The sequence below is a fragment of the Streptomyces cinnabarinus genome (assembly GCF_027270315.1).
In the GTDB taxonomy this organism is placed as follows: Bacteria; Actinomycetota; Actinomycetes; order Streptomycetales; family Streptomycetaceae; genus Streptomyces; species Streptomyces cinnabarinus.
Genome location: NZ_CP114413.1, coordinates 7860262 through 7916538, shown reverse-complemented (window position 1 = coordinate 7916538; position 56277 = coordinate 7860262). Strand labels below are relative to the sequence as shown.

Annotated in this window: 50 protein-coding genes and 1 pseudogene (2 of these 51 cut by a window edge); 28 read left to right on the top strand and 23 right to left on the bottom strand. The window is 72.4% G+C overall.

Annotated elements, in window-relative coordinates; translation table 11 throughout:
- The 3 genes from STRCI_RS35720 to STRCI_RS35710 form a co-directional block, all read left to right on the top strand.
- Positions 1-1358, top strand: the 3' portion of a protein-coding gene (locus tag STRCI_RS35720; protein ID WP_269663120.1) for an amidase. The gene continues 67 nt to the left of window position 1, outside the view; the window shows 1358 of its 1425 coding nt (coding positions 68-1425); the start codon falls outside the window, past its left edge; its stop codon occupies positions 1356-1358.
- Between the two features lie 37 nt (positions 1359-1395).
- A complete protein-coding gene (locus STRCI_RS35715) occupies positions 1396-2193 on the top strand; it encodes a hypothetical protein (RefSeq protein ID WP_269663119.1) in 798 nt (265 codons plus the stop codon).
- A 70-nt stretch (positions 2194-2263) separates the two neighbouring features.
- Complete coding sequence (locus STRCI_RS35710) at positions 2264-2710, top strand: type II toxin-antitoxin system PemK/MazF family toxin (RefSeq protein WP_269663118.1); 447 nt, start codon at positions 2264-2266, stop codon at positions 2708-2710.
- A gap of 13 nt (positions 2711-2723) precedes the next feature.
- Here STRCI_RS35710 and STRCI_RS35705 read toward each other — a convergent pair whose 3' ends face one another.
- Positions 2724-3548 (bottom strand): TIGR02452 family protein, encoded by an 825-nt coding sequence (locus tag STRCI_RS35705; RefSeq protein WP_269663117.1) that lies wholly within the window; start codon positions 3546-3548, stop codon positions 2724-2726.
- 279 nt (positions 3549-3827) lie between these two features.
- On the opposite strand from STRCI_RS35705, the gene egtA reads away from it, so the two are divergent.
- The 5 genes from egtA to STRCI_RS35680 all read left to right on the top strand — a co-directional run bounded on the left by egtA (position 3828) and on the right by STRCI_RS35680 (position 8458).
- Entirely contained in the window at positions 3828-5123 is a 1296-nt protein-coding gene (gene egtA / locus STRCI_RS35700; protein ID WP_269663116.1) for an ergothioneine biosynthesis glutamate--cysteine ligase EgtA, read from the top strand.
- Positions 5120-6424, top strand: a complete 1305-nt coding sequence (gene egtB, locus STRCI_RS35695; protein ID WP_269663115.1) for an ergothioneine biosynthesis protein EgtB — start codon at positions 5120-5122, stop codon at positions 6422-6424. Before egtA ends, egtB begins: the two co-directional genes overlap by 4 nt.
- A complete protein-coding gene (gene egtC / locus STRCI_RS35690) occupies positions 6424-7215 on the top strand; it encodes an ergothioneine biosynthesis protein EgtC (RefSeq protein ID WP_269663114.1) in 792 nt (263 codons plus the stop codon). The genes egtB and egtC overlap by 1 nt, the downstream gene beginning before the upstream one ends.
- Entirely contained in the window at positions 7212-8174 is a 963-nt protein-coding gene (egtD, locus tag STRCI_RS35685) for an L-histidine N(alpha)-methyltransferase (protein ID WP_269663113.1), read from the top strand. The genes egtC and egtD overlap by 4 nt, the downstream gene beginning before the upstream one ends.
- Positions 8175-8242: 68 nt before the next feature.
- Positions 8243-8458, top strand: coding sequence for a dodecin (locus tag STRCI_RS35680; protein ID WP_269663112.1), 216 nt, complete (start codon positions 8243-8245; stop codon positions 8456-8458).
- A 15-nt stretch (positions 8459-8473) separates the two neighbouring features.
- On the opposite strand, the gene STRCI_RS35675 is transcribed toward STRCI_RS35680, so the two are convergent.
- Positions 8474-8965 carry a phosphatase domain-containing protein gene (locus tag STRCI_RS35675; RefSeq protein ID WP_269663111.1) on the bottom strand — a complete coding sequence of 164 codons (492 nt, stop codon included), beginning with the start codon at positions 8963-8965 and terminating at the stop codon, positions 8474-8476.
- 67 nt (positions 8966-9032) lie between these two features.
- Between STRCI_RS35675 and STRCI_RS35670 the strand changes: the two genes are divergently transcribed.
- Positions 9033-9437 (top strand): (2Fe-2S) ferredoxin domain-containing protein, encoded by a 405-nt coding sequence (locus STRCI_RS35670; protein WP_269663110.1) that lies wholly within the window; start codon positions 9033-9035, stop codon positions 9435-9437.
- 46 nt (positions 9438-9483) lie between these two features.
- A pseudogene (locus STRCI_RS35665) lies at positions 9484-10579 on the top strand (barstar family protein).
- 51 nt (positions 10580-10630) lie between these two features.
- Here STRCI_RS35665 and STRCI_RS35660 read toward each other — a convergent pair.
- From STRCI_RS35660 to STRCI_RS35640, 5 genes are all read right to left on the bottom strand, one after another.
- Positions 10631-11446, bottom strand: a complete 816-nt coding sequence (locus STRCI_RS35660) for an AfsR/SARP family transcriptional regulator (RefSeq protein WP_269663109.1) — start codon at positions 11444-11446, stop codon at positions 10631-10633.
- A 246-nt stretch (positions 11447-11692) separates the two neighbouring features.
- Entirely contained in the window at positions 11693-12907 is a 1215-nt protein-coding gene (locus STRCI_RS35655) for an alpha/beta hydrolase family protein (RefSeq protein ID WP_269663108.1), read from the bottom strand.
- Positions 12904-13587, bottom strand: coding sequence for a TetR/AcrR family transcriptional regulator (locus STRCI_RS35650; RefSeq protein WP_269663107.1), 684 nt, complete (start codon positions 13585-13587; stop codon positions 12904-12906). The genes STRCI_RS35655 and STRCI_RS35650 overlap by 4 nt, the downstream gene beginning before the upstream one ends.
- A 5-nt stretch (positions 13588-13592) precedes the next feature.
- Positions 13593-15197: an MFS transporter gene (locus tag STRCI_RS35645; protein ID WP_269663106.1), complete on the bottom strand. Its 1605-nt coding sequence runs from the start codon at positions 15195-15197 to the stop codon at positions 13593-13595.
- 140 nt (positions 15198-15337) lie between these two features.
- Positions 15338-15997, bottom strand: a complete 660-nt coding sequence (locus STRCI_RS35640; protein WP_269663105.1) for a 4'-phosphopantetheinyl transferase family protein — start codon at positions 15995-15997, stop codon at positions 15338-15340.
- 218 nt (positions 15998-16215) lie between these two features.
- On the opposite strand from STRCI_RS35640, the gene STRCI_RS35635 reads away from it, so the two are divergent.
- The 9 genes from STRCI_RS35635 to STRCI_RS35595 are packed head-to-tail and all read left to right on the top strand — an operon-like array spanning position 16216 to position 26742.
- A complete protein-coding gene (locus STRCI_RS35635; protein ID WP_269663104.1) occupies positions 16216-18021 on the top strand; it encodes a fatty acyl-AMP ligase in 1806 nt (601 codons plus the stop codon).
- 37 nt (positions 18022-18058) lie between these two features.
- On the top strand, positions 18059-18394 hold the full coding sequence (locus STRCI_RS35630; protein ID WP_269663103.1) for an acyl carrier protein: 336 nt from the start codon (positions 18059-18061) through the stop codon (positions 18392-18394).
- On the top strand, positions 18391-21441 hold the full coding sequence (locus STRCI_RS35625; protein WP_269663102.1) for a type I polyketide synthase: 3051 nt from the start codon (positions 18391-18393) through the stop codon (positions 21439-21441). Before STRCI_RS35630 ends, STRCI_RS35625 begins: the two co-directional genes overlap by 4 nt.
- Positions 21438-22460, top strand: coding sequence for a 3-oxoacyl-ACP synthase III family protein (locus tag STRCI_RS35620; RefSeq protein WP_269663101.1), 1023 nt, complete (start codon positions 21438-21440; stop codon positions 22458-22460). Before STRCI_RS35625 ends, STRCI_RS35620 begins: the two co-directional genes overlap by 4 nt.
- On the top strand, positions 22457-24406 hold the full coding sequence (locus STRCI_RS35615) for an HAD-IIIC family phosphatase (RefSeq protein WP_269663100.1): 1950 nt from the start codon (positions 22457-22459) through the stop codon (positions 24404-24406). The genes STRCI_RS35620 and STRCI_RS35615 overlap by 4 nt, the downstream gene beginning before the upstream one ends.
- The gene (locus STRCI_RS35610; protein ID WP_269663099.1) at positions 24403-24642 is read left to right on the top strand and encodes a phosphopantetheine-binding protein; all 240 of its coding nucleotides are present in this window, start codon (positions 24403-24405) and stop codon (positions 24640-24642) included. Before STRCI_RS35615 ends, STRCI_RS35610 begins: the two co-directional genes overlap by 4 nt.
- Positions 24639-24836 carry a hypothetical protein gene (locus STRCI_RS35605; RefSeq protein ID WP_269663098.1) on the top strand — a complete coding sequence of 66 codons (198 nt, stop codon included), beginning with the start codon at positions 24639-24641 and terminating at the stop codon, positions 24834-24836. The genes STRCI_RS35610 and STRCI_RS35605 overlap by 4 nt, the downstream gene beginning before the upstream one ends.
- Complete coding sequence (locus tag STRCI_RS35600) at positions 24833-25933, top strand: alpha/beta hydrolase (protein WP_269663097.1); 1101 nt, start codon at positions 24833-24835, stop codon at positions 25931-25933. The genes STRCI_RS35605 and STRCI_RS35600 overlap by 4 nt, the downstream gene beginning before the upstream one ends.
- Complete coding sequence (locus STRCI_RS35595) at positions 25930-26742, top strand: thioesterase II family protein (protein ID WP_269663096.1); 813 nt, start codon at positions 25930-25932, stop codon at positions 26740-26742. The genes STRCI_RS35600 and STRCI_RS35595 overlap by 4 nt, the downstream gene beginning before the upstream one ends.
- On the opposite strand, the gene STRCI_RS35590 is transcribed toward STRCI_RS35595, so the two are convergent.
- From STRCI_RS35590 to STRCI_RS35575, 4 genes are read right to left on the bottom strand one after another with little or no spacing between them, the layout of a single operon-like run.
- A complete protein-coding gene (locus tag STRCI_RS35590; RefSeq protein WP_269663095.1) occupies positions 26675-27559 on the bottom strand; it encodes an MBL fold metallo-hydrolase in 885 nt (294 codons plus the stop codon). The genes STRCI_RS35595 and STRCI_RS35590 overlap by 68 nt on opposite strands.
- A gap of 35 nt (positions 27560-27594) precedes the next feature.
- Positions 27595-29526, bottom strand: a complete 1932-nt coding sequence (locus STRCI_RS35585) for an AMP-binding protein (RefSeq protein WP_269663094.1) — start codon at positions 29524-29526, stop codon at positions 27595-27597.
- A complete protein-coding gene (locus STRCI_RS35580) occupies positions 29523-30698 on the bottom strand; it encodes a thiolase family protein (protein WP_269663093.1) in 1176 nt (391 codons plus the stop codon). Before STRCI_RS35580 ends, STRCI_RS35585 begins: the two co-directional genes overlap by 4 nt.
- Before the next feature lie 7 nt (positions 30699-30705).
- Positions 30706-32052, bottom strand: a complete 1347-nt coding sequence (locus STRCI_RS35575; RefSeq protein WP_269663092.1) for an MFS transporter — start codon at positions 32050-32052, stop codon at positions 30706-30708.
- A 122-nt stretch (positions 32053-32174) separates the two neighbouring features.
- On the opposite strand from STRCI_RS35575, the gene STRCI_RS35570 reads away from it, so the two are divergent.
- From STRCI_RS35570 to STRCI_RS35545, 6 genes are all read left to right on the top strand, one after another.
- A complete protein-coding gene (locus tag STRCI_RS35570; RefSeq protein WP_269663091.1) occupies positions 32175-32792 on the top strand; it encodes a TetR/AcrR family transcriptional regulator in 618 nt (205 codons plus the stop codon).
- A gap of 96 nt (positions 32793-32888) precedes the next feature.
- Positions 32889-34559 (top strand): LuxR C-terminal-related transcriptional regulator, encoded by a 1671-nt coding sequence (locus STRCI_RS35565; RefSeq protein WP_418953402.1) that lies wholly within the window; start codon positions 32889-32891, stop codon positions 34557-34559.
- Positions 34560-34695: 136 nt separating this feature from the next.
- Positions 34696-36081 (top strand): FAD-binding oxidoreductase, encoded by a 1386-nt coding sequence (locus STRCI_RS35560; protein WP_269663090.1) that lies wholly within the window; start codon positions 34696-34698, stop codon positions 36079-36081.
- A gap of 34 nt (positions 36082-36115) precedes the next feature.
- Positions 36116-37111: an LLM class flavin-dependent oxidoreductase gene (locus tag STRCI_RS35555; RefSeq protein WP_269663089.1), complete on the top strand. Its 996-nt coding sequence runs from the start codon at positions 36116-36118 to the stop codon at positions 37109-37111.
- A gap of 17 nt (positions 37112-37128) precedes the next feature.
- Positions 37129-38394 (top strand): DUF2716 domain-containing protein, encoded by a 1266-nt coding sequence (locus STRCI_RS35550; protein WP_269663088.1) that lies wholly within the window; start codon positions 37129-37131, stop codon positions 38392-38394.
- A gap of 91 nt (positions 38395-38485) precedes the next feature.
- Entirely contained in the window at positions 38486-40822 is a 2337-nt protein-coding gene (locus tag STRCI_RS35545) for an excinuclease ABC subunit UvrA (RefSeq protein WP_269663087.1), read from the top strand.
- On the opposite strand, the gene STRCI_RS35540 is transcribed toward STRCI_RS35545, so the two are convergent.
- The 5 genes from STRCI_RS35540 to STRCI_RS35520 form a co-directional block, all read right to left on the bottom strand.
- Positions 40819-41754, bottom strand: coding sequence for a lysophospholipid acyltransferase family protein (locus tag STRCI_RS35540; protein WP_269663086.1), 936 nt, complete (start codon positions 41752-41754; stop codon positions 40819-40821). The genes STRCI_RS35545 and STRCI_RS35540 overlap by 4 nt on opposite strands.
- A complete protein-coding gene (locus STRCI_RS35535; RefSeq protein ID WP_269663085.1) occupies positions 41754-42527 on the bottom strand; it encodes a GNAT family N-acetyltransferase in 774 nt (257 codons plus the stop codon). Before STRCI_RS35535 ends, STRCI_RS35540 begins: the two co-directional genes overlap by 1 nt.
- Positions 42528-42681: 154 nt before the next feature.
- Entirely contained in the window at positions 42682-43527 is an 846-nt protein-coding gene (locus tag STRCI_RS35530) for an alpha/beta fold hydrolase (RefSeq protein WP_269663084.1), read from the bottom strand.
- Positions 43527-44459 (bottom strand): VOC family protein, encoded by a 933-nt coding sequence (locus STRCI_RS35525; protein ID WP_269663083.1) that lies wholly within the window; start codon positions 44457-44459, stop codon positions 43527-43529. Before STRCI_RS35525 ends, STRCI_RS35530 begins: the two co-directional genes overlap by 1 nt.
- 17 nt (positions 44460-44476) lie before the next feature.
- Positions 44477-46072 (bottom strand): bifunctional 3-(3-hydroxy-phenyl)propionate/3-hydroxycinnamic acid hydroxylase, encoded by a 1596-nt coding sequence (locus STRCI_RS35520; protein WP_269663082.1) that lies wholly within the window; start codon positions 46070-46072, stop codon positions 44477-44479.
- 193 nt (positions 46073-46265) lie between these two features.
- On the opposite strand from STRCI_RS35520, the gene STRCI_RS35515 reads away from it, so the two are divergent.
- Entirely contained in the window at positions 46266-46916 is a 651-nt protein-coding gene (locus STRCI_RS35515) for a TetR/AcrR family transcriptional regulator (protein WP_269663081.1), read from the top strand.
- Between the two features lie 7 nt (positions 46917-46923).
- Here STRCI_RS35515 and dmpG read toward each other — a convergent pair whose 3' ends face one another.
- The 3 genes from dmpG to STRCI_RS35500 are packed head-to-tail and all read right to left on the bottom strand — an operon-like array spanning position 46924 to position 49702.
- Complete coding sequence (gene dmpG, locus STRCI_RS35510; RefSeq protein WP_269663080.1) at positions 46924-47940, bottom strand: 4-hydroxy-2-oxovalerate aldolase; 1017 nt, start codon at positions 47938-47940, stop codon at positions 46924-46926.
- Positions 47940-48884: an acetaldehyde dehydrogenase (acetylating) gene (locus STRCI_RS35505; RefSeq protein WP_269663079.1), complete on the bottom strand. Its 945-nt coding sequence runs from the start codon at positions 48882-48884 to the stop codon at positions 47940-47942. Before STRCI_RS35505 ends, dmpG begins: the two co-directional genes overlap by 1 nt.
- Positions 48881-49702: a 2-keto-4-pentenoate hydratase gene (locus STRCI_RS35500; RefSeq protein ID WP_269663078.1), complete on the bottom strand. Its 822-nt coding sequence runs from the start codon at positions 49700-49702 to the stop codon at positions 48881-48883. The genes STRCI_RS35505 and STRCI_RS35500 overlap by 4 nt, the downstream gene beginning before the upstream one ends.
- Before the next feature lie 69 nt (positions 49703-49771).
- On the opposite strand from STRCI_RS35500, the gene STRCI_RS35495 reads away from it, so the two are divergent.
- Complete coding sequence (locus tag STRCI_RS35495) at positions 49772-50533, top strand: IclR family transcriptional regulator (RefSeq protein ID WP_269663077.1); 762 nt, start codon at positions 49772-49774, stop codon at positions 50531-50533.
- A 90-nt stretch (positions 50534-50623) separates the two neighbouring features.
- Here the strand turns inward: STRCI_RS35495 and STRCI_RS35490 are convergent, their stop codons facing one another.
- Genes STRCI_RS35490 through STRCI_RS35480 form a run of 3 tightly spaced genes read right to left on the bottom strand, consistent with a single transcriptional unit; the run spans position 50624 to position 53989 of the window.
- Positions 50624-51373, bottom strand: coding sequence for a succinate dehydrogenase/fumarate reductase iron-sulfur subunit (locus STRCI_RS35490; protein ID WP_269663076.1), 750 nt, complete (start codon positions 51371-51373; stop codon positions 50624-50626).
- Entirely contained in the window at positions 51370-53316 is a 1947-nt protein-coding gene (locus STRCI_RS35485; RefSeq protein ID WP_269663075.1) for a fumarate reductase/succinate dehydrogenase flavoprotein subunit, read from the bottom strand. The genes STRCI_RS35490 and STRCI_RS35485 overlap by 4 nt, the downstream gene beginning before the upstream one ends.
- Position 53317: 1 nt before the next feature.
- Positions 53318-53989 (bottom strand): succinate dehydrogenase, encoded by a 672-nt coding sequence (locus tag STRCI_RS35480; RefSeq protein ID WP_269663074.1) that lies wholly within the window; start codon positions 53987-53989, stop codon positions 53318-53320.
- A gap of 121 nt (positions 53990-54110) precedes the next feature.
- Here STRCI_RS35480 and STRCI_RS35475 point away from each other — a divergent pair, with 121 nt between their 5' ends.
- Entirely contained in the window at positions 54111-54995 is an 885-nt protein-coding gene (locus tag STRCI_RS35475) for a LysR family transcriptional regulator (protein ID WP_269663073.1), read from the top strand.
- 34 nt (positions 54996-55029) lie between these two features.
- On the opposite strand, the gene STRCI_RS35470 is transcribed toward STRCI_RS35475, so the two are convergent.
- A protein-coding gene (locus STRCI_RS35470; RefSeq protein WP_269663072.1) for a putative bifunctional diguanylate cyclase/phosphodiesterase crosses the window boundary here: on the bottom strand, positions 55030-56277 show its 3' portion. Its footprint extends 888 nt past the window's final position; the window shows 1248 of its 2136 coding nt (coding positions 889-2136); its start codon lies beyond the right edge, outside the window — the gene reads right to left on this strand; its stop codon occupies positions 55030-55032.

Genomic DNA, 56277 nt, shown 5'->3' with positions numbered 1-56277 from the left:
CCCGGACGCTGGTGGAGCGGGCCCTGGCACGCATCGAGGCGACCCAGGGCACGCTCAACGCCTTCCGGGTCGTCCGGGCCGAGGCCGCGCTCGCCGAGGCGGACGCGGCGGACAAGGAACTCGCCGCCGGAGCGCGGCGCCCGCTGCTCGGGGTGCCGGTGGCCGTCAAGGACGACATGGACGTGGCCGGGGAGCCCACGGCCTTCGGCTGCCGCGGGGAGTACCCGCCGGTCGCGGAGGACGGCGAGGCGGTACGGCGGCTGCGCGCGGCCGGGGCCGTGATCGTTGGCAAGACCAACACCTGCGAGCTGGGCCAGTGGCCGTTCACCGAGGGCCCGGCCTTCGGTGACACCCGCAACCCCTGGCATCCCGACCACACGCCGGGCGGCTCCTCGGGCGGTTCGGCCGCCGCGGTCGCCGCCGGTCTGGTGCCCGCCGCGCTCGGCTCGGACGGCGCCGGATCGGTGCGGATCCCGGCCTCCTGGACCAACCTGGTCGGCATCAAGCCGCAGCGCGGCCGGATCTCGACCTGGCCGCGCGGGGAGTCCTTCCAGGGCATCACCGTCAACGGCACCCTGGCCCGTACGGTCGCCGACGCGGCGCTGCTGCTGGACGCCGCGGCCGGGAACCACGAGCGGGACCCGCACCGCCCGCCGGCCGTCGACGCCTCGGCGGCCGTCACCCGCGAACCCGGACGCCTGCGCATCGCAGTCTCGCTGAAGCCGCCCTTCACCGCACTGCCCGCCCGGCTCCGGCCCGAGGTGCGCGCGAGGGTCGTCGAACTCGCCGAGAAACTCGCCGCGTTGGGGCACACCGTCGAGGAGGCCGATCCGCCGTACGGTCAGATCGGGCTGACCTTCGTGCCCCGGGCGACCGTCGGGATCTCCGAGTGGGTGACCGACTCCCCCTTCCCGGCCCTCCTCGACCGCCGCACCCTGGACGCCGCCCGGCTCGGAAAGCTGCTCGGCGGGGCACCCCTGCGGGCGGCCCGGCGCGCCGAGGCGGTCCTGCACCGGCGTATCGGCAGGTTCTTCGAGTCGTACGACGTCATGCTCGCGCCGACGACGGCCGCTCCCCCGCCGCGGATCGGCGCGATGCTGGGGCTCGGCGGCCTCGCCACCGACCGCGCGATGATCGCCGCCTGCCCCTTCGCCTGGCCGTGGAACGTCCTGGGCTGGCCCGGCGTCAACGTCCCCGCCGGGTTCGTCGACGGCGGCCTGCCGGTCGGCGCCCAGCTGCTGGGGCCCTCCCACAGCGAGCCCCTCCTGCTGTCGCTCGCCGCCCAGCTGGAGGCCGAGCTGCGCTGGCAGGAGGCGTGGCCACCGGAGCAGGTCACCTCGGACGCCCCGGCCGCTTAGGAGCCCATTGTCAGTGGAGTGCGCTTCACTGTCCGTCATGGAGCTCACGCAAGCGACCGTCAGCGACCTGCTGGCGCAACTCGGCCCGTGGGACGGGTACATGTACCTGCCCGGCGACCTGGACCCGCATGACCTGACCGACCGACTCTCCGGCAGGTACGGGGCCCCACGCACCCTCGTCCTCGACGGCTTCACCGATCCGACGCTCGGCGAGTCCAGAGGCTCGGCTCTCCTTCAGCCCTTCGGGGAACGGGCAGTGACGATACGGGCGTGGGCGTGGGGGGATCGATGGGTAGGCACGGGTACGGCGCGGGACGGGGAGGACATCGTGCGGCCGGTGCTGGTGGTCGCCCAGCGGGAGATGCCCGAACCGTTGGCGGTCGCTGCGGACCAGGACGTCGACTGGATGGAGCGGCTCATACGGATCACCGGATGGACACACCCCGCCCGACGGCCGGACGTGGACTGGGCGGAGATGGAGTCGCGCCTGGGCACCGCGCTGCCGAGGGACTACACGCGCATGGTCGAGACGTTCGGCGAGGGCGCCTTCGACGGTTTCCTGACTCTGCACCAGGAGCCGTGGACATGGCGCAGAGAGGACGGCCTGCTCAGCTGGGCAGGTACCGAGCACAAGGATCTGTACTGCTGGCGAGCCGAGGGTGACGACCCCGACCGCTGGCCTGTCGTGGTCCGCTCCTTCGACGGCGAGGAACTGTCCTTCGACTGCCAGGCCGCGGAGTTCGTCTGCCGCATCCTCGTCGACCCGTACCACCCGTACACGATGGCCCGCTTTTTCGACACGCACTGGTTCATGAACTACGGGGAGGCCGACTGACCGACCTCCAAGGCCAACCGCAAGGTGCCCGGCGTCGATTCCCCCAAGGGCACGCTCTAACGTGATCCCCGTGACTGCGTCCACCGAAGAGAACGTCCCCGGCCGCCACGGCCCCTCCGCCACCACCGAGGCCGATCCCCGCGAGGTGGGCCGGGTGCGCACCGAGTACTCGCCCGCGCACGACGGCGACCCGGACCCCGGGGAGGTCGTGTGGACCTGGGTGCCCTTCGAGGAGAACGACGGCCGGGGCAAGGACCGGCCCGTGCTCGTCGTCGCCCGTGAGCCGGGCGGCACGTTCCTCGCCGTGCAGTTGTCCAGCAAGCGGCATGACGCGCAGCGGGACTGGGTGCCGATCGGGAACGGGCCCTGGGACCGGTCCGGGCGGGACTCCTGGGTCGATGTCGACCGGGTGCTGCGGCTGCACGAGCGGGGCATGCGGCGCGAGGCGTGCGCGCTGGACCGGATGCGGTTCAACCTGGTCCGCAACCGGCTGCGGGAGCGCTACGGCTGGAGCTGAGGTCCTGCGCGCCTTATGACTGGAGCTGACGCTCCGGGAACGCCCGTTCGAAGGCCGTGCGCGTCCTGGTCCCCGGAGTGCGGTCCAGGATCCCGAACACCACGTGCTCGAACCGGCCCGCGAACCGCCCGCCCGGCCCGAGCAGCGCCCGGAAGGCGCCCGCCACCTGCGCCGGGTCGTTCTGGAACACCCCGCAGCCCCAGGCGCCCAGCACCAGCCCGCGGTAGCCGTGCACCGCCGCCACCTCCAGCACGCGCTCGGCGCGGGCCGCGAGGGCGGCCGGGACATCCGCCGCGCGTTCCGGCGCCGTACGCCGGACGACGCCCGCGTTCGGTGCCGGGGAGGTGAGGAATCCCGGGGTGTACGGCTCGTCCAGCAGGCGCCCGCGGTCGTCGCGGAAGACGGGCACGGCGGGTGAGTGGATGACGCGGTCCGTGTAGAAGGGATCGCGGTGGGTGCGGTGGTGGTCGTAGAACTCCCGGACACCGACCAGGCAGGTGTAGAGCGCCGAGGCCCGGCACAGGGCCTCCTCCTGCGCCTGCGCGCCGTTCAGGTAGCCGCCGCCGGGATTGCGGGCCGAGGAGAAGTTCAGGACGGCGGTCCCGTCACCGAGCCGCCGCGCCGCCTCCAGGCTGCTCTCGCCCGTGACCTCGAAGAACGTGTCCACCGACGGCGCGGAAGGGACCGGGACGGCGCCCGGCCCGTACATGCGCGTACCGCTCCGCGCGGCCTCCACGGCCGCCGCGATCGGCACCTCGCGGCCGTCTCCTGCGGTGTAGTGGCCCGCGGCCACGATCTGCTCCGTCTGCTGTGCGATGCCCCGCAGGCGCGCGCTCATGGCGCCACCCCCGTGAACGCCATGAGCGCGCGCCCGGCGCGCTCCCCCGTCGTGCTCATGCAGGCATCGTGGGCGATGCTCTACGGGAGGCGCAACAGAGTTTCCCGGTCCACGAACGCCGCCGAAAACGCGCGGGAACTGGATGTGACCGATCCGGAACATCCCGGGAGGCGCCCTTGTGCCGAGCCGGTTGAGCGTCTTGGGTGGGACGAGTGTGCCTGCCCGGCCCACCCGAAATGCCGGGCTGGTGGCATGGTGGAATATCAGGAGGATCCCGATATGCCAGATTCGTCCAGCAGCTCTTCGCCGAGCGGCTGTACCAGGCCCCGCACCTCGGTCTCCGAGGCCGAGGTCGAGGCCCTGGTCCGAGGTATCTGCTTCAAGACCGGACCGCCCCGCACCATAGGTGTCGAGGTGGAATGGCTCGTCCACGAGCTGCGCAGCCCGCAGCTCCCCGTCACACCCGAACGACTCCGGGCGGCCTACGCCGCCCTGCGGACCGTGCCCCTGAGGTCGGCGCTCACCGTCGAGCCCGGTGGCCAGCTGGAGCTCAGCTCGCCGCCCGCCGCCTCCCTGACGGAGTGCATCGGTACCGTCTCCGCCGACCTCGACGCCGTCCGCGGCGCCTTGCGCGAGCACGATCTGGGACTGGTCGGCATCGGCCACGATCCCTGGCACGAACCCCGCCGCTATCTGCGCGAACCCCGCTACGACGCCATGGAGGCCTGTCTGGACCGCAGAGGTCCGGCCGGCCGCGCCATGATGTGCACCTCGGCCTCCGTCCAGGTCTGCCTCGACGCCGGCCACGAGGAGCCCGGCCCCCTCGGCCATGTGCGGCGCTGGTGGCTCGCCCACCAGCTCGGCGCGGTGCTGGTGGCCGCCTTCGCCAACTCCCCCCTCGCCGGGAACGAGCCCACCGGCTGGCGCTCCACCCGGCAACTGCTGTGGATGGAGATCGGCGCGGGCCGGGCGGGCGCTCCCCCGCTGGACGGCGATCCGCGCGCCGCGTGGGCCCGGCACGTCCTGGACGCGCCGGTGATGTGCGTACGCCAGGACCAGGGCCCCTGGGAGGTGCCCGAGGGGCTCACCTTCCGGGAGTGGACCCGGTCGGCGGTGCCCAGGCCGCCCACCGAGGAGGATCTCGGCTACCACGTGACGACCCTGTTCCCGCCGGTCAGACCGCGCGGCCATCTGGAACTGCGGATGATCGACGCCCAGCCCGGCGAGGACGGCTGGATCGTCCCGCTCGCCGTCACGGCCGCGCTGTTCGACGATCCGCAGGCCGCCGAGACCGCCTACCGCGCGGTCAAGCCGCTCAGCGAACGGGCCCGGCCGCTGCCCGCGCCGCACAACCCGCTGTGGACCGACGCGGCCCGCGACGGCCTGACCGACCCGGAGCTGCACGAGGCTGCGGTCGTCTGCTTCGCCGCCGCGCTGGAGGCGCTGCCGAGGATGGGCGCCGCCCCCGAGGTCACGGCCGCCGTGGCGGCGTACCGGGATCGCTACATCGCCCGGGGCCGCTGTCCCGCCGACGATCTGCTCGACCGCCTGCACGGGAAGGACCGCACGTCATGACCGAGACCGAGGCGCTCCGGGAACGGGCCCTGACCACCCTGATCACGGCCCGGGACCGCACCACGCTGCTCACCAGCTGCGTCGAGGACCCGGACCTGACCGCGCAGCACTCCCCGCTGATGTCCCCGCTGGTGTGGGACCTGGCGCACATCGGCAACCAGGAGGAGCAGTGGCTGCTGCGGGCGGTCGCCGGCCGGGAGGCCATGCGGCCCGAGATAGACGGCCTCTACGACGCCTTCGAGCATCCGCGCTCCGAGCGCCCCTCGCTGCCGCTGCTGCCGCCCGCCGAGGCCCGCAGTTACGCGGCCGAGGTGCGCGGGCGGGTGCTCGACCTGCTGGAGAGCACCGCGTTCGGCGGCAGCCGGCTGACCGAGGCGGGCTTCGCCTTCGGGATGATCGCCCAGCACGAACAGCAACACGACGAGACCATGCTGATCACCCATCAGCTCCGCACCGGCCCGCAGGCCCTGACCGCCCCCGACCCGGAACCGGCCCCGTTGCAGACCGGCCCGGCCGAAGTCCTCGTCCCCGGCGGCCCGTTCACCATGGGCACCTCCACCGAACCCTGGGCGCTGGACAACGAACGCCCCGCGCACCGGCGTGAGGTGGCCGCCTTCCACATCGACACCACGCCCGTCTCCAACGGCGCCTACCAGGCGTTCATCGAGGACGGCGGTTACGACAACGAACGCTGGTGGGACCCGGCGGGCTGGGCCCACATCCGGCAGCATTCCCTCCACGCACCGCTGTTCTGGAAGCGCGACGGCAAGCAATGGCTGCGCCGCCGGTTCGGGGTGACCGAGGTGGTGCCGCCGGACGAGCCGGTGGTGCACGTGAGCTGGTACGAGGCCGACGCCTACGCCCGCTGGGCCGGGCGGCGGCTGCCCACCGAGGCCGAGTGGGAGAAGGCCGCCCGGCACGACCCGGCCGGCGACCGCTCCATGCGCTACCCCTGGGGCGATGCCGACCCCGCGCCCGAGCACGCCAACCTCGGCCAGCGGCATCTGCGCCCGGCCCCCGTCGGCAGCTACCCCGAGGGCGAATCACCGCTCGGCGTCCGGCAGTTGATCGGGGACGTGTGGGAGTGGACGGCGAGCGACTTCCTGCCCTACCCGGGGTTCGTCGCCTTCCCGTACAAGGAGTACTCGGAGGTGTTCTTCGGGCCGGAGTACAAGGTGCTGCGCGGCGGTTCGTTCGCCGTGGACGCGGTGGCCTGCCGGGGCACGTTCCGCAACTGGGACTACCCGATCCGCCGGCAGATCTTCTCCGGGTTCCGCACGGCCTGCTCGGAGGGCGTCTGATGTGCCGTCATCTGGCGTATCTGGGGCCCGAGGAGCCACTCGGAACCTACGTGGTGCAGCCCCCGTACGGGCTGTACCGGCAGTCCTGGGCGCCCCGGCTCCAGCGGTACGGCACGGTCAACGCCGATGGTTTCGGCGTCGGTTGGTACGCGGCCGGGGATCCGGTGCCGGCCCGGTACCGGCGGGCCGGGCCGATCTGGGCGGACCTGTCCTTCGCCGATCTGGCCCGCGTCGTCCGCACGACGTGCCTGCTGGCGGCGGTCCGGGACGCGACCCTGTCCGGTGCGGACGCGGAGGCCGCCGCGGCGCCCTTCGCCTCCGGTGCCTGGCTGTTCAGCCACAACGGCGCCGTACCGGGCTGGCCCGGCTCCCTCGCGCCGCTGACCGGCACCCTGTCCGCGACGGATCTGCTGTCCCTGGAGGCCCGTAACGACTCGGCGTTCGTGTGGGCGCTGGTCCTCGCCAGGCTGCGGGCCGGGGACGCCGAGGGCCAGGCGCTGGCCGACACCGTCCGGGAGGTCGCCGAGGCGGCGCCGGGCGCCCGGCTGAACCTGCTGCTGACCAGCGGCGCCGGCATCGCGGCGACCACCTGGGGCGACACCCTGTGGTACCGCACGACGCCCGGCCACGGCACGGTCGTGGCCTCCGAACCGTACGACGACGATCCGCTCTGGCACGAGGTCCCGGACCGCACGCTCCTCCTCGCGAGCCGCACGGACGTCACTCTCACTCCGCTGAAGGAGCCGGGCGAGAACTCGGCACCCGCACCCTCCAAGGAGCCCCGCACGTGAGCCCGTTCCATCTCACCCGCCAACTGCCCGAGGACGCCACGGAGGCCGCCCTGCGCGCCGACGTCCTGCACGGCCTGACCCGCACCCCCAAGACCCTCCCGCCCAAGTGGTTCTACGACGCCGTCGGCAGCGAACTCTTCGAGCGGATCACCGAGTTGCCCGAGTACTACCCGACCCGCGCCGAACGCGAGATCCTCATCGCCCGCGCCGGAGAGATCGCCGCCGCGACCCACGCCCGGACCCTGGTCGAACTGGGCTCCGGCTCCTCGGAGAAGACGCGGTACCTCATCGACGCGCTCACCGAACTGCACACCTACGTCCCCGTCGACGTCAGCGACAGCGCGCTCACCCAGGCCGGACACGCCCTCATCGAGGAACGGCCCGGACTCGATGTGCACGCGCTCATCGCCGACTTCACCGGCGGGCTCACCCTGCCCGACACCCCCGGACCCCGGCTGGTGGCGTTCCTCGGCGGCACCATCGGCAATCTGCTGCCCGCCGAGCGCGCCGACTTCCTCGCCCGGGTCCGCGCCCTGCTGGCGCCCGGCGACGCCCTGCTGCTCGGCACCGACCTGGTGAAGGACGAGAAGGTGCTGGTGCGGGCGTACGACGACGCGGCCGGGGTGACGGCCGAGTTCAACAAGAACGTCCTCACGGTCGTCAACCGGGAACTCGGCGCCGACTTCGATCCCGGCGCCTTCGACCATGTGGCGCTGTGGGACGCCGACAACGAGTGGATCGAGATGCGGCTGCGGTCCCGCACCGCGCAGACGGTGAAGGTGCCCGCGCTGGACCTGGCCGTCGACTTCGCGGCGGGCGAGGAGCTCCACACCGAGATCTCGGCGAAGTTCCGGAAGGAGGGCGTACGCGCCGAGCTGGCCGCGGCGGGGCTCGAACTGTCCCACTGGTGGACGGACGAGGAGGGCCGGTTCGCGCTGTCACTGAGCGTGGCACGGTGACGGACGGCTCGCGCGATGCCCCGCCTTGGGGCACGGTGGAGTGACGCGTGTGCGAGAGGAGCACCCACATGTCGAACCACACCTACCGGGTCACGGACATCGTCGGCACCTCGCCCGAAGGCGTGGACCAGGCGATCCGTAACGGCATCAACCGGGCCTCGCAGACCCTGCACAACCTGGACTGGTTCGAGGTGGTCGACGTGCGCGGCCAGCTCAACGACGGGCAGATCGCGCACTGGCAGGTGACCATGAAGGTCGGCTTCCGCCTGGACGAGACCGGCTGAGCGAGGGGCCGGACCTCAGGTCCGCCCCTCCCGCTCCTGCGCGGACTTCAGCGCGGCGGAAGGGGCGGTCCAGCGCGCCCGTACGACCCGGAACCCGGCCTGTTCGGCGTCCGCGCAGACGAGTTCGTCGTCGTCCACCAGGACCCGGATCTCCCGGGTCCTGGCGAGGCGGCGGAGGATCTCCAGCTTGGTGCGGCGGGCGGGCCGGCGGTCGTTGTCGCGCCGCATGTACACCCGCCCCTCGGGCAGTCCCTGGGCCGCGAGCCACTCCAGGGTGTCCGCGCGGCAGCGCTCGGGCCGCCCGGTCAGATAGACGACCTCGCACTCCTCGGCGCTGTCCCGCACCAGCGCGATGCCCTCGGCGATCGGCGGGTCGGCGGGCGCGGCGGCGAAGAAGCCTTCCCAGTCACGGGGCTTGGACTCCAGGAACCGCTGCCGGTGGGCGGTGTCGGCGAGGGTGTTGTCCAGATCGAACACGGCCAGCGGCCGCTTGCTGCTGTCGGTCACGCCGTCAACCATACGCAGCGCGGGGCCCGGTGATCACGACGGTCACCGCGGGGCTCAGACTTCTGTCATGCCTTCGACGCCCCGCACCACCTCCCTGACCCGGTCCGCCTGCACCCTCGTCGTCTGCCGCGGCTGCTGCTGCGGCAACGCCCGCAAGCACCCCGGCACCGATCACGAGGGGCAACTGGAGGTCCTGCGCGCCGCGGCCGCCGAGCACGGCGTCCGCATCCGTACGACCGACTGCCTGGGCCCCTGCGACCAGGCCAACGTCATTGTCGTGGGCCCCTCGGCCGCGGGGCGCCGCGCGGGCGGACGTCCCACCTGGATCGGCTTCGCCACGGACCACGACAGCACCGACGAGGTGGTGCGCTGGGTGGCGGCGGGCGGACCCGGGGTGGCAAAGCCGCCGGTGACGCTGGAGTTGCAGTTCATCGACCCGCCGAAGGACGCCCGGGTGCGCTCACGCCGCTGACTCGGCCCCTGGGTAAATGACTTCGCCGCCGGGACCCGGTCCCGGCATGATTCCGGGCGTGCACGAGGACGAGAACCATCGCGGGCGAGCGCGGTACACGCTGACCGAGACGGAGCACGGGTACGCCTGGGGCACCTGCGCCGAGGCGGACGGGCTGTTCGGGGAACCCGACCGCGGTACCTACGAGCTGTTCGGCTGGGTTCCGCGAGCGGACGTGGACGGCTGGGTCGGCCACCGGGTCTGGCTGGTACCGGACGACGAGACACTCGAACCCTGGCTGCTGGAGGACGCGGAGAGGCTGAAGCGGCCCCTCGCGACGGACAGTCTCGTGCTCACCGGCCTGGACGACTACGAAGGCCCGCCCGAGGGACACCGGGGCCGCGTCCGCGTGCATGACGGCCACCGATGGCTGGGCTCCTGCCGGGAGTTCACCCGTGTCCTGCCGCCCGGGCGGTCGACGCCGCCGCTCGTCCTGCGGGGGCTCGCCCAGGGTGACGAGCTACGGGCGGCGCTGGCGAAGGGCACCCGGCGGGCGCTGGACCTGGAGCAGGCGGCCCTGGAGATACGGGACGACCGGGGCGAGCGGCTCACCGAACGCCTGGTCTGGGCCAGAGTCAGTGCCTGGCGCCCCTCCCCGCACGACGCGGACCTGATTCGACCTGGAGCTCGACGGAGAACTCCGCACGCCCGTCCCCGAACACGTCCGGCCCGTCTGGGAACGGTGGTTCACCGGGCCGCCCGCCACCGCGGCCGCCTGGTCCGGCCTCGACACCCGACACCGCTGGGCCTGGCACGACCTGGTCAGGGAGCGAACCGCCTATCGCACGATCGGCGACCGGCCGGCCGGCCACGCCTACGAACTCGACGGCCGCCACATCACCGACGAACCGGGCCTCTATCTGGCGCTCGGCGAAGCGGTGAACGGCCCCGGCGGCTACTTCGGGGGCTGCCTCGCCGCCGTCGACGACTGTCTGCGGGGCACCTTCGGCTACACCGCACCCGCGACCCTGCTCTGGCACGACGCCACGACCGCCCGCGAGCACCTGTCCCACGCCCTGTCCCCGGACGGCCACCCCTACGACCTCTTCGGCCTGACCCTCGACCTCCTGGCCGAGGGCGGCATGGATGTCACCCTGGCGTGAACCGCAGGGCCTGGCGAAGAACCTCGGCGTTCAGGTCCGCATGCCGGGCGCTCAGTGCAGCGCGGGAATGACCCCGGCAGCCTCCAAGCGGGCCGGATCCGCTCGCAGGATCGCCTCGTGGGCGAGGCGTAGGGACGGTCCGGGCTCGACTCCCAGTTCCTCTCTGAGCACCCGGCGGGCACTGCGGTACACCGCCAGTGCGTCGCCCTGGCGGTTCGCCCGGTACAGGGCGACCATCAGCTGGTGGTGGAAGGGCTCCCGCAGCGGATGCTGGAGGACCAGGCCGCGCAGTTCCTCGATCATCTCGTGATGGCAGCCGAGCGCCAGCGCCGACTCCATCCACAGTTCGGTGCAATTCAGCCGTTTCTCGTCCTGGACCGTGGTGAACGAATCGATGACCAGCGATCCGGGAATGCCCTCCAGTACCGGCCCCCGCCACAGCGACAGCGCCCGGCGGAGAAGTTCGGCGGCATGGTGGAAATCAGCCGCCCCATACCGTTCCCGGCCACGACCGTAGAGCATCTCGAATTCATGGAGATCCGTCACCGCCCCGCTCGTGTCCAGAATATATCCGGGAGCCGTCGTGACGATGGGTGATATTCCTCGCGGCGTGCTCAGAATTTTCCGCAGTTGTGATATGTACACGCGCAGGCTGGCCACCGCGCAGCGTGGCGGATCCTGCTCCCACAGATCCGCCACGAGCTTCTCACCGGCCACCGGCTCACCAGCCCTGATCAGGAGCAAGGAGAGCAGTTTGGCGAGCTTGGGCGGCTCGGGCGTCAGGTCGGCGCCGCCCCGGGTCACCCGCAGGCGCCCGAGCAGGTCGTAGCGCAGTGGCTGGTCAGCCTGTACAGAGGACAGGGCCACAGCAAACCCCCCAGAATGCGTATGCACGCATTCAACTGATTCTGGTTCCCCCGTCCGTCCCCAGGTCCGGGACGCACCTGATCGACGATATTGCGACCAGTGCGTGAAGCATATGTTAGCCCACCTCTCGCCACCACCCCCTCCCTGTTACACCGCCATTAAAGACAATAGAACTCGAGGAGCCCGGATTCGGGTTGCGGAAATGAATTTCGGCCGCTCGAATTGCACGGTCCATGGCCGACACGCTCAGACTCCGGCCGGCTGTCCGGGCCCGAGGGTTTTGGTCAGCCATGCGAACAGCCGGTCGTGGAAGAGCCGCATGGCGCCCGAGTGACAGTGCGCCCCGCCGCCTTCGTCCGCGGTGAACACCTGGAGCGTCTTGGGCGAGTTCAGGCCGGTGTAGACCTTCTTGGCGTGTTCCAGTCCGGCGAAGAACATGTCCTCTTCCGCGTCCATGGCGAGCACGGGACAGCACACCCGCTCGATCACCTCCGACAGGTCGAACTCGGGCAGCCGGCGCAGCAGTCCGGCCGGGGTGTCGGTGCCGAAGGTCCACAGCGCGTGGCGCAGCAGCCAGCGGGTGAAGGTCTGCTGGGCGGCGATCCCCCACATGACCGGATTGGCGAAGTCGTCGTGTCCCTGGTCGACCCACTCCAGCACGAACGGCGGCAGGGCGACGACATCGCCCAGTTGCCAGACCGCGTCATGGGCGACGCAGCCGGCCAGCCGGTGCTCGTAGGCCGCCGCCCGCACCGCGAGCAGGCCGCCGAGGCTGGTGCCGACCAGCGCCAGGCGGTCGGGGTCGACGCCGGGCAGGGTCAGGACGTGGTCCACGACCGGGGTGACGACCCGCTCCCAGTCGGGCCGGAAGACCAGACCCTGGTCGCGGATCACGGAGCCCTGTCCGGGCCCTTCGAAGCAGAGGCAGTTCCAGCCGTGGGCGAGGGCCGCGGCGGCCACGAAGAAGTAGCCTTCCTCGACCGTGGAGTCCAGCCCGCCGTGGTGGATGATCGTCGGCCGGGGCAGGTCGGAGTCGTCGACCCGGTACAGGTAGGCGGGCAGTGAGGTGTCCTCGTAGGGAATGCGGATGAACTGCGGTGGGCGCTCCATGAGTTCGGCGGCGTCGGCGAAGGTCTCCCGGGACAGCCGCATCAGCCGCAGCGCCTCCGCGCCGCGCGGGTCGTCGCGTTCGAAGAACTCGGCGGTCCGGTAGTAGTTGTGCGCCCGCAGCAGGGCGGCGCGGGCGGAGTCGGTGCGGCCCTCGCCGCGTGCCGTGACGGCCAGGCCGTGGACGCGTTCGGCGAGCGAGGTCCAGGCGTGCCGCCAGGCGTCGGTGTCTCCGCCGGGGATCCGGGAAGCGACCGCGACGACCTCGCCGAGCTGCGCGCCACCGTAGTCGGCGTAGCCGGCGGCGCGCAGTGCCTGGTAGTCGAAGGCGGGGTCGTCGAAGAGGAATTTCATGGCAGCGGCTCCTCTGGTCGAGGGAGGTGCTCCGGTGGGGTGGCCGGGCTGGTGCCGGCCCGGATCGTGCGGGTTCCGTTCAGAAACGTGTCGACGATGCGTTCGGCGAACGCCGCTGATTCCACGGGGCGTTGGCGCAGGATCAGGCGGGCGGCCATCGGGCCGGTGAGGATCTCGACGGCGTCGTCGAGGTCGAGGTCGGCGCGGAGTTCACCGCTGTCGATGCCGTCCGTCAGGACCCGCAGGAGCGCCTCGTGCCGGGCGGCGACGACGGTGTTCTCGAAGCGCTCCACGAGCTGCGGGCGGCGTACGGCCTCGCCGAGCAGGCTGCCGATCAGCCGGTGCAGGTGGGTGTCCTGACCGCGGTGGCGGAGCTGGTCGACGAGCGCCACCAGCCGCTCGCGCAGGCTGAGTCCGTCCAGTGGCGGCACGGGCAGGTCCAGGCTGCCCAGTGCGGCCAGCACCAGTTCCTCCTTGTTGCGCCAGCGGCGGTAGATGGTGGCCCGGGCGACGCCCGCGCGCTGGGCGACCAGGTCCATGGACAGGTCGCCGAAGCTGCACCCCTCGCTGAGCAGGCCCAGGGTGCTGTGCAGGATCGCCTGGTCGGCGGCGGGGTCGCGCTGACGGCCGCCCCGGGGTGAGGGTCCCGGGCCGGCCGTGGGTGGGTCGACGTGGGGCATGCGGCTCAGACCTCCGTGGTGTGGACTTCTCGCGTAACCGCCTCCTGGGCGCCGGGGGCTCCGGCGGAGGTACGGGAGGGCAGGAACAGCAGGCTGACGAAGGCACCGAGCAGGGTGACGCCGGCGGCGACGAGGGCCGTGAGGTGCATGGCTGCGACGAACGCGTCCACGGCCCGGCCGGCCAGCGGCGCACCGCGCGGGCCCAGTTCCTTGGCGACGGTGAGGGTGGTGGCGATGGACTCCCGCGCGCTGTCGCGGACCGGGGCGGGCAGTGGCCCGAGGTGCTCCTCGATCCGGGAGCGGTAGGCGGCGGAGAGGACCGAGCCCAGGACGGCGACGCCGAGGGCGCCGCCCACCTGCCGGAAGGTGGTGGTGACCGCCGAGCCGGTGCCCGCCCGGTCCTGGGAGACGGCGGACATGGCGGCCGAGGTCGCGGGCGGCATCACGCAGGCGATGCCGAGGCCCATGACGAACAGGACGGATTCGATGACCCACACCTCGGTCCGCTCGTCGATGCCGGCCACGGCGAGGAAGGCGAGTGAGGTGAGCAGCATGCCGGTGGCGCACACCGGCCCGGCCCCGATCCGCTTGGCCAGGAGCGTGGCCGGTGCCGAGCAGGCCAACTGGGCCAGGGCCAGGGGCAGTAGCAGGAACCCGGCCTCCAGCGGCGTCCAGCCGCGCACGCTCTGCAGATAGAACACCAGGAAGAAGGTGGCGCCGAGCAGGGCGAAGAAGACCAGGCCGATGACGGTCACGGCGGCCGAGAAGCGGCGGACGGTGAACAGGGCGACGTCCAGCGCGGGCCGTGCGGTGCGGTGCTCCCACAGGGCGAACAGGCCCAGGATCAGCAGGCCGGCGAGGATCGGCGCCCACACGGCGGCCTGCGCCCAGTGGTCGGACTCCCCGCCCCGGATCACGCCGTACACCAGCGAGGTGAGCCCGGCGACGGAGAGCACGGCGCCGAGCGGGTCCAGGCCGCCGCGGGCGGGGTCCTTGGACTCGGGGACGACGACGAGGGCGGCCACCGCGCCGATCAGCACGATGGGCAGGTTGATCAGGAACACCGAGCCCCACCAGAAGTGTTCGAGCAGCGCGCCGCCGGTGATCGGCCCGAGCGCGACGGCGAGTCCGGCGGCACCGGCCCACAGACCGATGGCCTGGGCACGCTCGGCGGGCGGGAAGACGGCCATGATGATCGCCAGAGTGGCTGGCAGCACCAGGGCGGCCCCGACCCCCAACCCCGCCCGCGCGACGATCAGTTCGTCGGCGCTGCGGGCGTAGGCGGACCACAGGGAGCAGGCGCCGAAGACGGCGAGTCCGGCCAGCAGGACGCGTTTTCGTCCCCAGCGGTCGGCGAGCGCGCCGGTGGTGAGGAGCAGCGCGGCGAAGACGAGGGTGTAGGAGTCGATGGACCACTGCAACGCGCCGGGCGAGGCGCCGAGGCCCTCGGGCGCGGGCTCGGCCAGGGTCTTCAGGGCCACGTTGAGGATCGACGTGTCCAGGACCACGAGCAGCAGGCCGACCAGGAGCACCGCGAGAACGCGCCAGCGGTGCGGATGCCCGGTCTGTGCCGTGTGGTCAAAGGGCTTGCGGCGGGACTGAGTTGTCACGGATGTCCGCTCCTCGACGAGAAGAGGGTGATCGTGAGCCGAGTGCCGTTCGGTGCCGTGCGGCCTCGACGCTAGACCCGGCGGGCAATCGAGTCAACGGTGTATCGATACACCGTTGACTCGATTGCCCGGATCCCTGCTCACAGACCGTCAGGTCCCAGTGCGCGGGCGACGATGAAGCCGTCCATGACCGGATCGCACCGCAGCCGCCAGCCCGGGGCGGAGGGTTCCAGCCACCAGCCGCCCCCGATGACGGGCCGGGGGCGCAGGCGTGCGAAGTCGTGCGCGAGACCGACGCCGAGCGCCTTCGTGTACGCCTCCTTGAGCGTCCACAGCCGCACCAGCAGCGCATTGCGTTCGGCGGGCGGCAGTTCGCGCAGCTCGGCCAGTTCCTCCGGGTGGCAGAACTTCTCGGCGAGCCCGGGCGCCAGCAGCGGGCGGTCCCGCGCCTCCACGTCCACGCCGATGCGCCGGCCGCGCGCCACGCCGACGACGAGCACGTCGGCCGTATGGCTGATGCTCACGTCCAGCCCCGCGGGGGCGCGCAGGACCGGCCGTCCATGGCCGTCCTGGTCCAGGACCACGTGGTGCGGTGGTGTGCCGTCGGCCGCGGCCACCGCATGGCGCAGCAGCAGCCGGGATCCCGACGACCGGGCCCGGACGACGGGTTCGCCCGCGGACGCACCCCGGGCCCACTCGTCCAGCCGCCCGAGGCAGACGGCATGCCCGCCAGGAGGCAGCGGACCGACCGGGAACGGTCCCGCCGCGGCCCCAACACCGGGTACGTCCGCTTCGCCCACGCCGTCCTCCCTCTCATCGATCCTTTAGGCACCGCGTGCCAGCACGGTACGTGTCCCGGCAGGCACCCACCGTCGCAACCGGCCAGGCCTACAACCCCAAACCCTTGACGCGCGCACCAATTTTCGCTTTACGCCGCCTTTTCACGGCACCCCAAGGCTGAAGACATCGGATGGCACTCGGTGCCGCCGCAAGGATCGGTTCTGGGAGAGGACAGCCCGTGCCACACCAGCTTCAGTTCCGGACGATGACGGACGCCGTACGCACCGGCGTGGACCGCCATCCGGAGCGGCCCGCGTTCGTCTACCTGCACGAGGACGGCCCGCACATGCGGCCCGAGCAGCTCAGCTACGCCGAACTGGACCGCCGGGCCCGCCTGGTGGCCACCCGGCTGCAGCACGCGTCCCGGAAGGACCGCTCGCGTCCGGTACTGCTGCTCTACCCGCCGACCCTGGACTTCGTCACGGCCTTCCTGGGCTGCTTCTACGCGGGGCGCACGGCGATCCCCGCACCGCTGCCCGACGAACCGGGCGAACGGCTGGCCCGCGTCCACGGCATCCTGCGGGACGCCGATGTGGGAGCGGTGCTGACGCTCCCGGAGTACCGGCAGGGCATCAGCGCCTGGCTGGCCGCCTCGGGAGAGCGGGATGTGCTGTGCCTGGCGACCGGCGGGGACGCCGAGACGGCCGACCCCGACCTGTGGACCCCGCCCCGCGTCACCGAGTCGGACGTGGCCTTCCTCCAGTACAGCTCCGGCTCCACCAGCGAGCCGAAGGGCATCATGGTCACGCACGCCAACCTCGCCGCCAACGAGGAGGCCATCCGCGGCGCCATGGTGACCCCGGACGGCGTCGTGGCGGGCAGCTGGCTGCCCCTCTACCACGACATGGGGCTCATCGGCATGACCCTGCACCCGCTGTGGGTGGGCGGCACCAGCGTGCAGATGTCGCCGATCGCCTTCATCAAGCAACCGCACCGCTGGCTGCGCATGATCCACGACTACCGGGTCGAAGGCACCGCCTCCCCCAACTTCGGCTACGAGCTGTGCACCCGCCGCGTCACCGAGGAGCAGTCCGCGGACCTGGACCTGTCCAGCCTGCGGGTGGCCCTCAACGGGGCCGAGCCGGTGCGCGCCGAGACCTTGCGCGCCTTCGTCGGCCGCTTCGCGGGCAACGGGCTGCGCCCGCAGGCGATCCTGCCCTGTTACGGCCTGGCGGAGAACACCCTGCTGGTCTCCAGCGGGGACACCGAGGCCGCCCACGTCGAACTCACCGTGGACGCCCACGCCCTGGAGCAGGACGAGCTGCGGCCCGCCCGCACCGACCGGCCCGCCCGCACCCTGGTCGGCTGCGGCCGGCCGAAGGACACCGAAGTGCTGATCGTGGACCCGGTGACCCTGCGGGTGCTGCCCGGCGGCCAGGTCGGCGAGATCTGGCTGCGCGGCCGGTCGGTGGCCACGGGCTACTGGAACCGCGAGGAACTCACCGCCGAGTCGTTCCGGGCGGTGACCGCGGACGGCCGCGCGGGCTTCTTCCGCACCGGCGACCTCGGGGCCCTGCTCGACGAGGAGCTCTATGTCACCGGGCGGATCAAGGAGATGCTGATCCAGCACGGCCGCAACCTCTACCCGCAGGACATCGAGCAGGCCGTACAGGAGTCCGGGGAGGCGTTCCGGCGCGGCGGGGGCGCGGTGTTCACCGTCACCGACGAGACGTCCGAGCGCGCGCACGTCGTCGTGGTGCAGGAACTGCGGGCCGACGCCACCGAGGAGAGCGAGCCGGCCCAGCTCGGCGCCTCCGTGCAGTCCCTGCTCAGCCGTCGGTTCCAGTTGCCCGCCGTGAGCGTGGTGCTGGTGCGGCCCGGCGTCATCCGCAAGACCACCAGCGGCAAGACGCAGCGCACCCTCATGCGGCGGCTCTTCCTCGACGGCGTCCTGCCGGTGCTGCACCAGCGGCTCCAGCCCCCGGTCGCCGCCCTGGTCACCACCGCGGGCGAGACACCGGAGCCCGCCGTCACCCGCCGTTGAGACCCGCAGCCCTCAGCCCCTCGGAGAGAGAAACACCATGAGCATCGCCCCCGAAACCCGCGCCGCCCGTCACGCCGAGCCGGTGGACCGGCCCTCGCCCCGCGGAAAATCACCCGACCTCGAACCGTGGCTGACCGGGCGGGTCGCCTTCCATCTGCGCAAGGCGGCCGAGGAGATCGACCCGGACACCCCGCTCGCCGACTACGGCATCGACTCCGTCGCGGCGATCAGCATCTGCGGCGAGATCGAGGAGAAGTACCGGATCCCGGTGTCCCCCACGATCGCGTACGACTTCCCGACCGTCCACGCGATCGCCGCCCATCTCGCCGACCGGCTGGCCGACCGGGCGGCGGACGGCGGGAACCCGTCATGAGCGTGCGCGAGCCCATCGCGGTCGTCGGTCTCGACTGCCGCTTTCCCGGCGCCCGCGACGCCCAGGAGTACTGGGCGCTGCTCATGGACGGACGCGACGGCACGGGCCACGTGCCCGAGGAGCGCTGGGACGCCGAGCGCTATCACCTCGCTGCCCCGTCCGCTCCGGACACCGCCCACGACAGCCGGCCGCCCGGCCGCAGCAACACCGTGCGCGGCGGCTTCCTCCACGACCCCGACGCCTTCGATCCCGCCTTCTTCGGCATCGCGCCACGCGAGGCCGCGGCGATGGACCCGCAGCAGCGGCTGCTGCTGCAGTGCTCGTGGCGGGCGATCGAGGACGCCGCGATGGCACCCCAGGACCTGGCCGGCACCGCGACCGGCGTGTTCGTCGGCGTGATGGCCAACGAGTGGGCGTTCCTGGCCCTCGGGGACTACGACCGGATCACCGCCCGCCACGGCTCCGGCAACGGCTACTTCATGGGCGCCAACCGCGTCTCGTACCACCTCGACCTCAAGGGGCCGAGCCTGGCCGTGGACACGGCCTGCTCCTCCTCGCTCGTCGCCGTCCACCTCGCCATGAACTCGCTGCGCTGGGGAGAGTGCGATCACGCCCTGGTGGCCGGCACCAACCTGATCATGACGCCGGCCATCAACATCTTCTACACCCAGGCCGGTCTCTCGGCGCCGGACGGCCGGTGCAAGCCGTTCAGCGCGGCGGCGGACGGGATCGGGCGCGCCGAAGGCGTGGCCGTGCTCGTACTGCGCCGCCTGAGCGACGCCCTGGCGGACCGTCAGCCGGTGTACGCCGTACTGAAGGAGACCGGGAGCAACCAGGACGGCCGCAGCAACGGCATCACCGCGCCCAACCGCTGGGCGCAGGAGCAGCTGATCGAGTCGGTGTGGCAGCGGGCCGGCATCACCGCCGACGACATCGGGTTCATCGAGGCGCACGGCACCGGCACCCTGCTCGGTGACTTCATCGAGGCCCAGGCGCTCGGCCGACTGACCAGCGGCCGCGGTGGCGGCAGCGTCGCGCTGGGCTCGGTCAAGAGCAACTTCGGGCACGCCGAGGGCGCGGCGGGCATCGCCGGGCTCATCAAGGCGGTCCTCGCGCTGCATCACCGTACGGTGCCGCCGAGCCGGTACGCCCAGGACGAGAACCCGCGACTCGACCTGCCCGGACAGCGGCTGAACCTGCTCAGGTCGCCGCTCCGGCTGGGCTCCGGCACCGTGCACGCCGCGGTCAGCAGCTTCGGCATGGGCGGCAGCAACGCCCACGCGGTGCTGGCCTCCGCGCCCCGGACCACCCATCGGACCCGTCCCGGGGCGCCGGGCGTGTTCACCGTCTCCGCCCGGGGCGCGGACCGGCTGCGGGCCAATCTGCTAGCCCAGGCCGACGCCCTCGCCCGCCGTCCGGGCGACCAGCTGGCGCAGCTGTGCTGGACCAGCAACCGGGTCAAGTCCCGGCTGCCGCACCGGGTGGCCGTCGCCGCCGCCGACCTGCCCACGCTGGTGGCGGGGCTGCGGGAGGCGGCACAGCGGGTGGACGAGAGGGGCCCGGCGGGCACCGGGCGGCGCGCGGCGCCGTCGGTGGCGTTCGCCTTCACCGGGCAGGGCGCACAGGACCCCCGGACCACCGCGTCCTGGTACCGGTCGTGCCCCGCCTACGCACGCCACCTCGACGCCATGGACCAGCTGCTCACCCCGCACACCGGGCGGTCGGTGCGGGATCTGCTCCTCGACGACGACCCGGAGTTGCAGCGCCCGGGACTGCTCCAGCCCGCGCTGTTCGCGGTCGGGTACGCAATGGCCGCCACCCTGGCCGAGGCCGGGATCAGGCCCGCCTACGTCATCGGGCACAGCATCGGCGAGTTCGCCGCCGCCTGCGTGGCCGGAGCGCTCGACCCGGCGGACGCCGCCCGACTGGTCGCCCGGCGCGGACAGCTGATGGAGACGCTGCCCGACGACGGCGGGATGCTCGCGGTGGCCCTCGACGCCGCGGAGGCCGAGCCGCTGCTCGCGGGACGGCAGCGGCTCGGTCTGGCCGCCGCCAACGGCCCCCGCCGCACCGTGATCTCCGGAGACCGCGGTGAACTCGCCGCACTCACCGCCGAATTGACCGAACGCAAGGTGGCGGCACGGCCGCTCGCGGTCTCCCACGCCTTCCACTCGCCGCTGATGGTGCCGGTCGTCGAGGAGTTCCGCCGCGCCTGCGCGGACGCCGCCGACCGGCGCCCGAACCTCCCGGTCTTCTCGACCGTGTACGGCCGGGAACTGGCCGACGAGGAAACCCTGGACGCCGACTACTGGGCGGCACAGATCACCGCGCCGGTGCGGTTCGCCGAGGCCGCGCTCGCGCTGCTCGCCACCGACGTCACCCATGTGGTGGAGATCGGCCCGGCCGCGGTGCTCACCCCGCTGCTGTCCCGGCTGCGGACGGAGGCCGGCTCCCCGGTGAGCCTGCACACCGCGCATCCCGGCGAGCGCGCCCCCGGACACCGGCCCCAGCAGTTGTTCGGCGAGCTGTGGTGTGCGGGCCTCACCCCCGGCTGGGACGTGCTGTACCCCGAGTCCGACCGGCTGCCCCGACGGCTGCCGCCCTATCTGTTCGACGACTCATTCCGCGCCTGGCGCTCCGGCGCCGCCCCGACCCGTCCGGAACCGTCCGCGCCCCCCGTCCCCCCTGGCGCGGACTCCGCGGTACCGCCTCTCACGGACCGCGGGGAACCGTGTCCGCCGACCCCGGCGGGGGACGAGCCGGACCCCCTGGCCGCACTGGCACGCCTGCTGGTGTGCCGGGTCGGCGGACACGACCCGGACCTGGTGCACGACGACACCCGGCTCCACGAGGACCTGGGCTTCGACTCGATCCAGGCCGTGGAGCTGAAGGCCCGGATCGAGCACGAGCTGCCCCGGCTCGGCACGCTCCCGGTCGAGGAACTGCTGGAGAGCATGCGCACCGTCGGCGACCTCGTCCGGTATCTGCACAGCCGCGGCCTCGCCGGCACGGCCGTGACCCTGACCGCGGAAGGAACCGCCCGATGAACGCACCCACCGCGCACCTGGCCTCGGTCGGCACCTGCCTGCCCGGGGACCCCGTGGACAACGCGACCCTGGCCAAACTCGTCGGCCTCGACGAGACCTGGGCCGAGATGTTCATCGGCAACACCAGCCGCTACTTCGCCGTCGACCTGGCCACCGGTCAGGTGCGGCACACCCTGGCCGACATCGCGGCGACTGCCGCCGACCGGGCGCTGGCGGAGGCCGGCCTCGATCCGGCCGACATCGACTGCGTCGTCATGGGCACCGCGACCCCGGACCATCTGATGCCCGCCACGGTGAACCTGGTCGCCGACCGGCTCGGCATCGACAACACCCCCACCTACCAGCTCCAGTCCGGGTGCGCCGGCGCCGTGCAGGCCCTCGACGTGGCCCGCACTCTGCTCCTGGCCCGGCGCTGCGCCACCGTCCTGGTGATCGGCGGCGATGTGTGCGCCAAGCACCTGGAGCGGGACTTCGACCCCGGTACCCGCACCTCCGCCGAACTCGTCAACTACGCCCTCTTCGGCGACGGGGCCGGCGCGGCCGTGCTCAGCGCCGAACCGCTCGGCGCGGGCATCGCCGTCCGGCAGGTGCTCAACCGGCTGGTGGGCCTGGGCAGGGAACCCGGCCAGATCATCGACTGGTTCGGGCTCGGCGACCGGCACAGCGACCGTCCGGCGGTCTCGGAGGACTACAAGGCGATCGAGGAGACGGTGCCGCTCCTGGCCCAGCAGACGTTCTGGGAACTCCTCGGCGACCTCGGCTGGGGCGCCGACCAGGTGGACTTCCTGCTGCCCCCGCAGCTCTCCGGCCGGATGAGCGACCGTATCTCGGCGGCCATGCCCGCCCCGGGCGCCCGGCGCATCAACGTGGTGCGCACCGTCGGCAACAACGGCAACGCCCTGCCCTTCCTCCAGCTCGCCGAACTCCTTGAGCAGTGGGACAGTCCCGGGCGCGCCGTCGCGGTGGCCGTCGAGTCCAGCAAATGGATCAAGTCCGGTATCGCCCTGGAGCGGTCATGACCCAGGCCGAGGAACGGATCCCGAGCCCGGCGGCCACGGCCGGCTGGCACGACGCGGCGGCCCTGACCACCCTGCGCGGCCTGTACCGGGCCGGACGGCTGGCCGAAGAGTACGGCTCGGTGCGGACGCTGCTGTCCCGGATGCCCCGGGCCGACCTCCCGGCCGCGGGCCAGCTGCTGGCCCGGCTCGACCCGGCGGAGGTGCGGCGTCACGTGCCCGAGGTGCCGGTGGTCTCCGTGGCCGTGACGGGCGAGTCCACGGTGGCACCGGTGGTGGGACCGCTCACCGCCGAACTGGCCCGCCACGGACTGCTGCTGGACGCGCAGGTCGCCCCCTACGGGTCGTATGTGCAGGACCTGATGCGGCCGGCCGACCCGGCGGAGGACCGGGAGCGACCGCACCTCACCCTGTGCGTGCTCGACGCGCACACGGTCTTCGGCGGCCTCACCGCGCCCTGGCGGGCCGAGGACGTCGAGAACGCGGCGCGGACCCGACTCGCGCTGCTGACCGCCGCCGTAGCCGCCCATCAACGGGCCAGCCGCGGCCTGCTCGTGCTCAACACCGTCCCGCTGCACCGCCACTTCACGCACCAACTGGTCGATCTGCGCTGCCGCGCCCGGCTCGGCGCGGTGTGGCGGGAGTTCAACAGCGGGCTGCTGGCGCTCGCCGCCGAACACCCGGGCGTGGCCGTCGTCGACCTCGATCCGCTGATCGGCGAGGGCGTGCCCGCCGGTGAACCGCGCGCCGCCCAGTACGCGCGGGCCCGGCTGTCCGAGCCGCTGCTGGCCGCCTACGCCCGGGAGGCCGCGCACATCGTCCGCGCCCGCCTCGGCCGGACCCGCAAGGTCCTGGTGCTGGACCTGGACGGGACGCTGTGGGGCGGCGTGCTCGGCGAGGACGGGCCCGGCGGTATCGAGCTCGGTGCGGGGCTGCGCGGCGAGGCCTTCACGGGGTTCCAGCGGGTGCTCCGGCAACTCGGATCCCAGGGGGTGCTGCTCGCGATCAGCAGCAAGAACGACGCGGACGCCGTGAGCCGCACGCTGCGGACGCATCCGGCCATGGTGCTGCGCGAGTCCGACTTCGTCCAGGTCAGCGCCAACTGGAAGCCCAAGCACGACAATCTCCGGGACATCGCCGGGCGGCTCGGACTCGGCCTGGACAGCTTCGTCTTCGCCGACGACAGCCTCTTCGAGTGCGGGCTGGTCGGCGAGCAGCTGCCCGAGGTCGCCGTGGTCCGCGTCGACGACGAACCCGCCCTGCACCCTTCGGCGCTGCTGGCCGACGGCTGGTTCGACGTGTTCGAGCTGACCGAGGCCGACCTGGAGCGGGCGGACCGGTACCGCACCGAGGCCCGACGGCAGGAGTTCCGCGAGGACGTCGCCTCCTACCAGGACTACCTCGACGGGCTCGGCCTGGAGGTCACCCTCCGCCCACCGGACGAGGCCGAACTCGGGCGGGTCTCCCAACTCACCCTGCGCACCAACCAGTTCCACCTGGCCACCGAACGGCTGGACGTCCCGCAGGTGGCCGACCGGATGACGCACCCGGGACACCATGTGATCGCGGTGCACGCGCGTGACCGGTTCGGCGACCACGGCCTGGTCGGCGCGCTGTTCCTGCGCCGGGACGGGGAGGTGGTGCGCATCGACAACTTCGCCCTGAGCTGCCGGGTGTTCGCCCGGGGCATCGAGAGCGCCTGCCTGTCCGCGGTGCTGGAGTTCGCCCGCGACACCGAGGCGCGGGCCGTGGCGGGCCGCTATCTGCCGTCGCCGCGCAACGCCGCCTTCGCCGCGTTCTACGCCGACCAGGGCTTCACCGCGGTCGGCACCGACCCGGACGACCCCGACGCCGTCTTCTTCCGGCACGACCTGCGCGACCCCGCCCCCGCCCCCGCCCATCTGCGGCTGCGCGCCGCGTTCGGGCCCGATGACGGAGACCGCCCATGACCACCGCCCTCGCCGGTACCGCGGAATTCCGCACGCTCCTGGAGGAGGAGCTCGGCCTGTACTTGGAGGAGGAGGACCTCGACCGGCCCCTCGACGACTTCCCCGACTGGGACTCGGTGCTGCTGCTGCGCCTGGTGACCGTGGTGGAGCGCGCCGTCGGACGGCGGATCCCGGTGGCCGATCTGCTGGAGGTCAGGACGTTCCGGCACATGTACCAGGTGGTGACGGAGCGATGAACCCTCCCGCGACCGACTCCGCACCCCAGAGGCCCGACGCCTGTCTGCACTTCCACGCGTTGTTCCTCGACACCCACCTGGACGTGGTCTGGTCCCCCGGACTCGGCAGGCGGATCCGGACCCTTGTCGCCCGACTGGTCAAGGAAAAGGAGAAAGAGAAGGTGAAAGAGAAGGAGAAGGAGGCAGCCCGATGATCCCCATGGCAGAGCTACGAAGGTTCGCCCTTCCGCACGCCTACGCCCAGGGCATCCCCGGCGATGTCATCCACCGGGTGCTGCGTCACCTCGGCGAGGACGAGGGGCCCGGCGCCTGGACCCATGCCTGGTCCTCGCTCGCGATGGCGGCCGAGGCACGGGGCCGCGATCTGGACGCGGTCCGCTCCTACGCGATGGCCCGCTTCCCGTACGTCGACGGCCCGGACCGGCTCGCGGCGCAACAGGCCTGCGTGGCGGCCTTCGACCGCTGGCGCAGAGGCGTCCGGGGCGTCTCCCGGCTCGATCTGCCGTTCGAGGACGCGGGTTTCGCCTGCTGGGCCACCGGTCTGTCGCTGCGCAACCGGCTCCCGCTGATCCTCGTCATCGGCGGCATCGCCGGCGTCAAGGAGCAGTGGGCGCCGGTCCTCGCCGAGTCCGACCGGCTCGGCGCGGCCGTCGTGGTCACCGAGCTGCCGGGGGTCGGCGAGAACTCCCTCACCTACGGAACGGACAGCGTGCACATGCTCACCTACCTCCTGGATCTGCTCGGCCGCGCCGCCGACACCTCCCGCACCTGCGTCGTCGGTCTCGGCTTCGGCGGGCATCTGGCCCTGCGTCATGTGCTGGACGACGACCGGGTGCGGGGCCTGGCCGTCGTCGGGACGCCGGTGCGGGACTTCTTCGCCCGGGTCGCGGAGCACGCACCGCTGCCGCGGCTGGTGGACCTCACCCTGTCCCACCTGATGCGCACGCCGGTGGAGCGGATCCCGGCCGAGCTGGCCGACTGGGGCGTGGCCGAGGAGCGGCTGACCGGACTGCGTGTCCCGGTCGCCTGTGTGGCCGGCCGCGACGACGAGGTCGTGCCCTACTCCGACGCGCAGTTGCTCGGGCGGACCGTGCCACGGCTGCGGTTGGTGGAGAACGACACCTTGGGCGGGCGGCCCGAGCAGGCCGCCGAGACCCGGCTGTGGCTGCTGGCACAGGCGCTGCGGATGGCGGGCACGGCGGGACCGGTGCGCCGGGCGGCCTCGGCGCGCGCCCGCGTCCTGCGCGCCCGCCGCCGCCTGAACGGTACGTCGGCCGGAGCACCCGCATGACCACCACCACCGCGGTGCCCTGCCTCAGCCGGACACCCCGGACGGATGCCCGGCTGCGTCTGTTCTGTTTCCACCACGCGGGCGGCGGGGCCTCGTTCTTCAGTTCCTGGGCCGACCGCGTCCCGCCGGGCGTGGATGTGCTGCCGGTGCAGTTGCCCGGGCGCGAGGCGCGGTACCGGGAACCCCGCTTCCAGGACGCCGGGGAACTCGTCGCGGCCCTCGGGCGGGATCTCGCCCCGTACCTCGACGAGGGCCCCTGGGCGGCGTACGGCCACAGCATGGGCGCCCTGGTGGCCGCCGCCCTGGCCGCCGCACGGCTGCGTGCGGGGGGCCGCGGCCCCGGGGCGCTGTTCCTCGGCGCGTACGCGGCCCCGCACCTGACGCCCACGCTGCCCTTGCCCGACCATTACAAGGACCGGGAACTGGCCCGGCTGCTGGTCGACTTCGGCGGTATGGACCCGCGGTTCCTGGAGCGGGCGGACTGGCTGCGGGTGCTGTTGCCCATCGTCCGGGACGACCTGCGGGTCTGCGCGAGCCACGGTCGGGCGGGGCTGCCGGACCCGGACGACGAGCGGGCCCGGCTGCCCCTGGTCGTCGAGGCGTTCGCGGGCCTCGACGACCCGTTGGTGGACCCGGCACGGGTGCGCGCGTGGGAGCGGTACGCGCACGACTTCCGGCTGACCCTCGTGCCCGGCGGTCACTTCTTCCCGCGCGAGGAGCCCGGCCCGTTCTTCGCCCGGCTCAACCGCTCCCTGGCCCGGCTGCTCGGGGAGCCCGCGCCGGTCGGACCACCCGCGGCACCCGGCTGATCCTCCGCCGGCTGTCGTCGGCGTTCTTCTCGTACAGCGCGCGCTGCTCCTGAATGCCCGGCATGACCCACGACGGCCGGGCCGAGGAGTCGGCGAAGCCGAGGCCCGGGGTGTCGGGCCCCACTCCGGTCACGGTGAGGGCGAAAGGAGCCAGGTAGTCGATGCCGCCGTCCGCGGCGAGCCGGAACGGGCGGTCGTGGCCCGGATAGATCACGTCGGACACCTCCAGGATCCGCCCGATGCTGCGCTCCGCCTGGTCGGCGTCCCAGAAGACCAGGGGGTTGCGCCCGGTCGTGGCGACGTACGCGAAGTGCAGGGCGTCGCCGGTGATCGTGGCCCGCCCGGCCTCGGTGCGCACCACCAGGCCGATGCTGCCCGGGGAGTGGCCGGGCAGGCCGAGGACCTCGACTCCGGGGATGATCTCCTCCCCGTCCGTGACCTCGCGGACGGGGAGCTGCTCCAGCAGCAGTCCCGTCCAGGCGGGCGTGGCCCAGTCGTTGGCGTGCGGGGTGTGGGCGTACCGGCGCTCGTCGGGGTGGACGAGCAGGGTCGCCGAGGGGAACAGGTCGATGTTCTGCACGTGGTCCCAGTGGGCGTGGGTGAGGACGACGGTGTCGATGTCGTCGGCGGACAGACCGTGCTCGGCGAGCGCCGTCCACAGGAAGGGACGGCGGCCTACGTGGGCGGCGTCGACGAGGATGTTCCGGGGCCGTCCGGCGGCGTCGGGGCCGCGTACCAGGAACACTCCGCAGAAGGCGGGATAGCCCTGATCGGTGTCGAGGCCGAAGCCGGGCAGGAGGATGTCGACGGTCGGCATGGAACTCCCTCGGTTCAGGGGCGGGGCGCCCCTCATCAGTGGTCCGGGGTCTGCTGTACGGCGGTGCGCAGGGCGTCGAGGCTCTCGGGGTTGACGAGGGTGGACAGGTCGCCCGGTTCCTCGCCGGCGACCACGTCGCGGATGAGGCGCCGCATCACCTTGCCGTTGCGGGTCCTGGGCAGTTGGGGCACGGCGATCACCCGGCTTGGCCGGAACGCGGGGCCGAGCGCGTCGGCGACGCGCCCGCGGATCCGCTCGCGTTCCGGCGCCGCGAGGGGCCGGCCGGCGGCCGGGACCGCGAAGCACCACAGGGCCTCGCCCTTGACCGGGTGCGGTACGCCGACCGCGGCGGCCTCGCCGACGGCCGGGTCGCCTAAGACCGCCTCCTCGACCTCGGTGGGTCCGAGGCGTTTGCCGGCCACCTTGATGACGTCGTCGAGCCGCCCGTGGACGAACCACTCCTCGCCGGTGCGGGAGACGAGATCTCCGTGCGACCAGCGCCCCGGCCGCCGCTCGAAGTAGGCCTCGGTGAACCGCTCGTGAGCCCGCCACAGCCCCCGGGTCATGCCGGGCCACGGCTGTCGTACGACCAGTTCGCCGGCCTGTCCTTCGGGCGGCTCGGTACCGTCGGCGTCCTCGACGGCCGCGTCGATGCCCAGGCACGGGCCCGCGAAACCGCAGGGCGACTGGGGCAGGGTGGGCGCGGAGGCGAGCAGGGAGCCGCCGACCTCGGTGCCGCCGCAGATGTTGATCACCGGGCAGCGTTTGCCGCCGAACTCGGCGAAGTACCAGTGCCACGCCTCCTCGGTCCACGGTTCCCCGGTGGAGCCGAGGATCCGCAGCCGGGCGGGTGCCTGCGGGTGCCGCGGGTCGCGTCCCCTCAGCGTGCGGGCCAGGCTGGGCGAGCTGCCGAACACGGTGACCTCGTGGTCGTCGAGCAGCCGCCACAGGCGGGTCGGGTCCGGATGGTCGATCGCACCCTCGTACGCGAGGACGCAGGCACCGGCGAGGGTGGCACCGACGGCGATGAGCGGGAACATGATCCAGCCGGGGTCGGTCACCCACCACACGACGTCGTCCGGCCGCAGGTCGAGGTTGTACCGCGTCTCACTGCCCACTTGCGCCGGGAAGCCGCCGTGCGTGTGCACGGCGCCCTTGGGCCGACCGGTGGTGCCGGAGGTGTGCAGCAGGAGGAAAGGGGTGTCGGCGGCGAGCGAGACGGTGCCGGCGGGCTCGGCGGCGGTCAGCCCCTGCCAGGTCGTGCCGGCCGGTCCGCACTCGCTCGCCGCGTCCAGGACGACGAGATGCTGTACGCACGACACCTTCGCCAAGGCCTTGCGGGCGGCGGTCTCCATGTCGTGGCGGCGTCCGTGCCGGACGGAGGCCGCCGCGGTCACCAGGACCCGGGGCTCTGCGTCGGCTAGCCGCACCGCGATCGCCTCGGCTCCGAATCCGGAGAACAGCGGGACCAGGACCGCGCCGATGCGCGCGCAGGCGAAGAGCAGGACGAAGGCCTCGGGTCCCGGGGGCAGATACGCGGCCACCCGGTCCCCGACCGTGACCCCGAGTTCGCGCAGCCCGCCCGCCACCCGGGCACTGTGCGTGGCCGTTTCGCCGTAGGTGAGGACTCCGCGCGTCCCGTCCTCGCGCTCCCAGCGCAGTGCGGGGGCGGCGCCGCACCCCTGCCGTATCCGGCGGCCGAGGCAGGAGTCCACCAGGTTGGTGCGCCCGCCCGGGAACCAGCGGGTGTGCGCGATGCCGCCGGTGTCGTCGCGGACGCGACGCGGGGGCACGTGCCAGACGATGCCGATGTCCCGCACAGCCCGCTCCCAGAACCACTCGGGGGCGGCGACGGACCGGGCTTGCAGGGCGCGGTAGCCGCCCTCGACGCCGTGCGCCCGGCAGAAGGCCGCGACGTTGCTGTGCTCGGTGTGCTCGCGGGCCGGGTACCAGGCGTACGCGCTCATCGCGCCGCACCCGGGTTCTCGATCAGTGCGGCGATGCCCTGGCCGCCGCCGATGCACATGGCGATGACGGCGAACCGGCCGCCGGTGCGGCGCAGTTCGTGGGCCGCCTTGAGCAGCAGCACCGCTCCGGTGGCGCCGATGGGGTGGCCGAGGGCGATCGCGCCACCGTTCGGATTGACCCGGTCCGGGTCCAGTTTGAGGGCGTCCATGACGGCGAGGACCTGGGCCGCGAAGGCCTCGTTGAGCTCGATCACGTCGATGTCGTCGAGGGTGAGGTCGCTCCGGTGCAGCAGGGCGCGGATCGCCTCCGTGGGGGCGATGCCCATGATCTCCGGTTCCACGGCCCTGACCACCGCGTCGCGCAGCAGGCACAGCGGCGTGGTGCCGGGGTCGAGGCCGGCCGGCCTCATCAGCAGGACTGCCGCGGCGCCGTCGTTGATGCCGGCGGAGTTCCCGGCGGTGATCGTGCCGTTCCGGGCGAACACGGGAGTCAGGGCGGCCAGTTTCTCCACCGTCGTGCCGGGCCGGGGATGTTCGTCCCGCTCGACGCGTCCGGCCGGGGTGGCGACCGGGACGAGCTGGTCCCGGAACCGCCCTTCGTCGACGGCGACGGCGGCCCGGCGCTGGCTCTCGGCGGCCCACCGGTCCTGGCGCAGCCGCGAGATGCCGTACCGGTCCGCCACCACCTCGCCCGTCATGCCCATCGGGTACTTCCCGAAAGGGTCGGTGAGCAGGGAGAGGGTGCCGTCGATGACGGGGTCTCCGGGCACTTCGTCGGCGGCGCGCTCGCTGTAGTCCAGCGTGGGCTGACGGGTCATCGACTCGTTGCCGCCGGCCACGACGACGTCCACCGCGCCGACGGTGAGGCTCTGCGCGGCCGACCAGACGGCCTGAAGACCCGATCCGCACAGGCGGTTGACGTTGTGCGCGGTGGTCCGCACGGGCAGTCCGGCGGCCAGGGTCGCCCGGCGGGCGTTGAAGGCGTCCGGGCCGACCTGGCCCACGCAGCCGAGGACGACCTCGCCCACGGCGGCGGGTTCCGTCCCGCCGCGGGCGATCGCCGCCTGGATCACGAGGGCGGCGAGACGGTGGGCGGGGATGCCGCCCAGTGCTCCCTTGTACCGGCCGATCGGGGTCCGGGCCCCTTCGACGACGGCGATGTCTACGTGCATCGGGGGGTCACTCCTTCGCTGAGGGCTCTGCCTGGGTGGTGGACGCGGGCGTCTTGCGACCGTGGCCCCGGGCGTCACGGTCGGGCCGGATCAGGAGCGCCGACAGCACGGCCCCGGCGATCAGCAGCCAGGCGGTCAGGTCGAAGGCCCGGTCGTAGCCGGTGGCCTCGTTCGGCGCCGCGTCGATGATCCGCCCGGTGACGTAGGGGGCGATCAGGCTGGACAGGGCGGCGAGGGCGTACGACAGTCCGAGGGCCGCGCTGCGCCGGGCGGGCGGGCAGATGTCCGCGATCGCCGCGTTGGTCAGCGGGGTCTGGCCGTTGCCCGCGGAGAACGCCACCACCAGCAGGGGCAGCAGGGCGGCGGCGGGGACCCGGGTCATCAGGAGCAGGCACACTCCGGCGAGCAGCGGCAGCAGCGCGCCCAGCAGTCCCTGGGCGATCCGTGCGGACACCCCGCGCCGCAGGAGCCGGTGCGCGAGAGCCCCGGCGCAGAGCACCAGCACGGCCATCGACAGGGCAGGCAGGCCGACGATGCCGCTGATCTCCGCGTCGCTGAACCCGGCCTGTTCCTCCAGGTAGAGCGGCACCCAGGCGAAGCCGAGGGCGAGCGTCCACAGCACCGCGAAGGTGGAGAGGGTGGCCCCCAGCCAGGTACCGGTGGTGACGATGCGCCAGAAGGGCACCGAGTCGTTCGCCGCGTCGTACTCCGCTTCCGACGGTTCGTCCGCGGGGCCGAGCCGGGCGGTGTACGGCCCGCTGCCGCCGAGCCGCAGCCAGAGCGCGGTCCACAGCAGACCCACGGCGCCGAGCGCTCCGAACGCGGCCCGCCAGCCGAGGGTTTCACTGACCAGGACGACCAGCGGAGCGGCCAGGACGGTGCCGCCCGCGCCGCCCGCGACCACGACGGCCGACGGCAGCGCGCGCCGCTTCTCCGGGTACCAGGTGAAGGCCGTGTAGTTGGCCAGCGGATAGCCCGGCCCCTCACCCGCACCCAGCATCACCCGGGTGGCGACGAGCGCGCCGAATCCGGCGGCGGGGAGGAGGATCGGCAGTTGCGCCGCCGCCCAGACCAGGGCGAGCACGGCGAGCAGGGGCCGGGGGCGGATACGGTCGCCGAGGAAGCCGACCGAGACGGCGGAGAGGCTGAACAGCAGATAGAAGCTGCTGGCTATGGTCCCGAACTCGGTGGCCGTCAGGTGTAGTTCGTCCTTGATGGGGCCCGCGGTCAGTCCGAGCACGGCCTTGTCGGCGGCGTTGATCACGATGAAGAGGGCCAGCACGGCCAGGACGGTGCGGGCCCGGCGCCGGGTCCCGTCCGCCTCCGCCGACCGGGTCTCGGCTTCCAGGGTCATGCGCGGCCTCACCGGGCCCCCTCTCCCCCTACGGAACGGAACAGAGCCGTTCCGTCTCGGCCCGGAACGTACTCCCGACCCGGACGGAACGCAACCGTTCCGTCCGGTGTTAATCTCGCGCCGTGGAGCCGACCAGCAGGAGCGCACTCGACCGCGGGCCCACCGGCTCGGCGGTGCTGCGGGAATCCGTGACCGAGACGATCAGGCGCGCCGTGTTCGAGGAACTGGCCGAGACCGGGTACGCCCGGATGTCGATGGAGGCCGTCACCCGCCGGGCCCGCGTCGGCAAGGCAGCCCTCTACCGCCGCTGGCCCGCCAAGGAGGCCATGGTGGTGGAGCTGGTCTCCGAGGCCGCCGCCGCACACCTTCCCGAGACGGCCGGCTCCGGTTCCCTGCACGACGACGTCGAACGCTTCGTCCGGAACACCATGGCCGACCTGCACCACCCGCTCGTCGGCCGGATCGTCCCCGATCTGGTGGCCGAGTCGGCCCGCAACCCGTCCCTGCGCGACGCGCTCCACGAGGCGGTCCTCGCCCCCCGGCGCGCGGCGGTGGCGACCCTGCTGCGCCAGGCGGTGGACCGCGCCGAACTGCCCGGCGACATCGACATGGGCCTGGCCGTCGACCTCTTCGGCGCCCCGCTGTACTTCAGGATGCTCGCGGTGGGCGGCCCCACCGACGACGCCTATGTCTCCCGCCTCACCCACGCCGTCCTCGCGGCCCTCGCCGCCAGCCGCTGAACCGGCGGCGGCACACCGGGGCTCCCACGGGGCCCCGCCGCCTATCCTGGACAACAGGCCGGCCTGCTCTCGCAGTGCGCGAGAAGGGAGCCGCGGGTGACCGAGCGGATGACCGACTCAGCGGCGGACGCCCTGCGCGGTGCCCGGGACGCCGCGGCCCGGGAGGACTGGGCCCACGCGTACCGGCTGCTGAGTGGTGTGGACACCGCGCGGCTCACCCCGGACGACTGCGCCGCGTTCGCCGACGCCGCCTGGTGGCGCAGCCGGATCGACGAGTCGATCGTGCATCGCATGCGGGCCTACGCCGGGTTTGTGGCGGCCGGCGATGCCCGACGGGCGGGACACATGGCCTGGCTGCTCTTCTACGAGCACCAGCTGGCCGGGCGCTCGGCGCTGGCGGCGGGCTGGCTGCGCCGGGCCCGGCGGCAGCTGCGGGACGAGCCGGAGTGCGTGGAGCAGTGCTACCTGGTCTGGATCGACGCCGAGGAGGCGCAGGCGCGCGGGGCGTTCGAGGAGGCGATGGTCTCGGCCCGGCGGATGGCCGCGATCGCCCGGCGCTGCGGCAGCCCTGACCTGACCGCCCTGGGCGTGCAGGCGCAGGCCGGTGTCCTGGTGGCGCAGGGCAGGGTCGGCGACGGGCTCGACCTGCTGGACGACGCGATGTGCTCGGCCATGGCCGGCGAGCTGACCTCCTTCTTCACCGGGTGGGTCTACTGCCTGGGCCTTCAGCAGTCCATGGCCTGCGTCGACCTCGGCCGCGCCGCCGAGTGGACGGACGCGGCCATGCGCTGGTGCGCGGCGATGCCCGCGGAGAACAACTTCCGCGGGCTGTGCCGGGTGCACCGGGCGGAGGTGCTGGAGCTGCGCGGCGACTGGGCCGAGGCCCTCACCGAGGCCGCGCGGACCGTCGAGGAACTGCTGCCGTACGAGCGGCGGATGGCCGCCGAGGCGTTCTATGTGATCGGGCAGATCCAGCGGCGGCGCGGGAATCTGGCCGCGGCCGAGCAGTCCTACGACCGCGCGCACGAGTACGGCCGCGACCCGCAGCCCGGTCTGGCCCTGCTGCGGCTCGCCCAGGGCAAGGCCGAGGCCTCGGCGACCGCCCTGAACCTGGCCCTGGCGGACCACGAGGACACCGAGCCGCTCGGGCGCTGCCGGCTGCTCGTGGCCCAGGTCGAGATCGCCCTCGCGCTCGGCCGGCTCGACGCGGCGCGCTCGGCGACCGGGGAGCTGCACACCCTGGCCCAGCAGTGGCAGCGGCGGCGCCGCTCGGAGACGACCGTGCTGCACGCGGCAGCCGCGGCGGCGGCCGGCGCGGTGGCGTTCGCGGCCCGTCACCCGGACCGTGCGCTGCCGCTGCTGCGCCACGCGCTGACGCTCTGGCTGGCGCTGGACGTCCCCTACGAGGCGGCCCAGGTGCGGATGACGCTGGCCGCCGCCGACCGCGCCGTCGGGGACGACGAGGGCGCCCGGATGGAGCTGCGGGCCGCCGAGCAGACCTTCCGGCGGCTCGGCGCGGCACCCGACGAGCGCCGGGCGGCGGCCCTGCTCGCCGATGTGCGCAGGCGGCAGCCCGGCGGGCTCACCGAACGCGAGATCCAGGTGCTGCGGCTGGTCGCCGCGGGCCACACCAACCGGGCCGTCGCCGCGGAACTGGTGATCAGCGAGCACACCGTCGCCCGGCACCTGAACAACATCTTCGCCAAGCTCGACGTGTCCTCCCGGGCGGCGGCCACGGCGTACGCCTGCACACACGGCCTGGCGTGACCCGCGCATGGGCCGTTCTGCCCATGCGCGCCACCCCGAGATGGGCCGTTACGGCGATGAGGCCGCCCGGCACCCAGGCGTAGACCGGTGGTGCACCCCTCCCCCGACACCAAGACACGGAGAGCCGGTGAGGGTCATGGCCACCTACACCTCCACCCTGGACGACCAGCTTCTGGACCGGCTGCGCGGAGCCGTGCGCGGCGACCTCGTCCGGCCCGGTGAGCCCGACTACGACGAGGCGCGCAAGGTCTACAACGCCATGCACGACCGGCGCCCCGCACTCGTCGTCAGGGCCGTGGACACGGGAGACGTCATCGCCACCGTGGACTTCGCCCGCGAGCAGCACCTGCCGCTGGCCGTACGGGGCGGCAGCCACAGCGTCCCCGGCTACGGCACCTGCGACGACGGTGTCGTCCTCGACCTCGGCCGGATGCGCGGCATCCGCGTCGATCCCCAGGCCCGCACGGCGTGGGTGGAGGGCGGCTGCACCTGGGCCGACGTCAACCACGCCACGCACGCCTTCGGCCTCGCCACGACCGGCGGCGTCGTCTCCAGCACCGGCGTGGGCGGCCTGACCACGGGCGGCGGCATGGGATACCTGGCCCGCCGCTACGGCCTGGCCTGCGACAACCTGGTCTCGGTCGACCTGGTCACGGCCGACGGATCCTTCCTGACCTGCACGGACCAGCAGCACAGCGACCTCATGTGGGCGGTGCGCGGGGGCGGCGGGAACTTCGGCGTCGTCACGTCCTTCGCGTACCGGCTGCACCCCGTCGCCGACATCCTCGGCGGGCCCACCTTCTTCCCGCTCGACGGCGACGTGATCCGCCGGTACCGGGAGCTGATCGCCGAGGCGGACGAGCGGCTCGGCGCCCTGTTCGTGGTCGGACTCGGACCGCCGCTGCCGTTCCTGCCCGAACGCTGGCACGGGCGCCCGCTCTGCGGCGTCGTCACCTGCTGGACCGGGCCCGAGGAGGAGGACGACCGGATCCGGGACCGGATCGCGTCCCTGGGACCGGTGCTGGGCCGGCTCCTGGAGCGCATGCCGTACCCGGTGATCAACACCCTCTTCGACGACCTGGTGCCCGCCGGGCTCCACCACTACTGGAAGGGCGCCTTCACCCAGGGCATGCCGGACGGCGCGATCGACGCCCTCGTCGAGTACGGCGCCGGCACCCCGTCCATCCAGAGCGTGACCGTCGTCTTCCCCATCGACGGCGCCTGCCACCGGGTCGCGCCCCAGGACACCGCCTTCTCCTACCGGGACGCCGACTACTCGATCGCGCTCAGCCCCACCCTGACCACCCGCGAGGAGTGCGAGGCCCAGAAGCCCTGGGTGCGCGCCTTCCACGGGGCGCTGGCACCGCACTCCATGGAGGGCGGCTACGTCAACTTCATGGACGGCGACGACCAGGACCGCGTCCAGGCCAACTACCGCGACAACCACGCCCGCCTGACCGGCCTGAAGCGGCGCTACGACCCGGAGAACCTGTTCCGTCTGAACCACAACATCGTGCCGTGAGGAATCCTGCGGGCCGCCGGGTGTTGAACCAGTCATGAGTTCCGTGACCGCGCAGGCCCGCTTCTCCGTCCTCGACCGCTCCCGCACCCGCGAGGGGCACTCGAACGGCGAGGCGCTGCGGGACACCGTCGCGCTGGCGCGGGAGCTGGAAGGGCTCGGCTACCACCGGTTCTGGGTCTCGGAGCACCACGGGGTGCCCGGCGTCGCCGGTTCCGCTCCGACGGTACTGGCGGCCGCCGTCGCCTCGGCCACCCGAACGATCCGGGTGGGCACCGGCGGCGTGATGCTGCCCAACCACCAACCCCTCGTCGTCGCCGAGCAGTTCGGGGTACTGGAGTCCCTCTTCCCCGGCCGGATCGACATGGGCCTCGGCCGTTCCGTCGGCTTCACCGACGGGGTGCGCCGGGCGCTGGGCCGGGACAAGGACGTAGCCGACGACTTCGCCGGGCAGCTCGACGAACTGCTGGGCTGGTTCCGGGGCACCTCGCCCACCGGGGTGCACGCCCGGCCCAGCGAGGGCCTGACCGTGCCGCCCTTCGTGCTCGCTATGGGCGAGGGCGCCGCGATCGCGGCCCGCGCGGGCCTGCCGATGGTCATCGGCGACCTCAGGAACCGCCCCAGGATGCAGCACGGCATCGATCACTACCGCGCGAACTTCCGCCCCTCCCCCTGGGCCGCGGAACCGTATGTCGTCATCTCCGGCACCGTCGCCGTGGCCGCCACCCCCGAGGAGGCCCGACGGCTGCTCATCCCCGAGGCCTGGTCGATGGCGTACTCCCGCACCCACGGCACCTTCCCGCCGCTGCCGCCCGCCGAGCGCGTCGAGGCACTCACCATGACCGCCAAGGAGCGCGGCTTCTACGAGGGCGGACTCACCGGGCACATCGCGGGCACCGAGGAGCAGGTGGCGGACGAGCTGGAAATCCTGTTGAAGGAGACGGGCGCCCAGGAGATCCTCGTCACGACCAGCACCTATGACCGTAGGTCACTGCTGGACTCGTACCGGCGGCTGGCCGGGATCGTGAAGTGAACCCTGGGGGCTCCTGAGTGACCGCTGACGCCTCGGCGTTGTGGGCGATGTACGACACACAGATACGCGGACGCGTGCCCGAGGTGTTCGGCGTGGTCGCCGAGCGGGACGGGCCCTTGGTGCGCGTCCACTACGGCACCCACGGGGTCGTGGACCACGGTGGCCTTTCCGAGGTCGAGGACCTCGCCGTTCTGGTCCGCCGGAGTCAAGAGGACTTCGCCGAGCGCGTGGAGCCGGTGACCTGGAAGGCGTACTCGCACGACGGGCCTCGCCTCGCCCAAGCCCTGCTCGACGCGGGCTTCACCACGGGGACCCCACGCTCCCTGCTGATGGCCGACGTCGCGGACGTGCCCACGACGGACGTGGAACTGCGGACGTACTGGGCAGGACTCCCGCCCAAGGATCAGGAGCGGATCCGCCGGCTCGCCGAGGCGGCGCCCGAGCAGCGTCGGCCGGTGTCCGAGCTGGAGTTCGACATGGACGTCCTGTCGCTGTGGGACCACCACCGCCTGCTGGATCTGGTCTGGCTGGAGAAAGTCCACGGCACGGACTTCTCCTCGATCGGCGCGATCAGCGGGCCGCGGCCCGAGCTGCTGCACGCGGCGGCCGCGTGGGCGGGCCGGCGAGTGTGGTCGCGGCCGTCTGCGCGTTACGTGGTGGCCGAGGCGAGCGGGGATCTCGTCCCCGTCCATCTGGCGGCCGGGTTCCAGGAGATCGCCGAGGTCACCACCTACCGCTGGGCGCCGCCCGGGGAGCCCGCCCGCGAGCGCCCTTCGAAGCAGTTGTTCTCCGACCCCGAGCACGACGAGATCTGGCAGCGCTTCGAGAAGCGGTTCGAGGTCACCTACGAGACCGCCTACGACGGCATCGCCGAGCCGCCCGGCTCGGTCACCTGGCACATGGAGGCCGTCGAGCACTGGCGCGACCCGCTGCTGCGCCGGGTGGAGGCGGCCATCGCCCGCGGGCTCAAGGCATGCGGCCGTCGCGGGGACCGGCTGTACCGGCTCAAGTGGTACATCAACGGCACGGTCTGCGACCCGACCCGGGTGGGCGGTCCGGGCCAGCCCCCGTGGCCGGGCTACTCCTACCTCACCGACGAGAACGTCATCCAGGTCAGCGGAGACCTGCGCATGGGCACGTACGGCAACTTCCGGGAGGAGTCGCTGTGCGTCTTCGGCGCGGAGCTGGTCGCCGAGGTCGAGGAGGAGCTCACCGAGCTGCTCGGTACGGTGCTGCGGAGGGACGGACGGCCGGTGGGGAACGTATGGACGTTCGGGCCGTAGCCGGGCTGGTCTGATCCAGTCTGGGCCGGTCGCATAGAATCGCGTGGTTTGTCCCCTGCCCGATCGCCCCATCCCGTACGGAGCCCTCCCCATGCACGACGCCCACGACCCGTACGTCCGTGTCCGGGGCGCCCGCGAGCACAATCTCCGGGGCGTGGACGTCGACATCCCCCGGGACGTGCTGGCCGTGTTCACCGGGGTCTCCGGCTCGGGGAAGTCCTCGCTCGCCTTCGGCACGGTCTACGCCGAGGCGCAGCGCCGCTACTTCGAGTCGGTGGCGCCGTACGCGCGCAGACTGATCCACCAGGTGGGCGCGCCGAAGGTCGGGGAGATCACCGGTCTGCCGCCCGCGGTCTCGCTCCAGCAGCGCCGCTCGGCCCCCGGCTCGCGCTCCTCGGTCGGCACGGTCACCAACCTCTCCAACTCCCTGCGCATGCTGTACTCCCGCGCGGGCGACTACCCGCCGGGCGCCGAACGGCTCGACTCGGACGCCTTCTCGCCCAACACGGCGGCCGGAGCCTGCCCTCAGTGCCATGGCCTCGGCAAGGTCCACGGTACGACCGAGGAGTTGCTGGTCCCCGACCCCGAACTGTCGATCCGGGACGGCGCGATCGCCGCATGGCCCGGGGCCTGGCAGGGCAAGAACCTGCGCGACATCCTCGACGCGCTCGGGTACGACGTGGAGCGGCCCTGGCGCGAACTGCCCGCGGAGCAGCGGGAGTGGATCCTGTTCACCGACGAGCAGCCGGTCGTGACGGTCCATCCCGTGCGGGACGCGGACCGCATCCAACGGCCGTACCAGGGCACGTACATGAGTGCCCGGCGGTATGTGCTGAAGACGTTCTCCGACTCCAAGAGCGCGACCCTGCGCACGAAGGCGGAACGGTTCCTGGCCCGTACGCCCTGCCCGGCGTGCGGGGGCGGCAGGCTGCGTCCCGAGGCACTCGCGGTGACCTTCGCGGGCCGGACGATCGCCGAACTGGCCGCGCTTCCGCTGCTGGAGCTGGCCGACACGCTCCACGGCACCTCGGAGACGGCCCGGGTGCTCACCGAGGATCTCAGGTCCCGGATCGGCCCGGTCGTCGAACTCGGCCTCGGCTACCTCAGCCTCGACCGCGCCACCCCCACCCTCTCGGCGGGCGAGCTGCAACGCCTCCGCCTCGCCACCCAGCTGCGCTCCGGGCTCTTCGGCGTCGTCTACGTCCTGGACGAACCGTCCGCCGGACTGCACCCCGCGGACACGGAGGCCCTGCTGGCCGTGCTGGAGCGGCTGAAGGCGGCCGGGAACTCGGTGTTCGTGGTGGAGCACCATCTGGACGTGATGCGCGGCGCCGACTGGCTCGTCGACGTGGGCCCACGCGCTGGCGACCACGGCGGGCAGGTGCTGTACAGCGGACCGCCGGAGGGGCTCGCCGCGGTGCCGGAGTCGGCGACGGCCCGTTTCCTCTTCAACGGCTCCCCGGCGCCGGTACGCGAAGTGCGCGCCCCCGCCGGGCAGTTGAAGATCGGCCCCATCACCCGGCACAACCTGCGCGCGGTGACCGCCGAGTTCCCGCTCGGGGTGTTCACAGCGGTCACCGGGGTCTCGGGGTCGGGGAAGTCCACGCTCATCGGCGAGATCACGGAGGAGCTGTCGGGCGTCGGCCGACTGGTCCGCGTCGACCAGAAGCCGATCGGCCGCACCCCGCGCTCCAACCTCGCCACGTACACAGGCCTGTTCGACGTCGTCCGCAAGGCGTTCGCGGCCACGGACCAGGCCCGGGACCGGGGTTACGGCGTCGGCCGCTTCTCCTTCAACGTGGCCGGAGGGCGCTGCGAGACCTGCCAGGGCGAGGGGTTCGTCAGCGTGGAGCTGCTGTTCCTGCCGAGCACCTACGCGCCGTGCCCGGACTGCGGGGGCGACCGCTACAACCCCGGGACGCTCGAAGTGACGTACCGGGGGCGGAACATCGCGCAGGTGCTGGACCTCACGGTGGAGGCGGCGGCGGACTTCTTCGCGGACACTCCGGCGGTGGCCCGCAGCCTCGGCACCCTCCTGGACGTCGGCCTCGGCTATCTCCGCCTCGGCCAGCCCGCCACGGAGCTGTCCGGCGGCGAGGCCCAGCGCATCAAGCTGGCCAGTGAACTCCAGCGCGGCCGGCGCGGCCACACCCTCTACCTCCTAGACGAACCGACCACCGGCCTCCACCCGTCCGACGTCGAGGTCCTCCTCCGCCAACTCCACGGCCTCGTCGACTCCGGCCACACCGTGATCGTCGTCGAGCACGACATGTCGGTGGTGGCAGGCGCGGACTGGGTGATCGACCTGGGGCCGGGGGGCGGCGACGCGGGCGGACGGATCGTGGCGGCGGGGCCGCCGGGGGAGGTCGCGCGGGCGAAGGGCAGCGCTACGGCTGCGTACCTCGCCCGCGCGGTGTCACACGGTTAAGGCATCCGTTCCGTCGCCAACGCCACGTGCGCCCAAGCCAGTTCCCCTCCCGTCGGCCCAAGCTCGGCCGCGTGGGCCAAAGCACGGCGGTCGGGATGGGCATCCGCCGGGATCGGACGACGCACTTCAACCTCGGCAACCAGGCGGCGGGCCGTAACCACGCGCCACAGAGAGGCGAGCAGAGAATCCTCGCCGACGAACGCGGGCGCCGTGGACGCAGGCCCCCCGTCGAACCGGTAGTGCAGCCGCACCGGTTGGACGGGTACACCCGCGTCCAGCGCGGCCTGGAACACCGCCCGCCGGAAACGTCCCTGGGCCCGGCCGCACCAGGTGCTGCCCTCGGGGAAGGCGACCACCGCGGCACCGGAGCGCAGGGCCCCGGCGATCCGGGCGACCGTGTCGGGCAGCGCCCGCAGCCGGTCCCGCTCGATGAAGAAGGCACCGCTGCACGCGGTCAGCCCGCCCGCCACCGGCCACCGCCGGATCTCCGCCTTGGCCAGCATCCGGGCCGGACGCACCGCCGCGAGCAGCGGGATGTCCAGCCAGGAGATGTGGTTGGCGACCAGGAGCAGACCCCCGGTGGGCGCCGCCGTACCGGTGATCCGGACCCGCACCCCGGCGGCCCGGACCACGGCCCGGCTCCACCCGCGGATCAGCGCGTTCCGACGGGAGACGGGAACGAGACCGAACACCGGCAGCAGACCGACACCCATCAGCAGCGTCACCAGCAGTGCCGCCAGCCGCAGCACCGCGCGCGGCACGTCCGCCAGGGAGCGGGCGGAGGCGACGCACACCTGCGGGGAGCAGGGCGCGGTGGGCAGCCAGGCACTGGTCGGCACGATCGGGCGGGGCACCGCGGCGGTGGCCGCCCGGCGCGCCCGCCGGTGGGTCAGCGCCCGTCCGCCGACGGGCACCGTGCGCAGCAGGCTCATCAGGCCGGGACGAGTGAGAGGAAGTGCTTCAGATAGCGCGGGTTGACCCGGCGCATCGACAGCAGCACGTACAGGTCGGCGACCCCGAAGTCCGGGTCGTGGGCGGGCTCCGCGCACACCCAGGCGCCGAGCCGGAGGTAGCCGCGCAGCAGCGGAGGCAGTTCGGTGCGGCCCTCGGGACGGGCGACGCCCTCCGGGTTCCAGGGGTGCAGCGGGCGCACCCGGTACTCCTCGGGCGCCAGGTGCTTGTCCCGCACCCGGTCCCAGGTGCCGGCCGCGAGGGCGCCGCCGTCGGCGAGCGGGATGGAGCAGCAGCCGGCCAGCCACTCGTGGCCGTTGTCGACCATGTAGCGGGCGATGCCGGCCCAGATCAGTCCGATGACGGCGCCGTCCCGGTGGTCGGGGTGGACACAGGAGCGGCCGACCTCGACCAGGCCGGGGCGGATCGGGTCGAGCGGGGAGAGGTCGAACTCGCCCTCCGAGTACAGCCGCCCGGCGACCGCGGCCCGGTCCGGGGGCAGCAGCCGGTAGGTGCCGACTACCTGGTCGGTGACGGTGTCGCGGACCAGCAGGTGGTCGCAGTACGCGTCGAAGGCGTCGATGTCGTGCCCGGGCTGCGGGGTGGTCAGCAGGGCGCCCATCTCTCCGGCGAACACGTCGTGCCGCAGCCGCTGCGCGGCCCGTACGTCGTCCTCGGTGCGGGCGAGCGTGACGGTGTAGCGGGTGGGCGCCGCGGGCTGCGGGGGGCGGTCGAGGGTGGAAACGCCGGTCATGGCTCTCTCCTGGTCACGGGCGCCGGTGCGGCGATGTCGGGGACAACCCCAGTTCTTCCGACGCCGGTTGGCGCGCGCGTGACCTGTGCCAGGAGAGCGGATGTGCGGTTGTTGAACGGGTGGGGTGGCCCCGGGAACCCTCAGTAACCGCAGGTCAGTTGTTCGTGACGAAGTCTACGACCAACCGGTTGAACTCGTCGGCGTGCTCGATCATCGCCCAGTGACCGCAGTGGTTGAGCACCACCAGCCGGCTGTTCGGGATGTTCGCGAGAAGGAACAGCGAGGTCTCGTACGAGACGACGCGGTCGTCGCGGCCGTGGATGAGCAGGGTGGGCACCTGGATGGCCGGGAGCAGTTCGGGCTTGACCCACTTGGGCAGGGGTGCGCCCTGGGGCAGGCCGTCGACGTAGTTGCGCAAGTGGTCCGGGCGGGCGAGCGCGGCGTCCGAGCGGGCCCGGCACAGTTCGGGGGTGGCGAAGCGGGCCTTGTCGTAGACCATGATCTCGACGAGGCGGCGCATGTTCTCCGGGCTGGCGTCGTGGTAGGCCTCGATCAGCACCTTGAGGCCCTCGGAGGGGCCGCCGCCGGGCCCGAAGAGGGTGGGCATGCGGCCGACCGGCGGGCCCATGGTGATCAGGTGGGAGATGCGGTCGGGGTGCTCGGTGGCCAGCCGCAGGGAGGTCTGGCCGCCCATCGAGTTGCCGACGAAGGCGGCCTTGTCGATGCCGAGGGCGTCAAGGAACTGGACGGCCGCCGTGACGTGGTCGAGCCGGTCGACGGTGGCCGGGGACGACTCGCCCCAGCCGGGCATGTCGACGGCGTACACATGGAAGTGCTCGGCCAGTGCCTCGATGTTCGCGGCGAAGTTGCTCCAGCCGGTCGCGCCGGGGCCGCTGCCGTGCAGCAGGACGACGGGGTGGCCGGAGCCCGCCTCGTAGTAGCGGAGCTTCCAGTCCCGGGTCGTGACGGTGCGGGCGAGGGTGTTCGGGTCGAGGGTCATCAGTGGGCCTCTCCGTGCGGGGCGGGGGCGGCGGCGAGCAGGTCGGCGACGACGCCCGGCGGGCGGTGGCCCCAGCTGTGCAGTTTGTCGAGCGTCTGCACCTCCCAGGTCTCGTCGTCGATGATCAGTCCGCCCCAGCCGTACTCGATGCTGAAGCCCGAGGGGGTGAAGACGTAGAAGCTGAACATCTGGTCGTTGGGGTGCATGCCGAGGGTCATCTCGAAGGGCTGCTTGGCGTCCATGCAGCGGTCGTAGGCGAGGCCGACGTCGCGGATGTCGGTGACCTCGACCATGAAGTGGTGGGTCTTCTTCGGAGAGGGCAGGTCGCCGAAGGCCACGGTGTGGTGGCGGCCGTTGCAGTGCAGGAAGATCAGGTCGGCGACGATGCCCGGGGCGAGCTCCTCGACGATGATGTCGCTGATCCTGAAGCCGAGCAGGTCGAGGTAGAAGCCGAGGTAGGTCTCGCGGGAGACGCCGTGGGCGAGCAGGACCTGGTGTCCCGCGCCGCCGGCGCCGGTGACGAAGCCGCCGAGCAGCTTCGCGGACTCGAACGGGGTGGCGGCGTCGGCCAGTCCGGTGACCAGTTCGACGCGGTTGCCCATCGGGTCGGCGGTGACGAAGATCCGCTCGACCTTGCGGGCGGCGGCCAGCGCGTCGTCGCCCTCGGTCACCTCGACGTCGGCGGCACGCAGTTTCGCGACGAGCGCGTCCAGGGCGGCGGCGTCGGAGACCTCGTAGCCGGTGGCGACCAGGTCGTCGGCGGGGCCCTCGGTGACGACCCAGCGGTGGGCCTTCTCGTCGGTGCGCAGGGTGAATCCGTCGGCGGTCCGCTCGCCGTACCGCATGCCCAGCAGGTCGACGCCGAAGTGTTCCCAGTCGGTGAGGGAGCTGACCTCGTAGACGACGTATCCGAGTTCCTTGACTCCGGACATCTGTGTGACTCCTTCTCTCAGAGGGTGGGCGCGGCGAGGCCGCTGATGTCGGCGGCGGCGACGAACCGGTCGGGGCGCAGGGCCACGGCGCGGGCGCCGTAGCGGCGCAGCCAGGGCAGCAACGACTCGTCGAGGTCGACGAGTTCGTCCGGGCCCCGCGTGTACGCGGTCTTCGGGCGTACGGCGACGTAGCGGGCGCCGAGCGCGTCCCAGTCGGCCTTCTCCTCGGGTGTGAGCAGGGTCGCGGGGTCGATGTCGTCGCCGAGCAGGACGAAGCCGGGGCCGAGGAGGTGGTCGAGCAGGGCCATCCGGCCGGCGGTGTCGCCGACGGTGGGCTGCGGCACCATCCGGCCGACAATGCTGGCGTCGCCGAGCGGGCCGCGCAGCCAGCCTGCCGCCAGCACGGGCGGGGCGGTCAGCGGCGGTTCGTAGGGGGTGACCGTGTTCTCGGGCACCGCGTTCATCGCGGCCTGCTCCTCCTCGGAGGCCTCCCGCTTGATGACCCGGCCGAGGCCGATCGCGAGGCCGGTGTAGAAGGCGGCGTTGGGGCGCCGTTCGGCCTCGTAGGTGTCCAGCCACCTCTCGGGCAGCTCGCCCCTGATGACGCGGGCGAGCTTCCAGCCCAGGTCGTGGGCGTCGCGCATGCCGGTCTGCATCCCGGCACCGGCCCACGGCGGCATCAGGTGGGCCGCGTCGCCTGCCAGGAAGACCCGGCCCTGGCGCCAGGTGTCGGCCATCCGGACGTGGTGCCGGTAGAAGGCGTGCTGGTGGATCTCCACGTCGTCCTCGGTCACCCCGAGCGCCTTGAGCAGCGGCCACACCTCGGTGCTGGTCGGGTAGTCCTCGGGGCTCTCGTCGGGCTTGAGGGGGATCTCCCAGCGGTGGTTGCCCGCGGACAGGGCGATGTCGACGACCGGGCGCTCCTTGTCGGACCAGAAGGTCAGGAAGTCGCGGTCGGGCCACCAGCGCTTGACGCGGCAGTCGACGACCACCCAGGTGACGTGGTTGGTGTCGCCGTCCAGTTGGCAGCCGATCCGGCCGCGGGTGGGGCTGGAGCCGCCGTCGGCGGCGATCCAGCCGATCCGGCCGCGGGTGGGGCTGGAGCCGCCGTCGGCGGCGATCGCGTACAGGGCCCGGACCGTGCGGGTCTCGCCGGTCCCGGTGTCGGTCGTGGTGAGGGTGACGCCGTCGGCGTCCTGCTCGATGTCGGTGACCTCGGCGCCGTACCGGACGCTGATCCGGTCGCCCGACTCCTCGGCGGCCGCGCGGAGTTCGGCCTCCATGGTCGGCTGGTAGATGTTGTAGAAGCGCGGCTTGCGGCCGAGCGTGGACGGCGGGTGCTCGATCCGCATGATCTCCGTGCCGTCGTACGTCATCCAGCGCAGCGCCCGCTGCGGGTCGATCTTCTTCTCGACGCGCTCGTCGACGCCGAGGTCCTGGAAGATCCGCATCGTCCAGTCGTTGACGGTGACGGCTCGGGCCCGGGGGTAGAGGTCCTTGTCCCGCTCCAGGGCGAGGGCACTGACGCCGTTGCGGGCGAGGGTGAGGGCGGCGATCACACCGGTCGGGCCGTATCCGACGATCGCGACATCCGCGTCGTAGCTGTGGGTCATGCACTGACTCCGTTGTCCCATCCGCACGTCCCACGTACGGAAGTTTTGGACCGATCGGTCGGTCCATTTCTCGGAGGCTAGCAAGTCACGGCCGTCGCATGTCAAGGGTTCTCGCACGATTTCGTGATAAGGCACGACGGCCCCTGATCAGCGATGGATCACCGCCGGTCAGGGGCCGCCTAGACTTCGGCAGGTGGACACGTCCGCGCCGAGAGCGCACACCAGCAACCGCCGCGGTCGCCGCTCACGGCAGGAGATCCTCGATGCGGCCGCACGCGTGATGTCGGTGCGCGGCTACGCCGGCACGTCGATGTCGACGCTCGTCAAGGAGACGGGCCTGCCGAAGAGCGCCTTCTACCACCACTTCGAGTCCAAGGCGGGGCTGCTCTCCGCCGTCATGGAACAGGGCGCCCAGGGCTTCTTCGACGCCATGCGCGAGGCGCACCGCACCCCGCCCGAGGGCGGCACACCACGCGAGCGCCTGCGCTGGTACCTGGGCCGGACCGGTGAAGTCATCGAGAACCGTGAGGAGTTCCTGCGGCTGCTCCTGGTGCTGGTGATGAGTCATGAGGCGGCCGAGGCGTCGGAGGCGCTGGCGACCGTGCAGTCCGTCCGGGACGAGGGCCGCGCCTATATGCGGGTCATGATCCGCTCCGCGTTCGCGGGTGAGGGCGAGGCCGCCGCCGACCGGGTCGCCGACGCGCTCGCCCACTTCTGCATGGGCGGCTTCGACGGGGCGTTCGTGTCCTTGCAGTCGGCGGACGGCAAGCCGATCGCGCAGTTCATGGAGGAACTCGCCGACGCCACGGCGGCACTCGGCGAGGCGCTCCTCGCCACACGCTGAGGCCCCCTCAGGCGGCCCGCTCGGCCACGAGCGTCAGCGCGATGTCGACGATCATGTCCTCCTGGCCGCCCACGAGCCCGCGGCGGCCGCACTCCATGAGGATCTCGCGGACATCGATCCCGTACCGCGCCGCGGCGGCCTCCGCGTGCCTCAGGAACGACGAGTAGACACCGGCGTACCCCAGCGTCAGCGTCTCCCGGTCGACCCGCACCGGACGGTCCTGCAACGGCCGGACGATGTCGTCGGCGGCGTCCTGGAGCCGGAAGAGATCGCAGCCGTGCTCGAACCCGGAGATGTTCGCGACCGCGATGAACGCCTCCAGCGGACAGTTCCCCGCGCCCGCGCCGTGCCCGGCGAGCGAGGCGTCGACGCGGCGCACCCCGTTCTCCACGGCCACGACGGAGTTGGCGACCGACAGCGAGAGGTTCTCGTGGGCGTGGATGCCGATCTCGGTCTCCCAGTCCAGGACGTCGCGGTAGGCCCGTACCCGGGCGGCCACGTCGTTCATGGTGAGCCGGCCGCCGGAGTCGGTGACGTAGACGCAGTGCGCGCCGTACGACTCCATCAGCTTGGCCTGCTCGGCCAGTTCCTCGGGCGGGGCCATGTGGGAGAGCATCAGGAAACCGGAGACGTCCATGCCCAGGTCGCGCGCGGCGGCGATGTGCTGGGCGGCGATGTCGGCCTCGGTGCAGTGCGTGGCGACGCGGACCGAGCGCACGCCGAGGTCGTAGGCGCGCTTCAGCTCGTGGATGGTACCCACGCCGGGCAGCAGCAGGGTGGTGAGGCGGGCGCGTTCCAGTACGGAGGCCGCCGCCTCGATCCACTCCCAGTCGGTGTGCGAGCCGGGGCCGTAGGTGACCGAGCCGCCGGCCAGGCCGTCGCCGTGCGCGACCTCGATCGCGTCGACGCCGGCCCGGTCGAGCGCGGAGACGACGCGCTTGACGTCCTCGGGGGTGATCCGGTGCCGTACGGCGTGCATGCCGTCGCGCAGGGTCACGTCCTGGACGAAGATCGGGGTGCCCATCAGCGGCCCGCCTTCCGTGCTGCGATCCGCTCCGCGACCTGAAGGCCGGCGGAGGTCATGATGTCGAGGTTTCCGGCGTAGGCCGGGAGGTAGTGGGCGGCGCCCTCGACCTCCAGGAAGACGGACACCTGGTGGGTGGGGCGGCCTTCGGAGTCGGCCAGCAAGGTCCCCACCGGCTGGTCGGCGGGGATCTCGGTGATCTGCACCCGCTGCTTGAGGCGGTAGCCGGGGACGTACGCGGCGACGTCGGCGACCATCTTCTCCACCGACCGCCTGATCTCGTCGTGCAGGGCCGGGTCCGGCTCCGTGACCAGGCAGAAGACCGTGTCCCGCATCATCAGCGGCGGCTCGGCCGGGTTGAGGACGATGATCGCCTTGCCGCGGCGCGCACCGCCGACCCGCTCGATGGCGGCCGAGGTGGTCTCGGTGAACTCGTCGATGTTGGCGCGGGTGCCGGGGCCCGCCGACTTCGACGCGATCGACGCGACGATCTCGGCGTACGCGACGGGCGCGACCCGGCTGACCGCGGCGACGACGGGGATGGTGGCCTGGCCGCCGCAGGTGACCATGTTGACGTCGGGCGCGTCCAGGTGCTCGTCGAGGTTGACGGCCGGGACGACGTACGGGCCGATCGCGGCCGGGGTGAGGTCGATCAGCCGCTTCCCGAGCGGGAGCAGCCTGGCGGCGTTCGCCTCGTGGGCCTTGGCCGAGGTGGCGTCGAAGACGATCTCGATCTCGTCGAAGCCCGGCAGGGCCAGGAGCCCGTCCACGCCCTGGTAGGTGGTGGGCACCCCGAGCCGGGCGGCGCGGGCCAGCCCGTCCGAGGCGGGGTCGATACCGACCATGGCGCCCATCTCCAGGTGCCGTGAACCCCGCAGCACCTTGATCATCAGGTCGGTGCCGATATTGCCCGAGCCGATGACCGCGACCTTCGTCCTGCTCATGCTGCCCCCTCGCTGAAGCGGACCGTCACGGCGCCGAGGCCGGACAGGGTGGCGGTGACGGTGTCACCGGCGGCGACCGGACGCATCGGGCCGAGGGCGCCGGAGAGGACGACCTGGCCCGCGCGCAGTGGCTCGCCGAGTTCACGGGCGGTGCGGGCCAGCCAGACGACCGCCTCGACGGGGTCGCCGAGGCAGGCGGCGCCGGACCCGGTGGAGACCTCCTCGCCGTTGATCGTCATCGACATGGCGACGTCCACCGGGTCGAACTCGTCGAGCTTCAGCCGCTCCTCGCCGAGGACATAGGCGCCCGCGGAGGCGTTGTCCGCGACCGTGTCGCCGAAGCTGATGTCCCAGCCCGCGATCCGGCTGCCGCAGATCTCCAGCGCGGGCACGCCGTACGCGATCGCCGCGCGGACCCGCTCGCGGTCGAGCGGCCCGTCGGCCAGGTCCGCGCCCAGCACGAACGCGATCTCCGCCTCGGCCCGCGGCTGGAGGACCCGGCCGGACGGGACCGTGTCGCCGTGGGCATACGCCATGTCGTCGAAGAGGAACCCGAAGTCGGGCTGATCGACACCGAGCTGCCGCTGTACGGCCTCGGAGGTGAGGCCGATCTTGCGGCCGACGACCCTCGCGCCGGCGGCGATCCGGCGCTCGGTCAGCACGGCCTGCACGGCGTAGGCGGCGGCGAGGTCGTCCCGGCCGATCAGGTCCCGCACGGGCGCGCACGGCACCCCGGAGGCGAGGGCCCCGGCGATGCGCCCGGCCGCGGCCACGATGTCGGAGGGGCTCGCGGTGGCGAGCGATTTGCTGTCGTTCACGCCTTCACTGTGCGGTCGGGCGGAACACCGAACCAGCACTTCGTCTCGCTCAGCGATACGCTGGCGGACATGACGGACACGGCCGACCTCAACACGGTGCTGGGCAAGGCCGTCACGATCCTGCGCGCCTTCCGTCCCGACGACCACGCCGTGAGCCTCGCCGACCTGGTCCAGCGCACCGGTCTGCACAAGGCGACGGTGCACCGGCTCTCCGGCGAACTGGTCGCCAACCGGCTGCTGGAGCGCGCCGAGGGCGGCTACCGGCTCAGCGGCGGCCTCTTCGAACTCGGCATGCTCGCCTCACTGGAGCGCAGCCTGCTGGAGGTGGCGATGCCGTTCCTCCAGGACCTGTACGAGCGCACCCACGAAACCGTGCACCTGGGCCTGCGCGAGGGCCATGACGTCGTGTACGTCGCCAAGATCGGCGGACACCGGCAGGCGAGGGTCCCTTCGCGCACCGGCGGGCGGATGCCCCTGCACTGCACGGCGATCGGCAAGGCGCTGCTCGCCCACGCGGACGCCGAGCTGCGGCGCGCGGTGCTCACCGGGCCGCTGGAGCGTCGTACCCCGCACACCGTGGTGGCGCCGGGCATGCTGCGCCGCCAGTTGCAGCGGGTGACCGAGACGGGGATCGCCTTCGAGCGGGAGGAGTCGACGTTGGGTCTGGTGTGCGTGGCCGCGCCGGTGCTCGGCCGCGCGGACGAACCCCTGGCGGCGATCAGCGTGGCCGGGCCGACCAGCAGGTTCCGGCCGGAGACCCAGGCGACGGCGGTACGGGCGGCGGCGGCCGCGCTGGGGAGCACGCTGATCCGGCGGGACTTCCTGCGCTGAGTAGTCGTGGTGCGGAAAAGGCGAGACGGGGCCGGGGAGCACCACTCCCGGCCCCGCCCGTCCGCACCATTACGGCGAACGTCTGTGTGCCTAGCGCTTCGCGGACTTACGGGTCGCCCGCAGCCACTCCTTGTTCATGCTCGTGATGGAGACCAGCGGGATGCCCTTCGGGCACGCGGTCGCGCACTCTCCGGTCAGCGTGCAGCCGCCGAAGCCCTCGTCGTCCATCTGCGCCACCATGTCCAGCACCCGGGTCTCCCGCTCGGGAGCACCCTGCGGGAGCACATTGAGGTGGTTGACCTTGGCGGAGGTGAACAGCATCGCCGCGCCGTTCGGGCAGGCGGCCACGCACGCCCCGCAGCCGATGCACTCGGCGTGCTCGAAGGAGAAGTCGGCGTCCGGCTTGGGCACCGGCGTCGCGTGCGCCTCGGGGGCGGCCCCGGTGGGCGCGGTGATGTAGCCGCCGGCCTGGATGATCCGGTCGAACGCCGACCGGTCCACCACCAGGTCCTTGATCACCGGGAACGCGGAGGCCCGCCACGGCTCGATGTCGATCGTGTCGCCGTCCTGGAAGGACCGCATGTGCAGCTGACAGGTGGTGGTGCGCTCCGGCCCGTGCGCGTCCCCGTTGATCACCAGGGAGCACGCGCCGCAGATGCCCTCACGGCAGTCGTGGTCGAAGGCGACCGGGTCCTCGCCCTTGAGGATGAGCTCCTCGTTGAGCGTGTCGAGCATCTCCAGGAACGACATGTCGGAGGAGATGCCGTCCACGTCGTAGGTGGACATGGCGCCGTCGGCGTCGGCGTTCTTCTGCCGCCAGACGCGCAGGGTGAGCTTCATGCGTAGCTCCGCTGAGTGGGGTGGACGTACTCGAAGACCAGGTCTTCCTTGTGCAGGGTCGGAGCCTCGCCGGTGCCGGTGAACTCCCAGGCGGCCGCGTAGGTGAACTCCTCGTCGCGGCGCTCGGCCTCGCCGTCGGCGGTCTGCGACTCCTCGCGGAAGTGGCCGCCGCAGGACTCGGCGCGGTGCAGCGCGTCGAGGCACATCAGCTCGGCGAGCTCCAGGTAGTCGACGACGCGGTTGGCCTTCTCCAGCGACTGGTTGAACTCCTCGCCGGTGCCGGGCACCTTGATCCGCCGCCAGAACTCCTCACGGATCTGCGGAATGCGCTCCAGCGCCTTGCGCAGTCCGGTGTCGCTGCGGGCCATGCCGCAGAACTCCCACATGAGTTCGCCGACTTCGCGGTGGAAGGAGTCCGGGGTGCGGTCGCCGTCCACCGAGAGCAGGAGGTTGACCCGGTCCTCGGTCTCGGCCAGCACCTCCTGCACGGCGGGGTGTTCGGTGGTCACCGACTCCTGGTGCGGGTTGCGGGCCAGGTAGTCGTTGATGGTGGCCGGGAGCACGAAGTAGCCGTCGGCCAGGCCCTGCATCAGCGCGGAGGCGCCGAGCCGGTTGGCGCCGTGGTCGGAGAAGTTGGCCTCGCCGACCGCGAACAGGCCCGGGATGGTGGTCTGGAGGTCGTAGTCGACCCAGAGCCCGCCCATCGTGTAGTGCACGGCGGGGTAGATCCGCATCGGCACCTGGTACGGATCCTCGTCGGTGATCCGGTGGTACATGTCGAAGAGGTTGCCGTACTTGGCCTCGACGGCCTTGCGGCCCATGCGCTTGATGGCGTCGGCGAAGTCGAGGTAGACGCCCTGGCCGCCGGGCCCCACTCCCCTGCCCTCGTCGCAGACGTTCTTCGCGGCGCGGGAGGCGATGTCACGGGGCACGAGGTTGCCGAAGGACGGGTAGATGCGCTCCAGGTAGTAGTCGCGCTCGTCCTCGGGAATCTTGTTCGCGGGCCGGTCGTCGCCCTTGGCCTTCGGCACCCAGATCCGGCCGTCGTTGCGCAGCGACTCGCTCATCAGCGTCAGCTTGGACTGGTGGTCGCCGGTGCGCGGGATACAGGTGGGGTGGATCTGCGTGAAGCAGGGGTTGGCGAAGTAGGCGCCGCGCCGGTGCGCCCGCCAGACGGCGGTGGCGTTGGAGTTCATGGCGTTCGTCGACAGGTAGAAGACGTTGCCGTAGCCGCCGCTGGCGAGTACGACGGCGTCCGCGAAGTAGGTGTCGATCTTGCCGGTGATCAGATCCCGGGCCACGATCCCGCGCGCTCGGCCGTCGACGACGATCAGGTCGAGCATCTCGGTCCGCGGGTGCATCTCCACATTGCCCGCCGCGATCTGCCTGCTGAGCGCCTGGTAGGCGCCGAGCAGGAGCTGCTGGCCCGTCTGGCCACGGGCGTAGAAGGTGCGGGACACCTGGACTCCGCCGAAGGACCGGGTGTCGAGAAGACCGCCGTACTCACGCGCGAACGGCACACCCTGGGCGACGCACTGGTCGATGATCTCGACCGAGATCTGCGCGAGCCGGTGCACATTCGACTCCCGGGCCCGGAAGTCGCCGCCCTTGACGGTGTCGTAGAACAGGCGGTGCACGGAGTCGCCGTCGTTGCGGTAGTTCTTCGCGGCGTTGATACCGCCCTGCGCGGCGATGGAGTGGGCGCGGCGCGGGGAGTCCTGGTAGCAGAACTGGACGACGTGGTAGCCCTGTTCGGCGAGGGTGGCCCCGGCGGAGCCGCCGGCCAGGCCCGTCCCCACGACGATCACCGTGTGCTTGCGCCGGTTGGCGGGGTTGACCAGCTTGGCCTCGAAACGGCGCTTGTCCCAGCGCTCGTTGACGGAGCCCTGCGGCGCCTTGGAGTCGACGACCGGCTCACCGGTCAGGTAGTCGGTGTAGGTCATCTCAGCTCACCACTCCGGTCATGACGCCCACGGGTACGGCGAGGAAGCCGCAGGTGAGCACAAGCGCGAGAACGTTGGCGACGGTCTTCAGGGCGCGGTCGCGGCTGCGGCTGCCGGCGCCCAGGGTCTGGGCGGCGCTCCAGAAGCCGTGCCGGATGTGCATGCCGACGGCGAGGACCGCGACGATGTAGATGACGTTGCCGTACCAGGTGGAGAAGGTGTCCACGACGTTCTGGTACGGGCGCCCCTCCTCGAAGCCGCCCGAGTGCACGGTGCCGGTCGTCAGGTCGAGGAGGTGCCAGACGATGAACAGGGCGAGGATGATCCCGCCCCAGCGCATGGTGCGGGTGGCGTAGCTCGCCCGCGGCTTCTTGTGCACGTACTTGTTGGGCCGCGCCTTGATGTCGCGGCGGCTGAGCTGGTAGGCGGAGACGCCGTGCGCGATCACCGCGACCACGAGCACGATCCGGACCAGCCAGAGCGTCCACTCGTAGTGCATGAAGGGCTCGCCGACCGTGCGCAGCCAGTGCGCGTACTCGTTGAACTCCCCGGCCCCGAAGAAGATCTTCAGGTTCCCCATCATGTGGACGACCAGATACGACAGCATGATCAGCCCGCTGACCGCCATCACGGTCTTCTTGCCGACGGAGCTGTCCCACACCGTGCGTGCCATGGACGGTCGTCGGTCCGTCCGCGTTGCCAGAGCCATGTCACTAGAAGTTAGGGGGCGAGGGCCCGATCGGTCCAAGACATCCTCCGGCTCGTTTCCATAGCCAACGGCTATCGTGAAGGCCATGCAGTTCCAGCAGCTCCAGTACTTCGTGGCGGTCGCCGAGACCCGGCACTTCACCCGGGCCGCCGACCTGGTCCATGTGTCGCAGCCGTCGCTGTCCCAGCAGATCAAGGCCCTGGAGCGGGAGCTCGGCGCCGACCTGTTCCTGCGGGCCCGCGGCAACATCACGCTCACCGACGCGGGCGAGGCGCTGCTTCCGCTGGCCCGGCGCATCCTGGCCGACGCGGATACAGCGCGGCTCGAAGTCCAGGAGCTGGTGCAGTTGCGCAGCGGTCGGGTCCGGCTGGGGGCGACCCCGAGCCTGTGCACGGGCCTGCTGCCGGACGTCCTGCGAGCCTTCCACGACCGCTACCCCGGCATCCACCTCATGATCGAGGAGGGCGGCTCCCACGACCTGGTACGCGAACTGGCCCGCGGCGCGCTGGACCTGGCGCTGGTCGTGCTCCCCCTCCCCACCCCCTCCCCCGCCCTCGCGACCGTGGAACTCCTGCGCGAGGACCTGGTGGTGGTCTCCTCCCCGGACGCCCCGAAGCCCGGCCACGGCAAGCGGGCGATCCGCGTCGCCGACCTGGAGGGCGAACGCCTGGTGATGTTCCGGCACGGCTACGACCTGCGGGAACTCACGGTCGCCGCCTGCCGCGCCGAGGGCTTCGAACCGGACTTCGCGGTGGAGGGCGGCGAGATGGACGCGGTCCTGGGCTTCGCCCGGGCGGGCCTGGGCGTGGCGGTGGTCCCACGGATGGTGGCGGCACGGGCGGGCCGGGGCCTACGGGTCACCCCACTGGCCCCGCCCGGCCTGCACCGCACGATCGCACTGGCACACCGCAGCGACGTGGCTCCGCCGCGGGCGGCGCGAGAGCTTCAGCGCATGCTGCTGGAGCACTAGAGCCCGCACCGGACTCCCGTACGACCGTGGCAGCTCAGCCCGTTGCGTCCACCAGCGCCAGCTCGTGCAGGCGCTCCGGTGGGCCCGGGCGGGCGTAGTACCAGCCCTGGGCCGTGTCGCAGCCGAGTATGCGGAGTTGCTCGGCCTGGGCTCCGGTTTCGACGCCTTCGACGGTGACCGCGAGGTTCAGGCTGTGGGCGAGCGAAACGATCCCCTCGACGATCTTGAGGTCGACGGGGTCCGCCGGGAACTGCTGCATGCTCTGGGTGAAGGATCGGTCCAGCTTGAGGACGCTCACCGGCAGGCGGCGCAGGTTGGCGAGGTTGGAGTAGCCGGTGCCGAAGTCGTCCAGGGCGATGTCGACGCCCATCTCGGCCAGTCGGCGCAGCGGCTTGAGCAGGTCGTCGTCGGCGCCGATCAGCGCCGACTCGGTGACTTCGAGGCACAGCGCGTCGGGGTCCACCCCCGCGCGCTCCAGGATCTCGACCGTGTCCTGCACCAGTCCGGGGTGGGTGAGCTGGCACGGCGAGAGGTTGACGTTGATGCGCATGGGGCCCGCGTCCGCGTGCCGCTCGCGCCAGTCCCGGGCCTGGCGCACCGACTGCTCCAGCACCCAGCGGCCGAGCGGAACGATCAGGCCCGTGTGCTCGGCGAGCGGGATGAACCGGTCCGGGCCGAGGACGCCGTGCTGCGGGTGCAGCCAGCGCACCAGCGCCTCGGCGCCGCGTACGCCGCCGTCACCGAGGTGGACCAGCGGCTGGTACTCGATGAAGAACTCGCCCCGGTCCAGGGCGGTCGGCAGCGCCGTGGTCAGCCCGTGCCGGGTGATCGCGCGGGCGTCGGCCTCCGGGTCGGCCAGCTCGAAGCGGTTGCCGCCCGCCGACTTGGCCCGGTACATCGTGATGTCGGCGCTGCGCAGCACCTCCGCCGGGCCGCGCTCACCCGCCGGGCCCTCCACGATGCCGATGCTGCCGCGCACGGTCAGCGCCCGGCCCTCGACGGTGATCGGGGCGACCAGCGCGTTCATGATCCGGGCGGCCAGCTCGTCGACCTCCCGCTCGGTGTCGGGGCCGGTGGTCAGCGCGACGAACTCGTCGCCGCCGAGCCGGGCGACCATCTCGCCGGGCGCGGTCGCGCAGGACTGGAGCCGGTCGGCGACCTCCACCAGCAGCCGGTCACCGGCCGCGTGCCCGAGGCTGTCGTTGATGGTCTTGAAGCCGTCGAGGTCGAGATAGCACAGCCCGAACCGCTGGCCCTCCCCCGCGCCCAGCGCCTTCTCCAG

Excerpts from the sequence above, each read along its gene's own strand:
- STRCI_RS35495 (WP_269663077.1), top strand. The coding sequence starts at position 49,772 with ATGACGGACACGGCCGACCTCAACACGGTGCTGGGCAAGGCCGTCACG.
- STRCI_RS35595 (WP_269663096.1), top strand. The coding sequence starts at position 25,930 with ATGACCACCACCACCGCGGTGCCCTGCCTCAGCCGGACACCCCGGACG.
- STRCI_RS35480 (WP_269663074.1), bottom strand. The coding sequence starts at position 53,989 with ATGGCACGCACGGTGTGGGACAGCTCCGTCGGCAAGAAGACCGTGATG.
- STRCI_RS35525 (WP_269663083.1), bottom strand. The coding sequence starts at position 44,459 with ATGTCCGGAGTCAAGGAACTCGGATACGTCGTCTACGAGGTCAGCTCC.
- STRCI_RS35580 (WP_269663093.1), bottom strand. The coding sequence starts at position 30,698 with ATGCACGTAGACATCGCCGTCGTCGAAGGGGCCCGGACCCCGATCGGC.
- egtA (WP_269663116.1), top strand. The coding sequence starts at position 3,828 with ATGCCAGATTCGTCCAGCAGCTCTTCGCCGAGCGGCTGTACCAGGCCC.
- STRCI_RS35545 (WP_269663087.1), top strand. The coding sequence starts at position 38,486 with ATGCACGACGCCCACGACCCGTACGTCCGTGTCCGGGGCGCCCGCGAG.
- STRCI_RS35590 (WP_269663095.1), bottom strand. The coding sequence starts at position 27,559 with ATGCCGACCGTCGACATCCTCCTGCCCGGCTTCGGCCTCGACACCGAT.
- STRCI_RS35540 (WP_269663086.1), bottom strand. The coding sequence starts at position 41,754 with ATGAGCCTGCTGCGCACGGTGCCCGTCGGCGGACGGGCGCTGACCCAC.
- STRCI_RS35585 (WP_269663094.1), bottom strand. The coding sequence starts at position 29,526 with ATGAGCGCGTACGCCTGGTACCCGGCCCGCGAGCACACCGAGCACAGC.
- STRCI_RS35605 (WP_269663098.1), top strand. The coding sequence starts at position 24,639 with ATGAACCCTCCCGCGACCGACTCCGCACCCCAGAGGCCCGACGCCTGT.
- STRCI_RS35475 (WP_269663073.1), top strand. The coding sequence starts at position 54,111 with ATGCAGTTCCAGCAGCTCCAGTACTTCGTGGCGGTCGCCGAGACCCGG.
- STRCI_RS35535 (WP_269663085.1), bottom strand. The coding sequence starts at position 42,527 with ATGACCGGCGTTTCCACCCTCGACCGCCCCCCGCAGCCCGCGGCGCCC.
- STRCI_RS35610 (WP_269663099.1), top strand. The coding sequence starts at position 24,403 with ATGACCACCGCCCTCGCCGGTACCGCGGAATTCCGCACGCTCCTGGAG.
- STRCI_RS35620 (WP_269663101.1), top strand. The coding sequence starts at position 21,438 with ATGAACGCACCCACCGCGCACCTGGCCTCGGTCGGCACCTGCCTGCCC.
- STRCI_RS35650 (WP_269663107.1), bottom strand. The coding sequence starts at position 13,587 with ATGCCCCACGTCGACCCACCCACGGCCGGCCCGGGACCCTCACCCCGG.
- STRCI_RS35600 (WP_269663097.1), top strand. The coding sequence starts at position 24,833 with ATGATCCCCATGGCAGAGCTACGAAGGTTCGCCCTTCCGCACGCCTAC.
- STRCI_RS35655 (WP_269663108.1), bottom strand. The coding sequence starts at position 12,907 with ATGAAATTCCTCTTCGACGACCCCGCCTTCGACTACCAGGCACTGCGC.
- STRCI_RS35520 (WP_269663082.1), bottom strand. The coding sequence starts at position 46,072 with ATGACCCACAGCTACGACGCGGATGTCGCGATCGTCGGATACGGCCCG.
- dmpG (WP_269663080.1), bottom strand. The coding sequence starts at position 47,940 with ATGGGCACCCCGATCTTCGTCCAGGACGTGACCCTGCGCGACGGCATG.
- STRCI_RS35705 (WP_269663117.1), bottom strand. The coding sequence starts at position 3,548 with ATGAGCGCGCGCCTGCGGGGCATCGCACAGCAGACGGAGCAGATCGTG.
- egtC (WP_269663114.1), top strand. The coding sequence starts at position 6,424 with ATGTGCCGTCATCTGGCGTATCTGGGGCCCGAGGAGCCACTCGGAACC.
- STRCI_RS35505 (WP_269663079.1), bottom strand. The coding sequence starts at position 48,884 with ATGAGCAGGACGAAGGTCGCGGTCATCGGCTCGGGCAATATCGGCACC.
- STRCI_RS35530 (WP_269663084.1), bottom strand. The coding sequence starts at position 43,527 with ATGACCCTCGACCCGAACACCCTCGCCCGCACCGTCACGACCCGGGAC.
- STRCI_RS35615 (WP_269663100.1), top strand. The coding sequence starts at position 22,457 with ATGACCCAGGCCGAGGAACGGATCCCGAGCCCGGCGGCCACGGCCGGC.
- STRCI_RS35630 (WP_269663103.1), top strand. The coding sequence starts at position 18,059 with ATGAGCATCGCCCCCGAAACCCGCGCCGCCCGTCACGCCGAGCCGGTG.
- STRCI_RS35555 (WP_269663089.1), top strand. The coding sequence starts at position 36,116 with ATGAGTTCCGTGACCGCGCAGGCCCGCTTCTCCGTCCTCGACCGCTCC.
- STRCI_RS35490 (WP_269663076.1), bottom strand. The coding sequence starts at position 51,373 with ATGAAGCTCACCCTGCGCGTCTGGCGGCAGAAGAACGCCGACGCCGAC.
- STRCI_RS35575 (WP_269663092.1), bottom strand. The coding sequence starts at position 32,052 with ATGACCCTGGAAGCCGAGACCCGGTCGGCGGAGGCGGACGGGACCCGG.
- STRCI_RS35625 (WP_269663102.1), top strand. The coding sequence starts at position 18,391 with ATGAGCGTGCGCGAGCCCATCGCGGTCGTCGGTCTCGACTGCCGCTTT.
- STRCI_RS35715 (WP_269663119.1), top strand. The coding sequence starts at position 1,396 with ATGGAGCTCACGCAAGCGACCGTCAGCGACCTGCTGGCGCAACTCGGC.
- STRCI_RS35560 (WP_269663090.1), top strand. The coding sequence starts at position 34,696 with ATGGCCACCTACACCTCCACCCTGGACGACCAGCTTCTGGACCGGCTG.
- STRCI_RS35670 (WP_269663110.1), top strand. The coding sequence starts at position 9,033 with ATGCCTTCGACGCCCCGCACCACCTCCCTGACCCGGTCCGCCTGCACC.
- STRCI_RS35485 (WP_269663075.1), bottom strand. The coding sequence starts at position 53,316 with ATGACCTACACCGACTACCTGACCGGTGAGCCGGTCGTCGACTCCAAG.
- STRCI_RS35680 (WP_269663112.1), top strand. The coding sequence starts at position 8,243 with ATGTCGAACCACACCTACCGGGTCACGGACATCGTCGGCACCTCGCCC.
- egtB (WP_269663115.1), top strand. The coding sequence starts at position 5,120 with ATGACCGAGACCGAGGCGCTCCGGGAACGGGCCCTGACCACCCTGATC.